The 55,543-nt window shown below is 60.3% G+C and carries 53 protein-coding genes and 3 pseudogenes (1 of these 56 cut by a window edge); 24 read left to right on the top strand and 32 right to left on the bottom strand.

Annotated elements, in window-relative coordinates; all coding sequences use genetic code 11:
* A protein-coding gene (locus tag BN1800_RS21840) for a c-type cytochrome (RefSeq protein WP_342210314.1) crosses the window boundary here: on the bottom strand, positions 1-80 show its beginning. 310 nt of this gene lie to the left of the window's left edge; only the first 80 of its 390 coding nucleotides appear in the window; its start codon is at positions 78-80; its stop codon lies beyond the left edge, outside the window.
* A gap of 364 nt (positions 81-444) precedes the next feature.
* On the opposite strand from BN1800_RS21840, the gene BN1800_RS21835 reads away from it, so the two are divergent.
* The 6 genes from BN1800_RS21835 (at position 445) to BN1800_RS41475 (ending at position 5,769) form a co-directional block, all read left to right on the top strand.
* Positions 445-1,167, top strand: a complete 723-nt coding sequence (locus BN1800_RS21835) for a response regulator (RefSeq protein WP_087001032.1) — start codon at positions 445-447, stop codon at positions 1,165-1,167.
* Complete coding sequence (locus tag BN1800_RS21830; RefSeq protein ID WP_143534045.1) at positions 1,164-1,418, top strand: hypothetical protein; 255 nt, start codon at positions 1,164-1,166, stop codon at positions 1,416-1,418. Before BN1800_RS21835 ends, BN1800_RS21830 begins: the two co-directional genes overlap by 4 nt.
* A gap of 437 nt (positions 1,419-1,855) precedes the next feature.
* On the top strand, positions 1,856-2,560 hold the full coding sequence (locus BN1800_RS21825) for a carbonic anhydrase (RefSeq protein WP_027513049.1): 705 nt from the start codon (positions 1,856-1,858) through the stop codon (positions 2,558-2,560).
* A 4-nt stretch (positions 2,561-2,564) separates the two neighbouring features.
* Entirely contained in the window at positions 2,565-4,094 is a 1,530-nt protein-coding gene (locus BN1800_RS21820) for a SulP family inorganic anion transporter (RefSeq protein WP_087001030.1), read from the top strand.
* A 295-nt stretch (positions 4,095-4,389) separates the two neighbouring features.
* Positions 4,390-5,367, top strand: coding sequence for a 3'-5' exonuclease (locus BN1800_RS21815; RefSeq protein WP_087001027.1), 978 nt, complete (start codon positions 4,390-4,392; stop codon positions 5,365-5,367).
* 228 nt (positions 5,368-5,595) lie between these two features.
* On the top strand, positions 5,596-5,769 hold the full coding sequence (locus BN1800_RS41475; RefSeq protein ID WP_179213850.1) for a hypothetical protein: 174 nt from the start codon (positions 5,596-5,598) through the stop codon (positions 5,767-5,769).
* Here BN1800_RS41475 and BN1800_RS21810 read toward each other — a convergent pair.
* On the bottom strand, positions 5,762-6,199 hold the full coding sequence (locus BN1800_RS21810; RefSeq protein ID WP_087001025.1) for a VOC family protein: 438 nt from the start codon (positions 6,197-6,199) through the stop codon (positions 5,762-5,764). The two genes, BN1800_RS41475 and BN1800_RS21810, sit on opposite strands and share 8 nt — an antisense overlap.
* 628 nt (positions 6,200-6,827) lie before the next feature.
* Positions 6,828-7,901: an alpha/beta fold hydrolase gene (locus BN1800_RS21805; RefSeq protein WP_087001023.1), complete on the bottom strand. Its 1,074-nt coding sequence runs from the start codon at positions 7,899-7,901 to the stop codon at positions 6,828-6,830.
* Between the two features lie 119 nt (positions 7,902-8,020).
* Between BN1800_RS21805 and BN1800_RS21800 the strand changes: the two genes are divergently transcribed.
* The gene (locus BN1800_RS21800; RefSeq protein WP_087001021.1) at positions 8,021-8,935 is read left to right on the top strand and encodes a LysR family transcriptional regulator; all 915 of its coding nucleotides are present in this window, start codon (positions 8,021-8,023) and stop codon (positions 8,933-8,935) included.
* A gap of 364 nt (positions 8,936-9,299) precedes the next feature.
* Here the strand turns inward: BN1800_RS21800 and BN1800_RS21795 are convergent, their stop codons facing one another.
* The 6 genes from BN1800_RS21795 to BN1800_RS21770 all read right to left on the bottom strand — a co-directional run bounded on the left by BN1800_RS21795 (position 9,300) and on the right by BN1800_RS21770 (position 16,184).
* On the bottom strand, positions 9,300-10,979 hold the full coding sequence (locus tag BN1800_RS21795; RefSeq protein WP_087001019.1) for a GMC oxidoreductase: 1,680 nt from the start codon (positions 10,977-10,979) through the stop codon (positions 9,300-9,302).
* 30 nt (positions 10,980-11,009) lie between these two features.
* Complete coding sequence (locus BN1800_RS21790) at positions 11,010-12,092, bottom strand: ABC transporter ATP-binding protein (protein ID WP_087001017.1); 1,083 nt, start codon at positions 12,090-12,092, stop codon at positions 11,010-11,012.
* Positions 12,093-12,096: 4 nt separating this feature from the next.
* Entirely contained in the window at positions 12,097-12,981 is an 885-nt protein-coding gene (locus tag BN1800_RS21785; RefSeq protein ID WP_027513056.1) for a carbohydrate ABC transporter permease, read from the bottom strand.
* Between the two features lie 8 nt (positions 12,982-12,989).
* Positions 12,990-13,868: a carbohydrate ABC transporter permease gene (locus tag BN1800_RS21780; RefSeq protein WP_087001015.1), complete on the bottom strand. Its 879-nt coding sequence runs from the start codon at positions 13,866-13,868 to the stop codon at positions 12,990-12,992.
* Between the two features lie 71 nt (positions 13,869-13,939).
* Positions 13,940-15,172 (bottom strand): ABC transporter substrate-binding protein, encoded by a 1,233-nt coding sequence (locus tag BN1800_RS21775; protein ID WP_087001013.1) that lies wholly within the window; start codon positions 15,170-15,172, stop codon positions 13,940-13,942.
* A gap of 58 nt (positions 15,173-15,230) precedes the next feature.
* A complete protein-coding gene (locus BN1800_RS21770; RefSeq protein ID WP_087001132.1) occupies positions 15,231-16,184 on the bottom strand; it encodes a sugar phosphate isomerase/epimerase family protein in 954 nt (317 codons plus the stop codon).
* Between the two features lie 213 nt (positions 16,185-16,397).
* Between BN1800_RS21770 and BN1800_RS21765 the strand changes: the two genes are divergently transcribed.
* Positions 16,398-17,468 (top strand): LacI family DNA-binding transcriptional regulator, encoded by a 1,071-nt coding sequence (locus BN1800_RS21765; protein WP_087001011.1) that lies wholly within the window; start codon positions 16,398-16,400, stop codon positions 17,466-17,468.
* 88 nt (positions 17,469-17,556) lie between these two features.
* On the opposite strand, the gene BN1800_RS21760 is transcribed toward BN1800_RS21765, so the two are convergent.
* The 9 genes from BN1800_RS21760 to BN1800_RS21720 form a co-directional block, all read right to left on the bottom strand.
* Positions 17,557-18,468, bottom strand: a complete 912-nt coding sequence (locus BN1800_RS21760) for an ABC transporter permease (RefSeq protein ID WP_087001009.1) — start codon at positions 18,466-18,468, stop codon at positions 17,557-17,559.
* Positions 18,465-19,565 carry an ABC transporter permease gene (locus tag BN1800_RS21755; RefSeq protein ID WP_087001007.1) on the bottom strand — a complete coding sequence of 367 codons (1,101 nt, stop codon included), beginning with the start codon at positions 19,563-19,565 and terminating at the stop codon, positions 18,465-18,467. Before BN1800_RS21755 ends, BN1800_RS21760 begins: the two co-directional genes overlap by 4 nt.
* On the bottom strand, positions 19,562-21,085 hold the full coding sequence (locus BN1800_RS21750; RefSeq protein WP_087001005.1) for an ABC transporter ATP-binding protein: 1,524 nt from the start codon (positions 21,083-21,085) through the stop codon (positions 19,562-19,564). The genes BN1800_RS21755 and BN1800_RS21750 overlap by 4 nt, the downstream gene beginning before the upstream one ends.
* Before the next feature lie 3 nt (positions 21,086-21,088).
* Positions 21,089-22,186 (bottom strand): BMP family ABC transporter substrate-binding protein, encoded by a 1,098-nt coding sequence (locus tag BN1800_RS21745; protein ID WP_179213859.1) that lies wholly within the window; start codon positions 22,184-22,186, stop codon positions 21,089-21,091.
* A gap of 25 nt (positions 22,187-22,211) precedes the next feature.
* Positions 22,212-23,591 (bottom strand): amidohydrolase, encoded by a 1,380-nt coding sequence (locus BN1800_RS21740; protein ID WP_087001001.1) that lies wholly within the window; start codon positions 23,589-23,591, stop codon positions 22,212-22,214.
* A gap of 1 nt (position 23,592) precedes the next feature.
* Complete coding sequence (locus tag BN1800_RS21735) at positions 23,593-24,252, bottom strand: glutathione S-transferase family protein (protein ID WP_087000999.1); 660 nt, start codon at positions 24,250-24,252, stop codon at positions 23,593-23,595.
* Positions 24,249-25,094 (bottom strand): aromatic ring-hydroxylating oxygenase subunit alpha, encoded by an 846-nt coding sequence (locus BN1800_RS21730; protein ID WP_087000997.1) that lies wholly within the window; start codon positions 25,092-25,094, stop codon positions 24,249-24,251. The genes BN1800_RS21735 and BN1800_RS21730 overlap by 4 nt, the downstream gene beginning before the upstream one ends.
* Positions 25,091-25,744 carry a Rieske (2Fe-2S) protein gene (locus BN1800_RS21725; RefSeq protein WP_087000995.1) on the bottom strand — a complete coding sequence of 218 codons (654 nt, stop codon included), beginning with the start codon at positions 25,742-25,744 and terminating at the stop codon, positions 25,091-25,093. Before BN1800_RS21725 ends, BN1800_RS21730 begins: the two co-directional genes overlap by 4 nt.
* A 167-nt stretch (positions 25,745-25,911) precedes the next feature.
* The gene (locus BN1800_RS21720) at positions 25,912-26,181 is read right to left on the bottom strand and encodes an acylphosphatase (RefSeq protein ID WP_087000993.1); all 270 of its coding nucleotides are present in this window, start codon (positions 26,179-26,181) and stop codon (positions 25,912-25,914) included.
* An 82-nt stretch (positions 26,182-26,263) separates the two neighbouring features.
* Between BN1800_RS21720 and scpB the strand changes: the two are divergent.
* Positions 26,264-26,691 (top strand): annotated as a pseudogene (gene scpB / locus BN1800_RS42610) (SMC-Scp complex subunit ScpB); the annotation flags it as partial.
* On the opposite strand, the gene BN1800_RS21710 reads toward scpB, so the two are convergent.
* The gene (locus BN1800_RS21710; RefSeq protein ID WP_179213849.1) at positions 26,659-28,008 is read right to left on the bottom strand and encodes an RNA-guided endonuclease InsQ/TnpB family protein; all 1,350 of its coding nucleotides are present in this window, start codon (positions 28,006-28,008) and stop codon (positions 26,659-26,661) included. The pseudogene scpB and the gene BN1800_RS21710 sit on opposite strands and share 33 nt — an antisense overlap.
* Positions 28,009-28,011: 3 nt before the next feature.
* On the opposite strand from BN1800_RS21710, the pseudogene tnpA reads away from it, so the two are divergent.
* A pseudogene (tnpA, locus tag BN1800_RS21705) lies at positions 28,012-28,362 on the top strand (IS200/IS605 family transposase); the annotation flags it as partial.
* 140 nt (positions 28,363-28,502) lie between these two features.
* Here the strand turns inward: tnpA and BN1800_RS21700 are convergent.
* The 6 genes from BN1800_RS21700 to BN1800_RS21675 form a co-directional block, all read right to left on the bottom strand.
* Positions 28,503-28,760, bottom strand: a complete 258-nt coding sequence (locus BN1800_RS21700) for an HVO_A0114 family putative DNA-binding protein (protein WP_179213848.1) — start codon at positions 28,758-28,760, stop codon at positions 28,503-28,505.
* A gap of 172 nt (positions 28,761-28,932) precedes the next feature.
* On the bottom strand, positions 28,933-29,847 hold the full coding sequence (locus BN1800_RS21695; protein WP_087000989.1) for a sugar phosphate isomerase/epimerase family protein: 915 nt from the start codon (positions 29,845-29,847) through the stop codon (positions 28,933-28,935).
* Between the two features lie 30 nt (positions 29,848-29,877).
* Complete coding sequence (locus BN1800_RS21690) at positions 29,878-31,008, bottom strand: sn-glycerol-3-phosphate import ATP-binding protein UgpC (protein ID WP_087000987.1); 1,131 nt, start codon at positions 31,006-31,008, stop codon at positions 29,878-29,880.
* 30 nt (positions 31,009-31,038) lie between these two features.
* Positions 31,039-31,926, bottom strand: a complete 888-nt coding sequence (locus BN1800_RS21685) for an ABC transporter permease subunit (RefSeq protein ID WP_027513073.1) — start codon at positions 31,924-31,926, stop codon at positions 31,039-31,041.
* Positions 31,927-31,933: 7 nt separating this feature from the next.
* Positions 31,934-32,824 carry a carbohydrate ABC transporter permease gene (locus BN1800_RS21680; RefSeq protein WP_087000985.1) on the bottom strand — a complete coding sequence of 297 codons (891 nt, stop codon included), beginning with the start codon at positions 32,822-32,824 and terminating at the stop codon, positions 31,934-31,936.
* Between the two features lie 77 nt (positions 32,825-32,901).
* Positions 32,902-34,245 carry an extracellular solute-binding protein gene (locus BN1800_RS21675; RefSeq protein ID WP_087000983.1) on the bottom strand — a complete coding sequence of 448 codons (1,344 nt, stop codon included), beginning with the start codon at positions 34,243-34,245 and terminating at the stop codon, positions 32,902-32,904.
* A 279-nt stretch (positions 34,246-34,524) separates the two neighbouring features.
* Between BN1800_RS21675 and BN1800_RS21670 the strand changes: the two genes are divergently transcribed.
* Genes BN1800_RS21670 through BN1800_RS21660 form a run of 3 tightly spaced genes read left to right on the top strand, consistent with a single transcriptional unit; the run spans position 34,525 to position 38,244 of the window.
* Entirely contained in the window at positions 34,525-36,021 is a 1,497-nt protein-coding gene (locus BN1800_RS21670; RefSeq protein ID WP_087000981.1) for a sugar ABC transporter ATP-binding protein, read from the top strand.
* Between the two features lie 17 nt (positions 36,022-36,038).
* Entirely contained in the window at positions 36,039-37,103 is a 1,065-nt protein-coding gene (locus tag BN1800_RS21665) for an ABC transporter permease (protein ID WP_087000978.1), read from the top strand.
* Between the two features lie 40 nt (positions 37,104-37,143).
* Positions 37,144-38,244 (top strand): ABC transporter substrate-binding protein, encoded by a 1,101-nt coding sequence (locus BN1800_RS21660; RefSeq protein WP_087000976.1) that lies wholly within the window; start codon positions 37,144-37,146, stop codon positions 38,242-38,244.
* Positions 38,245-38,342: 98 nt separating this feature from the next.
* Here BN1800_RS21660 and BN1800_RS21655 read toward each other — a convergent pair whose 3' ends face one another.
* Positions 38,343-39,365 carry a LacI family DNA-binding transcriptional regulator gene (locus BN1800_RS21655; RefSeq protein ID WP_087000974.1) on the bottom strand — a complete coding sequence of 341 codons (1,023 nt, stop codon included), beginning with the start codon at positions 39,363-39,365 and terminating at the stop codon, positions 38,343-38,345.
* Positions 39,366-39,564: 199 nt separating this feature from the next.
* On the opposite strand from BN1800_RS21655, the gene BN1800_RS21650 reads away from it, so the two are divergent.
* From BN1800_RS21650 to BN1800_RS21635, 4 genes are all read left to right on the top strand, one after another.
* Complete coding sequence (locus tag BN1800_RS21650; RefSeq protein ID WP_027513080.1) at positions 39,565-40,368, top strand: transporter substrate-binding domain-containing protein; 804 nt, start codon at positions 39,565-39,567, stop codon at positions 40,366-40,368.
* Between the two features lie 68 nt (positions 40,369-40,436).
* Positions 40,437-41,141, top strand: coding sequence for an amino acid ABC transporter permease (locus BN1800_RS21645; protein ID WP_027513081.1), 705 nt, complete (start codon positions 40,437-40,439; stop codon positions 41,139-41,141).
* Entirely contained in the window at positions 41,138-41,797 is a 660-nt protein-coding gene (locus BN1800_RS21640; RefSeq protein ID WP_027513082.1) for an amino acid ABC transporter permease, read from the top strand. Before BN1800_RS21645 ends, BN1800_RS21640 begins: the two co-directional genes overlap by 4 nt.
* Positions 41,778-42,509, top strand: coding sequence for an amino acid ABC transporter ATP-binding protein (locus BN1800_RS21635; RefSeq protein ID WP_087000973.1), 732 nt, complete (start codon positions 41,778-41,780; stop codon positions 42,507-42,509). Before BN1800_RS21640 ends, BN1800_RS21635 begins: the two co-directional genes overlap by 20 nt.
* Before the next feature lie 49 nt (positions 42,510-42,558).
* Here BN1800_RS21635 and BN1800_RS21630 read toward each other — a convergent pair whose 3' ends face one another.
* From BN1800_RS21630 to BN1800_RS21610, 5 genes are all read right to left on the bottom strand, one after another.
* A complete protein-coding gene (locus BN1800_RS21630) occupies positions 42,559-43,578 on the bottom strand; it encodes a LacI family DNA-binding transcriptional regulator (RefSeq protein WP_179213847.1) in 1,020 nt (339 codons plus the stop codon).
* Between the two features lie 84 nt (positions 43,579-43,662).
* Positions 43,663-43,995, bottom strand: a complete 333-nt coding sequence (locus tag BN1800_RS21625) for a hypothetical protein (protein WP_027513084.1) — start codon at positions 43,993-43,995, stop codon at positions 43,663-43,665.
* The gene (locus tag BN1800_RS21620) at positions 43,992-44,879 is read right to left on the bottom strand and encodes an NAD(P)-dependent oxidoreductase (RefSeq protein ID WP_027513085.1); all 888 of its coding nucleotides are present in this window, start codon (positions 44,877-44,879) and stop codon (positions 43,992-43,994) included. The genes BN1800_RS21625 and BN1800_RS21620 overlap by 4 nt, the downstream gene beginning before the upstream one ends.
* The gene (locus tag BN1800_RS21615) at positions 44,876-45,367 is read right to left on the bottom strand and encodes a gluconokinase (RefSeq protein ID WP_087000969.1); all 492 of its coding nucleotides are present in this window, start codon (positions 45,365-45,367) and stop codon (positions 44,876-44,878) included. The genes BN1800_RS21620 and BN1800_RS21615 overlap by 4 nt, the downstream gene beginning before the upstream one ends.
* A gap of 13 nt (positions 45,368-45,380) precedes the next feature.
* Positions 45,381-46,139, bottom strand: a complete 759-nt coding sequence (locus tag BN1800_RS21610; protein WP_087000967.1) for an SDR family oxidoreductase — start codon at positions 46,137-46,139, stop codon at positions 45,381-45,383.
* Between the two features lie 88 nt (positions 46,140-46,227).
* Between BN1800_RS21610 and BN1800_RS21605 the strand changes: the two genes are divergently transcribed.
* The 6 genes and pseudogenes from BN1800_RS21605 to BN1800_RS21575 all read left to right on the top strand — a co-directional run bounded on the left by BN1800_RS21605 (position 46,228) and on the right by BN1800_RS21575 (position 53,570).
* The gene (locus tag BN1800_RS21605) at positions 46,228-47,175 is read left to right on the top strand and encodes a 2-hydroxyacid dehydrogenase (RefSeq protein ID WP_179213846.1); all 948 of its coding nucleotides are present in this window, start codon (positions 46,228-46,230) and stop codon (positions 47,173-47,175) included.
* 12 nt (positions 47,176-47,187) lie between these two features.
* The gene (locus tag BN1800_RS21600) at positions 47,188-48,219 is read left to right on the top strand and encodes an L-idonate 5-dehydrogenase (RefSeq protein WP_087000963.1); all 1,032 of its coding nucleotides are present in this window, start codon (positions 47,188-47,190) and stop codon (positions 48,217-48,219) included.
* A gap of 823 nt (positions 48,220-49,042) precedes the next feature.
* Positions 49,043-49,200: pseudogene (locus BN1800_RS40465) on the top strand (LysR family transcriptional regulator); the annotation flags it as partial.
* Between the two features lie 236 nt (positions 49,201-49,436).
* Entirely contained in the window at positions 49,437-50,093 is a 657-nt protein-coding gene (locus BN1800_RS21585; protein ID WP_087000957.1) for an ABC transporter ATP-binding protein, read from the top strand.
* Complete coding sequence (locus BN1800_RS21580) at positions 50,093-52,507, top strand: ABC transporter permease (protein ID WP_087000955.1); 2,415 nt, start codon at positions 50,093-50,095, stop codon at positions 52,505-52,507. Before BN1800_RS21585 ends, BN1800_RS21580 begins: the two co-directional genes overlap by 1 nt.
* Positions 52,497-53,570 (top strand): lipocalin-like domain-containing protein, encoded by a 1,074-nt coding sequence (locus tag BN1800_RS21575; RefSeq protein ID WP_087000953.1) that lies wholly within the window; start codon positions 52,497-52,499, stop codon positions 53,568-53,570. Before BN1800_RS21580 ends, BN1800_RS21575 begins: the two co-directional genes overlap by 11 nt.
* A gap of 434 nt (positions 53,571-54,004) precedes the next feature.
* On the opposite strand, the gene BN1800_RS42600 is transcribed toward BN1800_RS21575, so the two are convergent.
* Positions 54,005-54,358, bottom strand: coding sequence for a VapC50 family PIN domain-containing toxin (locus BN1800_RS42600; protein ID WP_244564595.1), 354 nt, complete (start codon positions 54,356-54,358; stop codon positions 54,005-54,007).
* A gap of 284 nt (positions 54,359-54,642) precedes the next feature.
* Here BN1800_RS42600 and BN1800_RS21560 point away from each other — a divergent pair, with 284 nt between their 5' ends.
* Positions 54,643-55,188, top strand: coding sequence for a helix-turn-helix domain-containing protein (locus BN1800_RS21560; RefSeq protein ID WP_244564594.1), 546 nt, complete (start codon positions 54,643-54,645; stop codon positions 55,186-55,188).
* Positions 55,189-55,543: the final 355 nt, after the last annotated feature.

Genomic DNA, 55,543 nt, shown 5'->3' with positions numbered 1-55,543 from the left:
GGCTCCTGTGCAAGGCTACGGCCGCCAGCCGCGAGCGACAGGGAGAACACCAGCATTGAGCCGAGACAGATTGGTTTCATTCAAAGTCCTTGTGTCATTGCGTCTTGCATAGTTGGGACTTGGGACTGCACGGATGCGAATGAACGGCTGCTTCGATGCAGATCGTTTCGACGCTTGCAGGCTAAGGGCGGTTTGTCGCAGAGATGTGCCAGACGGGTAGGGAATTGTCGCGAAATGTCTCAAGCCGTCCGGACATGTCTTCATTCAAGCTTAGACGAGACCGAAGACGGACCCGCCAGTTCAGGCTATTCCTTGGAATGGCGGGCATTCGTCAGGTAACCGGATCGCCGGTTTCGGCAAACTTTGATACACTTTTGGAGGTGCCGGATTTTTCCGTCACTTTATATTGCCGTTCATATCTTCATTCCTTGCGTGAGGCGCTCTATGCAAACGGCACACCATATCGTCGTCGTAGACGATCACCGGGACATCCGTGACCTCGTCGGCAAATATCTTTCCCAGCAGGGCTACCACGTCAGCGTCGCCGAAAGCGGCGCGGCTCTTCGGCGCATCGTCGAACGTGGCGCCCCGGACCTGATCGTTCTCGATATCATGATGCCGGGGGAGGATGGTCTATCAGTCTGTCGCCAGCTGCGCGGCACGATGGAGATACCGATCATCTTCCTGACGGCGATGGCGGACGATACCGACCGCATCATCGGACTGGAGCTCGGCGCCGACGACTATCTTACCAAGCCCTTCAACCCGCGTGAGCTTCTGGCGCGCATCAGGGCCGTGCTGCGCAGGGTCAACAGCCTGCCGCAGCAGCAGCGCGAGACGATCAAGTCGAAAACCGTGACCTTCGATCAATGGCGGCTCGATGTCGGGCGTCGAGAGCTGATCGGCGAGGACGGCGTCGGCATCGCGCTCAGCATCGCGGAGTTTCGCCTGCTCAAGACCTTCCTGGAACATCCGGGCCTCGTCCTCAGCCGTGACCAACTTCTCGATCTGACCGTCGGCCGCACCGCAGATTTTTTCGATCGCAGCATCGACAACCAAGTCAGCCGCTTGCGCAAGAAGATCGAGTTCGATCCGAAAAATCCCGCCATCATCAAGACCCACTGGGGCGGCGGCTACCGCTTTTCTGCGGAGGTGGCATCCGGATGATGCTATGGTGGAAAAGGAGCCTCGCCGCCCAGTTCATCGTATTCATGCTGCTTGCGCTCGTCGTATCGCAGGCCCTTGCATTCCTTATCTCCTGGGAAGAGCGCGACGAGGCCCTGCGGGCGGCCACCAGGGGCGAGTTCTTCAGCCGCACCGCATTGCTTGCGAGCCTGCTCGAATCCCTGCCTGCTCCCCTTCGCCAGGAAGTCGTGGTTGCCAGTGGAACACGCAATCGCTGTTCTCGCTCGGGATAACAACCATCGTGCTTTTGGTCATCGGTGTCTTCACTACCAATCGCATTGCCCGGCCGCTGCGAGGGGCGAGACCGTGAAGAAGCTGCCCGAATCCAGGCCCGACGAAATCCGCCTGACAGCCGGAGGCGTCCCGCCAGCTCTGACAGCGGCGCGCGCCATCTCTGCGGACGAGTGACTAGTCACTTGATGCTCGTTCAGGCCCGCCTACGCGAGTTTTCTCAGTGATCCAAGGGTTCGGCGTTGAGATAAATGCCATCTAGGATTGCGTAAATCACGTTTTATTGAAAAATGTTGCGCCGCAATATGCTGCGTGGCTCTGTTTTTGATCTCTTCTCTCCCTTTATTGTGCATCTGCGAACAGATCGCTTTTGCAACCCGCCGGATGAGAGACGTGCTCCTCCCAGTCCGACGTCCGGCCAGAAAGAGGATCCGAAAATATGGGTGATCTCCTGAAAGGTATCTCCAGCTTCCGCGGCGCCGTATTCCCGAGTCATTCGGCGCTTTACCGCAAGCTCGCGCGCGAAGGCCAGCAGCCACATGCCCTGATGATATCTTGCGCCGACAGCCGGGTGATGCCGGAAACGATAACACAGTCCGGTCCCGGCGATCTCTTCGTCTGCCGCAATGCCGGCAATATTGTTCCCCCCTTCTCGACCCTCAATGGCGGCGTCTCTTCCGCAATCGAATATGCCATCCTAGCCCTCGGCGTCAGCGACATTGTTGTCTGCGGTCACTCAGATTGCGGGGCGATGAAAGGGTTGTGCCACCCAGCAATGCTGGAACCAATGCCGAATGTCGCAGCCTGGCTGCGGCACAGCCACGCTGCCTATTCGATTGTTTGCCAGGCCTATCCTGACGACCTTTCCGAAGCTGACCGCGTGCGGGCTGTAGCGATGGAAAACGTCGTCGTTCAGCTCGACCACTTGAAGACCCATCCAGCGGTGGCTGCAAAACTCGCGACCAACGAAATCACGCTGCACGGCTGGTTCTTCGACATTGGAACGGGCGAGGTCCAGGTCTATGACGGGGTCTTGGCGACATTTACCGATGTGCAAGAGGGCGAGCCGCTGCCGGTCGCCGTCATAGGACGAGATCACCCGCATGTCATGCCGCGGGCCGCTGCAACGCTTGCCGGGGAGTAACGCCATGATAAACAACGGCTCTGCTTTCTCGCGCGATCTCGCTTCGTCTCTGGTGGTTTTTCTGGTCGCCATTCCGCTTTGCCTGGGAATTGCGATCGCCTCCGGGGTGCCCGCGGCTATGGGACTAATCTCCGGTATCATAGGCGGCCTCGTCGTCGGCCTCCTGGCAGGCTCGCCTCTTCAGGTCTCCGGGCCTGCCGCCGGTCTTGCTGTCATTGTCTTCGGCTTCATCGAACAGTATGGCGTTGCCATGCTCGCTCCCGTGCTGCTCGTTGTCGGGTTCCTTCAGATCATGGCGGGTTTCCTAAGGATCGGTTCCTGGTTCAGAGCAATTTCGCCGGCCGTCGTTCACGGCATGCTGGCTGGCATTGGCATTTTGATCATCCTGGGGCAGATCCATGTGCTCATGGATGCCAGGCCTGCCGCAGGCGGCATCGAGAATGTCACCGCGATCGACGAGAGCGTCGGTAGGTTGTGGGGCCCCAGCGTGACCAACGAGGCCGTCGCGCTTCTGGTCGGTCTCATCGCTCTCCTCGCGATGGTCTGCTGGGAACAATTCCGCCCGAAATTTCTGGCGCTGCTTCCTGGGGCCCTTGTCGGCGTTGCTGCCGCCACGGTCTTGGCTGCCACACTTGACCTCCCGATAGCCCGCGTGGAAGTGCCTGCCTCACTGGCAGAGAGTATATCGATGCCGACCGCCGAGAGCTTTGCCCAGCTAGTGCAGCCCGGCATCATCTTGACGATTCTGATGATTGCCGTCATTGCGAGCGCCGAAACGCTTCTTTCGGCGGCCGCCGTCGACCGCATGCATGACGGGGAGCGCACGCGCTTCAACAAGGAGCTCTTCGCCCAAGGCGTCGGTAACGGGCTCTGCGGATTACTCGGGGGATTGCCTATCACCGGTGTCATCGTCCGTTCGTCAGCCAATATCCAGGCCGGGGCTCGCACGCGGACCTCGGCAGTATTGCATGGGGCATGGATCCTGGGCCTGGTGGCGCTTTTGCCGGGATTGCTGGAAATGGTACCATTGACGGCGCTCGCCGCCGTACTGCTCGTCACCGGCTGGCGGCTGATCAGCCTTCATCACGTACGCCACCTGTTCGAGCACCATGGTCTCATGCCGGTTGGAATTTGGGCCGTCACGGTGGCCATGGTCGTCCTGCAGGACCTGCTGGTCGGTGTGGCGCTCGGCCTGGCGCTGTCGATCCTCGAAGTTCTTCCCTATCTGCGCCGAAAGCTCGCGATCAGGCATTCCGAAGTCGACGATGAAATTCATGTCCGACTGGGCGGAGCGCTCACCTGCAAGGACGTGCCGGCGCTACTCAGCACGCTCGAAGGGCTGCCCGAAGGCCGCAAAGTCAATATCATCGGCAAACACCTGCGTTTCATGGATCACACCAGTGCAGAGACTATCAGCGAATGGCTCAGGCGCGAGACGAAATCTGGTCGAACCATCCAGGTTCATCCGCCTCGGGCGGAGCGTCATCCCCGTCTCAAGCCGCTATTTGCGCGGTTTTCTGCCGAAGCAGCCTGATCGTTTGTGGGAGGGCAATTGCATTGCCCTCCCATCTCGTTGCGCCGAGCTGCAAAGTCAGTTCGGTCGGGTCGGCCTTGACAGCAGTAACGAGCAGTGTGGCAGGCGTGACGCCTTCAGCTTGCTTTGTTGAAGGCGTCCTCAAACGTGTTCCGGTTGATGACCTTTTCGCCCTCGGGCTGGTCAAGGGTCCCACGTATTGGCGATCGTTCAGAACCGGTGCATAAACCGCATCTTTCGTTGCTCGCGATGCTGAGCGCCACTATCCTTTGCGACCACGCGGTGAGAGTAAAAGATGGATTCCCAACTGGACTTGTTCGCGAATGCGCTTTCTCCGACGGTGGAAATAGCGAGCGCTCCTGCTCAATCTCGTTCTCGACGCTCACACGCTGTCGCGCGCTCCGACGACGAGATGGCGCGAAAGCTTGAAGAGACCGGAAACTATCGCATCCTCAGAAGACACGTCGCTCGCCCTATTGCCGCCGTCAGACGGCCCGAGTATTCCCGTATTGGCGTCATTGTCGACACGGAGACAACGGGGCTCAACCACCGTAACGACGAGATTATCGAAATCGGCGCTGTTGCCTTCACATTCAACGATCATGGAGCTGTCGGCGACATCATCGGGGTCTATGGCGGCCTGCAGCGGCCATCCAAACCCATCCCGCCAGAGATCACCCGGCTTACGGGGATCACGGACGCGTTAGTCGAAGGACAGTTCATCGACATCCAGTCCCTGCGCAGGCTGATTGAACCGGCAGATCTGATCATTGCCCATAATGCCGGTTTTGACCGGCCGTTCTGCGATGCCTTTTCGACCATCTTTGCCGGTAAAGCCTGGGCCTGTTCCGTCTCGGAAATCGATTGGAGCGCCCGCGGCTTCGAGGGAACGAAGCTCGGTTACCTCGTTGGACAGGCTGGCTATTTCCACGAAGGCCACCGCGCCGTTGATGACTGCTTCGCGCTCCTGGAAGTCCTCGATCAGCAGCGAGCCACTGAAGAGACACCGTTTAGCGAACTTTACCGCGCCAGCCAGCGTTCGCGGGTTCGCATCTTTGCGGAGCACAGCCCGTTTGACATGAAGGATCAGTTGAAGGCGAGGGGCTATCGTTGGTCGGACGGCAGCGACGGCCGTCCGAAGTCCTGGTGGATCGAACTCGATGAGGATGATCTCAGCGAGGAGCTTCACTATCTGCGCTCGGATATTTATCAATGGGACGAGGCGGACCCGCCAACTTTACACCTGACGGCATTCGATCGGTTCAGAGCCTGATGGAAGAACGGCCTGATAGGGCTTTTCAGCGGCCGTTCGTCTGCTCTTCGACGCCGGTCAGTGGTGAGCATGGCTGGATAGTGAGCCGCCGCACTGCGTTAGGAGGCAAGCCTTAGACGTTATGACCATGGTGTGAGCGGCGGCCCGCCCTTAGTCTTTGCAGGCTTAGAAGCAAACGGGGGTTGCTCGGGAGTGCCGAGCCTATCCCCAGCAAAGAAAGGATGGGCCATGAAGCAAGATAGCGTTTTTTACGTCGGTGTCGATGTGTCGAAGGCCAAGCACGCGATCGCGATTGCCGAGGGCGGACGGCACGGGGCCGACCGTGGAGGGATGGACCTCGAACTGGGCGGTCGGCCTCGGACGCGCTCGCTGACATTAGTCCTTCGTATAGCCCTCAGCTGAGTTCTTGGGCGAGTCCGATGAGAAGCCCTTCGGGCCCACGGATATAGCAGAGCCGGTACGCGTCTTTATACTGGACTACTTCGCCTACGAGCTGCGCACCGCGCCTGCGGAGCCTTTCAAGCGTCTCGTCGATGTCGTCCACGGTGAACATGACGCGGAGGTAGCCTAGGGCGTTGACTGGGTCGTTGCGGTGATCTGCGACGACAGGCGGCGTGAGGAAGCGGGAGAGCTCGAGGCGGCTGTGGCCGTCCGGTGTTCGCATCATGGCAATCTCGACATGCTGATCGCCCAGTCCTGTGACGCGTCCAGCCCATTCTCCTTCGATCGTGGCCCGCCCTTCGAGCTCGAGGCCGAGTTCGCGAAAGAAATCAATCGTCACTCCGAGGTCTTCGACGACGATTCCTACGTTGTCCATTCGCTTGAGCGCCATGTTTTCCAATCTCCAAGGTGTCATTTTCAATCGACAAGGTGTCGCCTCGTCTGACAAAGGACGACTGAGGAAGCCCAAGACCGACAGCCATCCACGCCCAATTCGCTGCTTTTCACATCAGAAGCTTGAATCATGGCCGCCTCAACCGCCATCCCGTTTTCAAACGATCTCTTAGATCAATCCTCAAAATCTGCTCCCGAAACGAGCTGGCTCTGAGGAGGAATCTAGGGATATCGTCTGTCGAGGCGCATGCGCTAGATAATGTGCCGACCGGATCCTTCAAAGTGACGTGGTGTGAAAAGATCCATGGGCACATCCTTGTGTTTGCCTATGGGTGTTCCATTCATGGATCCGATCGACCGCTGTATGCAGCGCAAACCACCAATCATTCTGTGGTTTGGCGCCAACGTCCCTTGCAGGCCTGCGGCCTTAACAATCTCGCCCTCCTATGCCACCGAACAAACGAAGGGGAGCTCGATATGCGAATCCCAATCCAACTCGAAATTTTTCCGTCGGGATTTACTTATCTCGTCTGCTGCGACCGTCGCTGGCACCGGGGCCTGACCTGACGGGGATTTGGACGTTGCTTAGAGCCTCTCTGAGCCAGGGGCAGCCGTTGAGCATGAACTCACGGGCTAGCGGTGTTGACGGATTCCGAAAGCAAACTCACCACTTCCGCGATGAATTGCGAACGGCCACGCTCCGAACGATCGAGGTGGACATAATGCGTGGCGTCAGGAATCGTCACGCTACGGACGCGGGCAGCATTGACGAGGTGGCCTTCCAGCGTCGTTACGTCCTCAGGACGGCTCCAAAAATCGTTCTCGGAACGGATGATCAGCACGCGTGCGGTAATCGACGCAGCGTCCCAAAGCTGCCTGCCGGAGGCAAGATAGAAGCTGTCTTCCATCGCACCGGAAGGGGAGCGGAATGCAGCTGGCTCCCGATCGTCAGCTATCGGATCGGAGGCAAACGCCGCGTGTTGATAGGCTTCGACCACCGCCGGACCACGCCAGCTCTGCTTGTCGTCGGCAGGAATGGATTTGTCCCAGGAGGGCATGAGTGAAGCGGCCGTGTTCAATCGGTAGGCCCCGAATTTCGCAACATTGAAGCGACGGCGATCATGCGGGTCGGCGTTCTCGCTGTCTGCGCCAAGTGTGGGATGTCCAGAGGTGGCACCGTAAAGCGAGTTGTAGATGACCAGGTGGCTGACCTTTTCCGGGAAAAGAGACGCGTACATGCCTGCCCAGTGCCCGCCGGTGGCCCAGCCGAGCAAGCTTACTTGCCGGCTGCCAGTCCGATCCCGGATAGCCTCGACCACAGCATCGATGTCGCGGGCGACTTCGTTGGAATGGGTCAGCGGCCTGCCCTCCTGTGGACCATCCTGTCCTGGACGGTCCGATCCTCCGTAGCCACGGGCGTCGACAATGAACACTCGATATCCTCTGGTTGCCAACTCAGCAGCCAGCGATCCTCCTTCGACCGGCAGATCGAACGAGGCAATACCCGGCACCCGCGCTCCATGGACAAGGACGATCGGCGACCCATTGCGCTTTGGCCCTGTATTTTGGACTTCGCGGATGGCCAGTTCGATATCGGGTGCGGCATTTATCCGGAAATCCTTGCGTTCGACTTCTGCGAGTGCAGGCACAGCACCGAAGGTGGCTGCGATGGTAGCGCAGTAAACAGCGAGTCTTTGCATGGTCTGCTCCTTCAAAATCGTGGCCCAGCCAAGGGTGGCTTCGGCTGGATCGACTCTAAATCGTTGCGACGGGCAGACGTTTCCAATATCAAAACAGTGTTTATTGATATTCCTGCGATATGATGACCAGCCTGCTCCATATGCGGCATTTCATTGCCGTGGCCGAAGAACTGCATTTCGGACGCGCCGCCGCCCGACTCGGCATGGCGCAACCGCCACTTAGCCAATCGATCAAGAGGCTTGAGGAGCGCTTGGGATTTCCGCTATTCGAGCGGACCCAACGCGCGGTGCGCCTCACCGCAGCCGGGCGCGTGTTTCTGGAGGAGGCTCGTCGAACGATCGCGCAATCTGAAGACGCCGTTCGTTTGGCCCGCCGCGCGGCTTCAGACGACCTTGCCCAGATTTCCATCGCCTTTGTTTCCGCAGCTCTCTACCGTCTGCTTCCTCAGGCCATTCGCGCCTTCCATGAGATTTGGCCCGATACGACAATTCGCCTCGATGAACGTCCCACGGAGGCGCAACTGGCCGGCCTTGCGGGCGGTGATATCGACCTTGGCTTCTTCCATCCACCGATCAAGACCGTCGATGGCCTCGCGGTGGAACTGATCCACCGGGACAAGCTGATTGTCGCAGTGCCATCGCATCATCCACTCGCTGCGTTGAACTTCTGTCGGCTTGCTGATCTGGCTGGACACGATTTCATTATGTTTCCCCACCAGCAAGGCCCGACGCTTCACGGGAAGATTACAAATGCCTGCAGGGCGGCGGGGTTCGTACCAAACATCGTCCAGGAAGCACGGCAGATGCATACAATTTTGAGTTTGGTCGCCGCCGGGTTGGGCGTGTCGTTGGTGCCCACGGGCGCGACGACGATGAGGATCGCTGGCGTAGCATTTATCCCACTGGTTGACACACCTGCGGACGTTGCCTGGGAAATGGCTATCGGATGGCAACCGCGAGGCGCACGAAAAGCCCTGCGGAACTTCCTGGAGGTGGTTCGAACCGTCGGTCAGAAGCTGAAGTCTGAAACGTAGCCGGCTTTCCCGATCAACGCGGACCAAGGCCAAAGCTTACGAAGAGTTGCGGCGCGTAGCTGCCCGTCCCGCTCCACACCGGTCGGACGATGAGCCACTTTGGCGTGAGCCGGCGGCGAAAGATCTCGCCCGCCGGGCGTAAACGCGTCAGCGTCACCTGCGCGCCTCACCAAGGTCGCGGCCTGCGAACGAGGTGCGACAGGATCACTGACCAGGCAGGATATCTGACATATGGCGCGAGCTTCATGCCAAACGGGACATCCCGCAATGGATGGGTGCAAGAAACGGACAATCGTTGACGGCCCGAATATTTCGCCGCGGTAAGGCCTTAAGTTATCGCTACGCTAGTCCCCCTAAGGGGTTATCATTTTGCGTCGCTGGTCGCCGTAGATTGTCTACGCGTTTCCCTCAGTATTGGTCCGTGATTCCGACAGGCGCGGATCGTCAATGCCATGACAGTGAGTGTCGTGCCGGCGATGCCGCTGCCGGGAAAAGCGCTGGCGTCCGTGACGATGACATTGGGTGCATCCCAGAGCTGGTTGTAGGGATTGAGCACCGATTTCTCAGGGTCATCCCCCATCCGCGCGCCGCCTGTTTCATGAATTGCGGCGCCCACGCACATGGTCTTGCGGAACCACTTGCGGAACATGAAGCGGCTGAAGGGATCGGCGTCGGGGAAGGCGCCGCGCCCCATTTCCTTGAGCCCAGTGGGCGAGCCGATGAATTCAAGCTCACCGCCGACCGCCTGCACCAGATCGATCATCGTTTCTTCCTGCTGGGCCAGCAATGCGCGCTCCTCATCATACATGGCGCAGCGTATGTGGGGGACAGGAATATTCCAGGCGTCCCTGCGCCGGGCATCGAGTGTGATGCGATTGTCCGCATTGGGCAGCATGCGGCCGAACCCGAAGAAAGCAAGCCGGGAGGGCTGATCACCAGGGGTCGGTGAGCGCCCGACGCTGCCCTGATAATCGAAATCGCCACGGCCGGCGTCACCCCTGCCGAATCGCGGAATGAAAATGCCACCGGAGGGATTATAGAATGGATCGGTCGGGGCAGAGGCATCGTGGGCCCAGCCTCTGGCCTTCGGGAAGGAACCGAAGGCCAGGCAGGGAAGCTGGTCCATGAGATAGCGCCCGAGCGTGCCTGAGCTGTTCCCCAGCCCCTCGGGGTGTCTGGCGGATGCAGAGTTGAGAAGCAGCCGGACGCTTTCAATGGGCGATGCCGCAAGCACCACGAGCGTAGCGTGCACATTCTCTACGTCGCCCGTTAGCCGGTCGATGAATTCCGCGCCGGTCGCCCGGCCATTCCTGTCGTCCGTCGTGATGCGGCGGACGATGGCGTCATGGCGTATGGTAAGGCGACCGGTTGCAAGCGCCTCGCGCAAGGGCTTCGGCGTGCGCTCTGCGTCCGGGGCGATATAGCGCCAGGAGACGACGCGCCGCTCGGGCCAGCGGCCTTCCACCTCTTTCTTGAAGATCTCTTCGGCAGGCGTCAGGTCGGCCGGATGCGCATAGATGCCGTCCGGCAAGGTCTCAACGCCGTCCTTATTGCCATAGAGCCCGAGGCAGGATTCGACTTCGGCGTAGTAGGGTGCGAGTTCGTCGTAGGAAACGGGCCAGTCGACGCCTTTGCCCGTCCGGGACCTGATCTTGAAATCATCGTCGGTCCAACGCAGCAACACACGGCCGAAACTGTGCAGACGGCCGCCGGCCTGGCGGCCGCGAATCCACAGGAACGGCGCATCCTTGGGGGTCGTATAAGGGTTTTTCCGGTCGTTGACGAAGAAGTGGCTGAAACGTTCCGTAAAGAAGGCCGCACGGGCCTGAATAGGCTGGCCCTTGATCGTGGCGCGCGCCCGCTCCCAGATATTGATGCTACTGGCCGGCTCCTTCTTGCGGGCGGGATCGAAGTCATCTTGCGTCACGGCACGGCCTGCCTCGAGCAGCAGCACTGACAGGCCTTGTGCTGTCAGTTCCTTGGCGGCGAAGGAGCCTGCCGCGCCAGAACCGATCACCAACGCATCGTAGACAGTCTGAGACATGAACAATTTCCGTATGAACTGAAGGCAGTGTTAAAGGCGGGCGCCATGGGCGTCGAAAAGGGAGATCTTGGCGATATCGAGACCAGGCGCGATCCGCGTCTTCGGCGCAAAAGCCACATCGCCCATCACCCGGCAGGACAGGCTGTCGCCGGCCCAATCGAACCAGATCACCGTGTCCGCGCCCATTGGCTCGACAACGGAGACGGTGCCCAAAATGGTGGGCCAACCCCTTGCCGCTCCGTCGGGCGCGAGATGTTCCGGCCGGATGCCGAGCGTGGTCGGGCCGGCCTTGATGGAGGTCAGAAAAGGATAGCCGGAAAGATCGATCCTCAGTCCGTTGCTTTCGAAGACGGGTATGCCGGTCTCGAGGGCGATCCTGCCCTCGATGAAATTCATCGCCGGCGCGCCGATGAAGCCCGCGACGAAGAGATTGGCCGGGCGATGGTAGATCTCGGATGGAGCGGCGAGCTGCTGGATCACGCCGTCCTTCATGATCGCGATGCGATCAGCGAGGGTGAGCGCCTCGACCTGGTCGTGCGTCACATAGATCATCGTATTGCCAAGGCTCTGATGCAGCTTCTTGATCTCGACGCGCAATTCGTTGCGCAGCTTGGCGTCAAGGTTGGAGAGTGGCTCGTCAAACAGGAAGACGTCCACCTCCCGCACCAGGGCGCGGCCAATCGCGACGCGCTGGCGCTGGCCGCCGGACAGCTCCGATGGTCTTCGGTCGAGCAGCTTGTCGAGATGCAGAAGCGATGCGGTGCGGGCGACGCGCGCTTCGATTTCGGCTTTGGGCAAGCCCGCAACACGCAGGCCGAAGGACAGGTTCTTGCGGACCGTCATGCGGGGATATAGCGCGTAGGACTGGAAGACCATGCCGATGCCGCGGTCCTTCGGCTCGTCCCAGGTAACGTTCTTGCCGGATATCCACATCTCGCCGTCGGCAATGTCCTGCAGACCCGCGATGGCGTTCAGCAGCGTCGATTTTCCGCAGCCGGACGGCCCCAGTAGCACGACGAATTCGCGTGGCGCGATATCGATGGACAGCTTTTCGATGACCGCGTGATCGCCATAGGCGATCTTGAGATCCTTTATGGAGACGGCAGGCTGCATGGCATTATCCCTTGACTGCGCCGGCGGCGACGCCGCGCACGAACCAGCGGCCGGAGAAAAAATAGATGGCGAGCGGGACAAAGGCAGTGAGGATGGTGGCGGCCATGTTCACATTGTAGGTGCGCTCGCCCATGGTCGTGTTGACGATGTTGTTGAGCTGAACCGTCATCGGCAGATTGTCCCGCCCGGCAAAAACCAGCCCGATCAGGAAGTCGTTCCAGATGCCTGTGAACTGGAAGATGGAGGCGACCACGACCATCGGAGCCGACATGGGCAGCATGATCTCGAGGAAGATGCGCCAGAAGCCGGCGCCGTCGACGCGAGCCGCTTTGCAGAGCTCTTCGGGGATCGCCATGAAATAGTTGCGGAAGAGCAGCGTGACCAAGGGCAGGCCGAAAATGACATGGACCAGGACGACTCCGGCCACCGAATTGTAGAGGCTGACATTGGCGAGCAGCCGCACCAGCGGATAGAGGAAGATCTGATAGGGGATCAGGCCGCCGGCCATCAGAAGCCCGAACAGCAGGCCAGAGCCTTTCGGCCGCCAGAAGGAAAGAGCATAGCCGTTGATCGCGCCGATGAAGACGGAAATGACGACCGCCGGCACGGTGATTTTTACCGAGTTCCAGAAACCGACGCGCACGCCCAGGCATTGCGTGCCCATGCAGGCCCCTGACCAGGCGGTTTTCCAGGCGTCGAAATCGACCGTATCAGGCAGTGCGAAGATACGACCCTGACGGATTTCCTCCATCGTCTTCAAGGAGGTGACGAGCATCGTGTAGAGCGGCAAAAGGAAAAACAGCGCCGCAAGGATCAGGAAGGCATAGAGCCCGATGCGGCCGATTGTGAGCCGTGAGGGTTTCGGGCCGCGGGCGTGAAGAGTGGCCATCAGTGCGCTCACCTTCTTCTCCTGCGCATGGAGAGCGCATAACGAAACGGGACGACGGCCATGACGACGGAGAGCACCAGCACCGTGGCGCCCGCGCTCGCCAGGCCGAGATTCTGGCGTTCGAACAGATTGTCCATGATGAATTTAGCCGGCACCTCGGTCGCGGTGCCCGGTCCGCCGCCGGTCAGCGCCACGACGAGGTCATAGGTCTTGATCACGCCCATGGAGAGCAGCATTCCCGATGCGGCAAGTGCTGGTCCGAGCTGCGGCAGGATGATCGACAGATAGATCCGCCAGATCGGGATGCCGTCGATCTGTGCGGCCTTCCATTGTTCATCGCCGATGCCGCGCATGCCGGAAAGCGCGATCACCATGACGAGGCCTGCCCCCTGCCAGACGCCAGCGAAGACGACGGTATAGATCGCCATGTCGCGACTGACGATCCAGTCGAATGTGAAACTCTGCCAGCCCAACGCCCGCACGCTTGCCTGAATGCCGAGGGTCGGGTTCAGTATCCATTGCCAGATGAGGCCGGTGACCACGAAGGACATGGCATAGGGGTAAAGGAAAATGGTGCGGAACACGGCTTCGAAGCGCACCTTGCGGTCAAGCGAGGCCGCCAGAACGAAGCCGAGGGCGAGACAGCCAGCAACATAGAGCACGCCGAATATCAGGACATTTTCCAGGGATGCGAGCCATCTCGACGTCCGGAACAGCTTGGCATATTGAGCAAAGCCCACATAGTTGGACGAAGGAAATATGGTCGAATCCGTGAACGACAGCCTCACGGACCAGACCATGGTGCCGATATAGATGAAGATCGCTGCGATCCATGTCGGCAGGAGCGCGATAGTCGCAGCAGGGGAACGTCTGCGCTTGGCTTGCATGAGCAAACTTTCTCAAACGGAATGTGCAGGGCCGACCGGCGTTCTTCTTTCCAATCGGCCTGCTGCACGGCCTATTCGAAGATCGCGAAGAACTTCTCGGCGCCAGAGGTGCTATCCTCGGAAGGATTGGTCCAGAACTCATCGACGAAGTCGTTGAGCGCGCCGGCCTGTTGCGGCGAGAGGATCAGCGCCTGGTCCGGCACGATCTTGCCGGCGCTCATCAGCTCCAGTCCCTTCTTCGCGCAGATGTCGAGCTTGGACTGGTCGACGTCGGTGCGCATCGGCACGGAACCCTTCTTGAGCGAGAACTCAATCTGCACGGCGGGGTCCATGGCTACCTCGGCAAGCAAAGTCTGGCCCTTCTGGGATGTCGCGTCGGCAATCTTCGGGAAGGAGAAAGCGTCGGCGACATAGACCATGCCCGGCGACTGCGGCGCGAGCATGCAGCCGTAGTCTTTACCAAGCTCCTTGCCGGCGGCGATGAACTCGCCCTTGGCCCAGTCGCCCATGAACTGTACGCCGGCCTTGCCGGTGATGACCATGGCGGTGGCGTCGTTCCAGTTGCGGCCCGGTGCGCCCTGATCGACATAGGCACGCAGCTTGCCGAGAATATCGAGTGTCTTCTTCACGCCTTCGGTGGAGGCGTCGCCCTTGTCCTTGTCGACATAGATCTTGAGGAAGCCGTCAATGCCCACCTGGGTGAGCAGGATCATATTGAAGACTTTGGTCTCCTGCCAGGACTGGCCGCCCCAGGCGACCGGCTGAACGCCGGCAGCCTTGAGCTTGTCGAGGGCCGCGAAGAATTCGTCCCAGCTCTTGGGCTCCTCGCTCACGCCCGCCTTGGCGAAGGCCTCCTTGGAATAGAACACCCAGCTTTCGCCGTGAGCGCCGGTGGGTGCGAGATAGACCTGACCGTTGTAGGAGACGAGATCGGCGATCGATTTTGGCAGAGCGTCCGTCCATTTGCCGGCTTTTGCCACATCGTCGATCGGGCTCAGGAGACCCTGATTGACGAAATCGGCATTGGCGAGGCCGATCACTGCCTGTTTGGCGGTCGGCGGATCGCCGGCGACCAGGCGGTTCTGGAAGGCGGCATCGGCAGCGCCGAAGCCGGCGATGGAAGAGTCCTTCCAGACCCCGCCGCGCTTTTCGAATTCCTGCTTGATGACGTTCAGAGCTGCCGCTTCGCCGCCGGACGTCCAGGAGGTCATCACTTCGGCATTCGGTTTGTCTTCGGCATGGGCCGAGGAGACGGCTGCTGAGAGCGCGGCTCCCACCAGTAACAGTTTCATTACGGTCTTCATCGTTCCACCTCTTCAAGAAAGCCCTCTTGGCGGGGCCATTGGTTTCGGGTCATGGAAATCAGCGATAGATCGGCAAAAGTGCCTGCCGTACGAGCTTGAGCCCATTTGCGATGTCACTGAGCGGATCGGCGGCGGCGTCGAGCTCGAGAATGGCCCAGCCTTCGTAGCCGCGATCACGCAGGAGCCTGGTCCAGCCTGGCCAGTCGACGCGACCGAGTCCGAAGCCGCAGAAATAGGGACGGTGGCGATCATGGATATGCTCATCGATCGGTGTGTCTGCCGGCATAGGCCCGAGGGCATCCTTCCAATGGGCGATAATGACGCGCTCATGATGACGCTCGACGACCTGCAGAGGATCGGAACCGGCAACAATGATGTGCGCCGTGTCCGGGCACATGTGCACATAGGCCGGGTCCGTCAGCAGCATCAGCAGGTCGACGTCGCGCGCGGCAGCAAAGATCGAGTGAGCCTCGGTGTGGAGCGCCAGCCGAATGCCCTTTGCGTAGAGAGTGGCGCCGAGGCGATTGAGGAAATCGGCGATCTTGCGCGCCTGTTCGAAATCATAAAATCGCACCGGCTGGGCGCCGAGCGTCTGGCGCAACGGTGCGCCGATGACCATGATGTCACTGCCGCAGGCTTTGAGGAATTCGGCGTATTTTTCGGCCTTCTCGATGATGGCGGCCTGTGCGTCAGCCTCCGTGAAATCACCAGCCGCTTCGAGTTCGGCGAAAAAGCCGCTCGCCAGCGTCAGCCCGCGTCTCGAAAGCTCCGCGGCGAAAGCTTCGACCGAGCCATAGGTCTTCGTCGCATCCTGCCAGTTGAACGGCGAGAAGGTCAGTTCGACGCCCGTGACGCCGGAGGCCTGGACGGCGTCGAGAATTTTGTCCCAGAAAACGCGCGGCTCGTTGCGGGACAGAGCGATGATGCCGTCATAATCCTTCACATCCCAGAAATCGGGGTGGAAAAAGGTGACGAGATCGACGCCAAAGCGAAGCCGTTCGGTTGAGGTCATGACGCTTCTCCGGGCATAGAGGATCGATTGCGGCGCCGACATCCGCAACGAATAACCATAATGATTTCAATGCACTGCGATTGGCAATCGTTTGCCATGCCTAGATAATAGACAAGTCGTTTTTTTATGCAAGTGATTTTTGGCAATCGTTTGCTAAGCGGCCGCGACTGCCGTAGCATCCGGCGCAGCAGCCATCGGGAAGGAAGTAGAAAAGTGAAAAAAAACAAAGATGTGCTCGTGGAGGAGCAATCAGGGCCCTTGATGGCGGATGTCGCTCGCTTGGCAGGGGTAGCGATCTCGACCGTCAGCCGCGCGCTTGCAAATCCCGGCCGCGTGAACGAGAAGACGCGCGTCAAAATCGATGCCGCCGCCAAGCAGCTGGGCTATACGCCAAATGCCATGGCCCGCAGCCTGAGGGTCGGCAAGTCCAACATTATCATGATCATCCTGCCGGGGTCGCTCTACTATGGCGCATCCCAAATCATTCCGCAGGTTCTGCAAAGCATCAACAAGGCTCTAATCCAGAACGGTTACAATCTGATGATCGCAAACCTGGATCGCGACGAGGAGTCGGAAAGGCACATTCTCGATCTTGCCTTCGGCGGCACCGTTCGCGGAGCGATCATCCTGTCATCGAAACTTCCAGAGGTCGACGGGCGATCTCTCGCCAATGCCGGCCTGCCGATCGTTTCCATGCTGCTCGATATGAGCGATGCCGGAATGCCGAGTATCGTGACGAACGACCGGGAAGCGGTGCGGGAGGTGACGGCGGAGCTGATCAGACTGGGCCATAGGCGCTTTCTCTATATTGCCGGCCCGGAAGGCAACTACCACGACGTCGAACGTTACGGCGGCGCGCTTGAGGCGCTTCGTGGCGCGGGACTTTCCGAGCAGGCGGTTTCGCGATCAGGGGGTAGTCTCGATTACCAGGAGGGCTTCGAGATCGGCGTTCAGGCGGCCGCCGACTTCGCGCGGTTGACGGATAAGCCGACAGCGGTGATTGCGACGAGCGACGATATGGCTATTTCGTTCATCAGTCGCGTGCAGCGGACCGGCCTGAACATTCCCGGTGATCTGTCCGTCGTTTCGTTCGATGGCTCACCGGTCTGCGAATTCTGCTCGCCGCCGCTTTCAACGATCGAACAGCCTGTGGAAGAGATGGGCCAAGCTGCAGTGGCTCGACTACTTGGCGCCATCGGGGATTCGGACAACGAGCCGGAGACGCGCACCGTGGTCCGCAGCAGGCTTATCCTGCGAGAAAGCATGGCCGCTCCGAGGAGATGAAGATGACATGCGCGACCTGAAGGCGGTGCCGTAAACCCGCGTCACGTTGGGGCTAGACGTTATGACCGTGGTGTGAGCGGCCCGCCCCTTAGTGTTCGAAGGGTTCGCCAAGCGAGGCGACGCCGTTCAGCTTCAGCAGACGGCGGTCCGCCGAAATGATGCCCAGAACGACGATCGTAACGAGATAGGGCAGGCTCGCAAGCAGTTGTGATGGGACGTCCAGTCCGGTCGCCTGGGCTGCGAGGCCCATCAGGGAGACGGCGCCGAAGAGGCACGCCCCCAAGAAGATCCGGCCCGTGAGCCACGTCCCGAAGACGACGAGTGCGATTGCGATCCAGCCACGCCCGGCGATCATCCCGTCCGCCCAAAGCGGCGTGTAAACCACCGCCGCATAGGCGCCGGCAAAGCCTGCCATCGCTCCGCCAAATGCTGCGGCGGCGAAGCGGACGGCAATGACCGAATAGCCAATGGCGTGGGCGGCTTTGGGGTTCTCGCCGATGGCCCGGACGACAAGACCGGTCTTCGTATGAGCAAACATCGCCCAGATGGCGAAGGTTGCGGCAAGGGAAAGCCATACGACGGCGTCCTGGATGAAAAGGCGGCCGAAGATCGGGATGTCGGAAAGCCATGGAAAGGCAAGCTTTGGAAGCCCCTTGACCGTGAGGCTTTCATAAGTCTTGCCGAAAAGTGCCGAAAGACCTTGACCGAGGATGCCGATCGCAAGGCCTGTCGCCACCTGGTTCGCCCGAAACCCGATTGCGATGACGGCGAAAACAAGCGAAAGAGCGGCGCTGCCGAGGCCGGCTGCGACGAAGCCCAAAAGATGCCCGCCGCCGTGATAGACGATGATGAAGGCAAGCACCGCGCCGAACGCCATCAATCCCTCTACCCCGAGGTTCAGCACGCCGGCACGCTCGACCACCAGCTCGCCGAGCGCCGCAAGCAGAAAGGGTGTCGCGGCCGCGAGCATGCCGGCAAGAATGAATTCGATGGCGTTCATGGCTGGCTCCGGTAGGCTAAGCGACGCCATTCGAGACGGTACCGCACGAAGGCGACGGCGATGAGGTAGGCGGCAAGGAGACTGCCCTGAAAGACGCGGACCGCGGCGATCGGCAAGTTTGCTGACACCATGGCATTGTCCCCCCCGATGGAGAGGGCCGCCATGATGAGCGCCGAGAATACGATGCCGATCGGATGCAGGCCGCCGAGATAGGCTACGATAATGGCGGCATAGCCATAGCCGGTCGAAATCGAGCGCTGCAGCTGGCCGAGGGGACCGGCAACTTCGGCCGCGCCAGCGAGCCCTGCGGCGCATCCGCCGATGAGAAGGCAAAGCCAGATAGCCCACCCTTGATTGAAGCCGGCGTAGCCGGCAGCACGGGGGGCGAGGCCCCCGACCTTTAGCTTGTAGCCGATGAAGCTCTTCTGCATGAAGATCCATGCCGCGATCGACAGGACGATCGTGAGCAGCAGCGAGACATTGACGCGCGTGCCAGGAATCAGCAACGGCACCATCGCGTCATATTGGAACATCACAGACTGAGGAAAGTTGAAGCCGTTGGGGTCCTTCCAGGGGCCTAGGAGCAGGTAGTTGAGCAACTGTGCGGCAACGAGGCTCAGCATCAGGGAAACGAGGATCTCGTTCGCGTTGAGCCTGACGCGCCAGAAAGCGGTAAGTGAAGCCCATAGCGCACCACCCGCTGCTCCAAGGAGCAGCATCACCGGCCAGATCCACTGACCTGTTGCCTGCGGAAACCATACGGGGATGGCCGAGGCGAAAATCGCGCCCAGAATGAACTGGCCCTCGGCGCCGATGTTGAAGACCTTCGCGCGAAAGCCAATTGCCAGGCCCTGTGCGATGAGGAGAAGGGGCCCTGCCTTCAGCAGCACTTCCGAGAACGACGCCCAAGAGAGGAAGGGTTCGAGAAGCATCGCATAGACGACGGCGGCCGGATCGCGGCCCATCAGCACGTAAAGCCCGAGATTGAGAATGGTGGCCACCGCCAAAGCGACGGGAGGCGCAAGCAAGGTTGCTGCAAGCGAGCCGCGTTCGCGACGGACAAGGGTGGGAAGGAAAGCCCCAAATGAAGCGCTCATGCCAGGGCCTTCTCTTGCGAAGAATGTGCACCGATCATATATCGGCCGATGTCCTCCGGCTGCGTCTCCCGCGCGACGAGAGCCGGGCTCAGGGTGCCGTGGTGCAACACCTGAATAAAATCACAGAGTTCGAAAAGCTCTTCGATCTCCTCGGAAATGACAAGGATTGCCATGCCTTGGTTGCGCAGCGCGACGAGCCGCCTGCGCACGGCGGATGCGGCTCCGATGTCGACGCCCCAGGTCGGCTGCGCCACGAACAGCAGTTTCGGAGAGAGCATGATCTCGCGGCCGACGATGAACTTCTGCAGATTGCCGCCAGAGAGCGAGCCGGCTTCCGCCTCCGGTCCGGACGTGCGCACATCGTACTGGCGGATGCACTCGCGGGCGAATGCCATTGCCTTCGTTTCGTCGACCAGACCATGCCTGAGAAGGTCGAGCGGATGCGCTGTCAGCAGGCTGTTGAGGGCGAGTGACATTTCCGGTACGGCGCCGCGCCCGAGCCGGTCTTCGGGCACGAAGGCAAATCCAAGCCGCCGGCGGGCAGCCGCGTTGAGCGTGCCCACGTCCTTTCCCATCATGTAGATGCGGTCGCGCTGTTCTCGCGGCAGGACCAATTCGCCGGATATCAGCGAGGCAAGCTCGCTTTGCCCGTTGCCGGAAATTCCGGCGATGCCGAGGATTTCGCCCGAACGAACCGTAAGGCTTACGGTGGAGAGTGGCACGGCAAAGGGGTCGTCCGGCTGATAATCGAGGCCGATAATTTCAAGCCGCTTTTCCCCGCCGGACAGGGGCAGCGCCGGCATAGGTTCCGGCATGTCACGGCCGATCATCATGCGGGCAAGGTCATGGGCATCATGTTCGCGCGGGTCCACATGTCCCGTGACGCGTCCACCGCGCAGGATGGTCGCCCGGTCGCAGATCGCGCGGATCTCCTCCAGTTTATGGGAGATGAAGACAATGGAGACGCCGCCGTCGCGCAAGCGACGCAACGTGTCGAAGAGCTTGTTTACCGATTGCGGCGGCAGGACGGAGGTTGGCTCATCGAGGATCAGCAGCTTCGGGTTTGTCAGCAGGCAACGGATGATCTCCACCCGCTGCCGCTCGCCGACGGAAAGCGTGTGCACATGAGCGGCGGGATCGACTTCGAGGCCGAAGTCGCGCCCGAGCATTCGGATGCGCTCAATAAGATCGGCCTTCCGGCCCGGCACGACCAGTTGCGTGTTCTCCACCACCGTCAGGGTCTCGAACAGCGAGAAATGCTGGAAGACCATGCCGACGCCTTTGCGCCTTGCCTCCGCGGGGGAGGCAAAGCTCAAAGGTTCTCCTTCCCAGACGACGGTTCCGTCGTCCGGTTGCTCGACGCCGTAGATCAGCTTCATCAGCGTCGATTTGCCCGCCCCGTTTTCTCCGAGGATCGCATGGATCGACTGTGGCGCCACGTCCAGGTCGATGGCCTGATTAGCCCGGATCTGGCCGTAGCTCTTGGAAATGCCGCGGAGGGACAGGAGCGGGACGGTCATGGCTCACTTCGGCAGAGGCGTGATGACGCCCTTGACGTGCCAGTCCATGGAGACGACCTCGCTATCGGCGAGCGTTGCACCGGAGGCGGCCCCTTCGCTGCCGTCTGCCTTGGTGATCGGGCCGGTGAAGGGAGAGAAGCTGCCGTTAGCGATCTTCACCTCGATCTCCTTGATCTTGGTCATGAGGTCGGCCGGAATATCCGCATTCCAGTCGACAACAGCGACGACCTTGTCTGCGACGCCGAGGAAGGCATTGCCGCCCTTGAACGTGCCGGCGACATGGGCATCGACCGAGGCCTTGAAGAACGGCGACCAGTCCGTCGCCACGCAACCGAGATAGGTCTTCGGAGCGTATTTCTTCATCGACGAGTTGAGGTTGAACGCATAGACGCCGGCCTCCTCGCAGGCCGCGATGACGGACGGCGTATCCTGCGCGTTGGAGAAGATCACGTCGCACTTCTGGGCGATCAGCGCCTTGGCAGCTTCCTGCTCCTTGGCCGGATCGAACCACGAGTTCACCCAGACGACCGACACCTCGATATCAGGTTTCACCGCCTGGGCGCCCAGTGTGAAGGCGTTGACGGAGGTGATCAACTCCGGAATGGCAAAGGCGGAGACCGAGCCCAGCTTGCCGGTCTTGGAGAGCGCGGCGGCAGCCATGCCGAGCAGATAGGTTCCCTGAAAATACTTGGCGGCGAAGGGCGAGAAGTTCGGTGCTACCTGGAAGCCGGAGGCATGCAGCACGGTGACCGCCGGATTCCGGCGGGCAATCTGCAGGGCGCCGTTCTGATAGCCGAAGGAGCCGGCGATCAGGAGTTTGTTTCCGTCGGCGACCGTCTTGTTCATGATGCGGTCGGCGTCCGGGCCTTCCGGAATGTTCTCGATGACAGTGATCTTCACTTTGTCGCCGTAGGCGGCCTTGACGGGTTCGAGGCCGGCGGCCAGCGCGTGGCCCCAGCCGACGTCGCCGACCGGCGAGGGGATCACGAGGGAAATACCGAGCGGCTCGTCGGCTGCTATTGCGGACCGGCCGCCAAGCGCGCCGGCGAGGCCGGAGGCGGCAACGCCCTTCATCAGTGTTCTGCGGGTCAGGTTTTTCAGCATGTCAGTTCCCTTGTTTTGTGTTTTAGAATTCCACTGTCGTAAGAGCAGCCTCGGCTTCGGCGAACAGTCGCGCTTCGTCGAGCCCGACGAATTCACCCTTTGCCCAGACGATGCGGCCGTTGATCATGGTCATGTCGGTCGGCGTACCGATGCCGACCTTGGCAATCAGGCTCAGCGGATCGTGCCGCGTGCCGACGTAGTCCATGCGTCGCGTGTCGATCGCAAAAAGGTCGGCAGCCATGCCGGAAGCAAGCCTGCCGATGTCGCGGCGGCCGAGGAGGCCCGCGCCGCCCGTCGTGGCATAGCTGAGGAAATCGACCGGCGGCGGGATGGGATGGGCGCGCGTCGATGCCACCAGGCATTGCAGCATGTAGGCGGAGTGGATGCAGTGGATGAGGTTGGAATTGTCGTTCGAGGCAGCACCGTCGCAGCCGAGACCCAGTCGAAGACCGAAGGCCGACATCGCCGGAATGTCCGTAATCTCGGCGCCTACCAGGTAGACCGGCTCGGGGCAGTGGGCGACACCGGTGCCGGTTGCGGCCATCTTTCGCAGTTCGTCGTGTGTCAGCTCCCAGCAATGGGCGTAAAAGGTGTCGGGGCCTGCAAACCCGAGCTCCGCGCAGTAATCCACCGTCCGCATGCCGTGCCGGCTCTCGATGACCGGGCTTTCGCCTTCGCCGACGTGGGTATGCATCTGCACGCCGCGATCACGCGCCAGCGCGACCGATTCCACGAAGGTCTCGCGGTAGCAGTTGACCGGCTGGCAGGGTGCGACCACGACCTGGCGCATGCTGAAGGGGTTGGTATCGTGATAGGTGTCAATCAGGCGCGCGCAATCGGCGATGAATTCGTCCGTCGTTTCCAGCATGACGTCCGGAATGGTCGAGCCTTCCGACTTCGGCAATGTGTTGCCGCCGCGGCCTGCATGAAAGCGCATGCCCAGAAGGTCGGCAGCCTCGAATTGACGATCGATCAGCCGTTTGCCAGCGTGGCGCGGGAAGCAGTATTGGTGGTCGAAGGCCGTGGTGCAGCCATGCTTGATCAACTCGGCCATCGCTGTGACGGAGGCATGGTAGAAGCAGTCCTCAGTCAGCCGCGAGAAGATCGGATAGATGCGGTCGAGCCATTCGATAACCGAGAGCTTCGTCCAGTCGAGATCGGCGCGGTTGCGCACGAAGCACTGGAAGAAGTGGTGGTGCGTGTTAACAAGGCCCGGATAGACGAACCAGCCGCTGGCGTCCTCTACGATCGTCCCGGCCGGCAGGTCGCCTTTGTAAAGGCCCTCGCCGATGGTCGCGATTGCAGGTCCGTTCGTCAGGAGGTCGACGTTGCGAAGCACGCTCGGGCCCTTGCCCTCGTCGACGATGACCGCCGCGCAGTTCTTCAAGAGATAGCCGGCCACGTCACGCCTCGCCCGGTTCGATTTGCGGTTCGGGCTTCAGCTCGTGCAGCCGGTGGATGCCGGGCATCTCGATGAAGTTTTCGAGGCCGCGGATCGCCCGGGACCAGAGCCTGATGGTGGGATAGGGGTCGAGCGGGATGCCGCCGTCCGGCGCGAGTGCGACGTACGGAAAGCAGGCGATATCGGCAACCGTCGGCCGGTTCGACGCGACGAAACCCATGCCGCGCAGGCGCTGTTCGACCAGCCCGGCTTCCAGCTCGCGAAGTGCCGCGATGCCCTGCGTTCGGAGGGCGTCTATGTCCCCTGGGCGGAGTAGCATTTCATGAAGGCGCGCCCCTCCGAGGTTGACGGTCAGCCGGTGCGAGAACGAAAGCCACTGCTGGACACGGGCCGTTTCCGCCGGTGTGCCGCTGCCGAGCCACGCCGGCGCTACCTTGGTGGCGAGATAGACGAGCATGGCGGCGGATTCGGTAAGGATTAGATCCCCATCCTCGAGGATCGGGATGGAACCCGCCGGATTAAGCGCCATGAGTTCGGGGCCGCGATGCTCGGCGCCTGGGTGAAAATCGACCGGGCGCAATTCCAGTTTCACACCCGTCAGCGCCGCCATCAGACGGACTTTGTAGCAACTGGGCGAGAGGACATAGTCGTAGAGCTTCATTGCGCCACCAGCTGTGCGCCGTATGTATAGCTGTGGCGTTTCAGCCAGCGTCGGTAGGCGATCGAAGTCAGGTCGGCTCTCGTTGGAATTTCCATCCCGGGATCAAGCGGCAGGAGCCGCGGAATCTGGTTTTCGAGGATCGACCGGTCCTGCAGGAAGATCGTCTGCTGAAACTGGATCAGGTCGGTCATCGGCGTGACATCGTCGAACAGTGCCATCCACGGCCAGACGTCGCACAAGTCTTCGGCAAGTGGCTGGACGAACAGCGTGATGACGTCCCATTCACCGGGACGGGGCGGGCAGGTCTTGTAAAGAACGGAGCAGGTCGGTGCCGGCACGCGGTACATGTATTCCGTCGTGATGCCGCCGCTTGCCGACTTGGCAGCCTGCGGCTGGTAGAATTTCACCTGCGTTGCCCATACCTCATCCTCGTCCTCCCGGATTTCGACCTTGTAGTTCTGCACCTCGGTGTGCGGCTCTGCACCCAGGATGTCGGTGTGTACAAAGGGAAAATGCGCGATGTCGAGAAAGTTCTCGACGGCACGCAGCGGTGAGCAGCGCACGCGAACCACGCCAACCTCGACAAACCGCCGGCCGGGCTGATCAGCCTCGGGGATCGGAAAAAGATCCTTCCGGGGTTTGCCGAGAGAGGACCAGACGTGGTCGTAGCGGACGCAAACGGGCAGCGTGCGTCCATTGCTGGATGTCACCTTGGCGTCGCCTTGCTGGTCGAGACCCACATCGATGGGCTCTCCCATCAGGGCCGTCCTGCGCCCCTTGATGTCGAGCTGACTGAAGAGACCGACCGGATACCACTCATCGATCATCGCGTTTTGCCTCATGACGCGATCCTTTTCGTCTGAAGCTCCTCGGCCATCCGCCGCAACGTCTCGGCGGTCCGTGACGCGGCGATGCGCGCGGACAGGCTGCTGTCACTGTCGAGCAGAACATGGATCAGCGTCTGGTCGTCGTCTTGCGGAGCGAGCAACAGCCGGATTGTCCGCGAATTCTGCGGCTGCCAGACAAGTCCCTCGGGACCTGCCTTCGCGCTTGCCGCGGCCTCGACCGCCGCGACGCCGGCATGGGCCACCAGGGAGCGCAATGGAGCGAGACCTTCAAGCCTCGGGGGCTCGGCCGTGAGTTGTCCCGCCGCAACCCAGATGATCCCGTCGGACTCTTCGGCCTGCTGCGTTTCTACGCGGATCGTTTCCGGCGGCGTGAGGCCCGGATGGGCGGGGATGCGCAGGCAGTTTCCGGTCCGGCTATAGCTCCAGCCATGATAGATGCAGGAAAGGGCCTCGCCACGCACGAAGCCGTAAGACAAGCGCATGCCGCGATGCGGACATCGGTCTTTCGAGGCTGCCACGCGCCCCGACTGACTTCGCCAGAGGGCAATCGGCCCGGCTGGCGTCCGTGCCGGCATAACGGCTCCTGCTGGCAAATCCGCAGAAAGGGCGACTGGCGTCCAAGAGCCCGTCGTATCTGACAGCATCAATCGGCTTTCTATATAAAATCAATGGCCTGCGTGGCGAAAGCTCCGGCGTTGACGTCGACGGTAGCCTCCCAGTGCTCTCACGTTTGCATAATTATTCTGCATTGGCAATATTGATTAAATAAAAGGCAGGAGACGCGCGAGCAGCCCCAAAGAGCCAGTCGAGGCTAGTCGGTTCCGCGGTCAACCGGTGCGCGGTGTATCGTCTCGACCCAGACATCGATGGGCCCGAGAGAGCATCCCATCTCCATCATGTCGATCAGTTCCACCGGCCCCGCGACCTCGAGTTCGATCCGGTTGGGGCCGGTATGAGATATAGCCTGTGCGAGTCCGAGCTTGGCGGCATGGCGTCGGATCCAGGGAACGAAGGAGGCCGCATCAAGATTGCCAAGGATCGTCATCCGCTCCCGCAAGTCGCTCTGATGTTGCTTCGTCATGAAAGGCCTCATGCTTGGTGTCTTGGTGCAGCATAACGCCCGAGTGAACTTATGGAAGGGTGCGCATCAAAGCGAGGTGAGAATGCGCGTTCCGGCTGGGGTTGAAACTCGAACGGTCGAGGCGGTGATCTTCGCCTCAACGGAACCGGTGACGCGGAAGACAACGGCGGGGGTGTGGGACGAGCCTGCAGCAGCGACCTTTTGGTCGACGACCTCGTGGAAGACCTGCGTGATTGTCCCTACGAGCTAGTCTCCGTCGCCAGCGGCTGGCAGCATCGCACCCGCATGCGTTTTGCCGAGGCGCTCCGCGCTTCTTCGGCACCCGACCCGGTCAGCCGCCGCGGCGCTGTCCGAAGTCGAGGCGATGGTGCTGGTGGGCTATCTCCAGCCGATGACCCGTGGCGAGCTGTCGAAGATTTTTGGCAAGGAAATCAACAGCGACGAACTCTGCGTGGCGCGGGCTTCGTTTCCTCCGGGTCAAGCAGCCCGACGCCCGGAGCGCCGTACACCTAACTGACGATGGAGTATTTCCTCGCCGCCTTCGCCACGATCAGGAGGCGCGCGAAAGCACCGCCAGATCGAGGGTGATTTAACATCTTCCCCGCCGAAGGAAGGGATTTTCAGGGGCGGCTTTAGGCCGCCCTTTCGAGTCCTCGGCTCCCGCCGGAAGTCTCCGACGCCGCCGATGGCAGTGTTCCCGCCAGGAGTATGTTGACCGCCGCGTTGACGTCGGCGTGGTCTGCGTGTTCCGCAGGAGAGGCAGAGGAACTTCGCTTGGTTTTCGCGGTTTGCCTTGTCCCTCGACCCACACTTTGAGCAGGTCACGGACGTGTATCGCGGATCGACCTTCACGACGGTTCCGCCGAGGAAGGCAAGCTTGTAGGTCAGCAACAGCTCGAAGCGGTACCACGCCGCCGCGAGGATCGAGCGATTGAGGCCAGCCTTCTGGGCGACGTTCCTGCCCGGCTCCTCGACGGTCCCTTTCGCCGAGGCGCTCATGTTCCTGATCTTCAGGTCCTCGAGGACGGCCGTCCCGAAGCGCCGCGCGATGCGCGTCGTCGTCACGTGTTGCCAGTGCAGCCGTTGGCGCGCCGCCTTCGCCGCAATCCGCGCGGCGTGGCGTCTCGCCTTGGCCTGGCGCTTCGAACGGCTCTTGCGCCGTGCGGCTGTCCGCTGCCACTGCTTATGGCGGTCGTCGAGGTTGGACGGCGGCATCGCGTGCATCTCGCCGGTGGAGAGCGCGAAGGTGTTGACGATGCCGCGGTCGATACCGACGGGCGGATTGTCGTTTGCCGGCGTCTCGTGTTCGAACGCGCAGGAAAAGACGATGTGCCATCCGTTGGCCGCGCGCACGACCGTGACGTTGCCGACCGCGCCCCTGATCGGGCGGGTGTAGCGGAACTTGACGTCGCCGATTTTCGGGAGCCGCACCCGCGCCCACTTCGCGTTCAGCACCGCGATTGCGCCGACGCGGCTCGACGGGAAGCGCAACGCGTCGTTGACGAACTTGCGCCGCGGCTTCGGGTACCCCGCCCGTCCGGCAAAGAAATTCCGGAACGCCTGGTCAAGGTCACGCAGCGCCTGTTGCTGCGCGTCGATCGGGCATTCCGCCACCCACAGCACCTCGGCGCGGATCGCCGTCAGCTCGCGCGCCTGGGACGGGTAGGAGATGGTCTTTCCCTCGGCCTTCCTGAACTGCCGCCAGAAGGAGGATCGCTGCTCAAGGGCGATGTTGTAGACGAGGCGCACGACGCCGCAGCAGCGGGCGAAGAATTCCGCCGTCTGCGGGTCAGCGTAAATCCTGTACTTGTACGCGCGGTTCGGCATGCGATGGTTGTAGCAATCGGCCGGCGGCATTTGCAATATTATCGCACGGGACGACATCGTGTCTTTGCGTTGCACGTTCATTTGGTCTTCGTCACCAGGTACAGGCGGGATGTGCTGTCGGAACGCGCCGTGGCCGACCTGTCGCGCATCTTCGCGAAGCTATGGTCCGACGTCGATGCAGAATGCGTGTCGTGCAACGGCGAAGACGATCACCTCCATCTGCTGGTCAACTATCCTGCGACCGTCCAGCTGTCGAAGCGCGTCAACACTCTCAAGGGTGTGTTGTGGTCGCCGTCATATTTCGCCGCGTCATGCGGCGGCGCGCCCTTGGACATTGTCCGGCAGTATGTCGAGACCCCAAAGGGCGCCCGCTTCCTCCCCGCAATGAAGGACGGGGAGGAAGCGCGCGGTTCCGATGATCGTAGGCACGCGAGGTACGATACGCCCGTGATCTCCGCCTTCAAGTTCCACCAACCCGTACCGCGCCATTGTCTTTAGCGTTCGCGAGAGGTCGGACTTGGGCGGCCCGAGAGGGTTTCGAGTTCGGCCAGGGACCCGGGCTTGCGCTGCGCGATCAGGTCGAGCAACGCATGGTTCCGCGCCGAGAGAATCTTGGCGAAACTTTCGAGCGATGTGAACCACATGGTTGGATCGTCCCTGTCAGGCTTCTGCTCTCCCCGCGCGATTGTCATAGTCCGAGCCTTCATCTGCTCATACGATGCCACCCCCACTCGAAGCGTTCGTTCTGTCATCAGATCACTCCTCGTTCGTGAATCATCGAATCCACTTCTGTCCTTAAGTCTTCAGCGTTCCGGCGTCGAAGCCAGGGCCACTAACTATAGCGGTCAGGCGACCTCCGCCATCATCAGGTCCGATCGCCAACCTCGGACACAGAGGTGCCGCCACGAACTTCGCGCGTTGTTCTTAGGCAGCCCATTGCTGCTTGAGCAATCCCGCAAGGCGTCTCGCCCTTTCCAAACACGCCGGATGCTGGTCACCAAAGCGTTCTGCGTTAATTTCCATGATCAGCGACGTGTCCGGAAGGAACGTAAGCGTGCTGAAGATGTCCTCCCAAGGAATGTCGCCCCAACCGATCGGCAAGTGCAGATCGCCGATACCGAGCGCGGTTGCCTCGGCCGGATGATAGAAACGCGTCATGGAATAGGGCAGGCCGAAGCTGTCATGCACATGCAGGTGACCGGTTACCGGAGCCATTGCGCGCAATTCTTCGAGGAAATCGAGATTGCGATAGGTCGACTCAATATAGGCATGCGAGAAGTCGATCAGCGCGACGACGTTGTCCGAGCCAATCGCCTTGACGGTTGCAGCCACTTCGCTCGGCGTCTGGCGGTACTGGCCGCTTTCAGTGGTGAAAATGTTTTCAAGTGCGATCCGTACGCCATAGTCCTTCGCGACATCGCCCATCTCGGCCAGCGCCTCGCGCTCCATTCGGTCGAGATCTGCGCCATTTTCGCCACCGGCAAGCTGCCCGGCACCCGAGTGATGGACGAGTATGCCCGCGCCCAGCCGATCGCACAGTTCGAGCATCGCCCGAACGACCTTCTTTTGCAGGTGCAGATGCTCGCGATCCATGAAGTTGGAGAGGATCTGGCCATGCAGCGATAATTTTTTGAAAGTGTACCGGCGAACGATATCGGCGAGGCGAAGCATCCTGTCCTCGATGATGCGCCCGCCGCTGATGATTTCCTCGGCATAGACGCCGATCTCGCAGGCATCGGCCCCCGTTTCGGCGATCTCCCGCAGCGAAGCGTCAAGCACACTCAAGTCGCCCTTGCCGGTCCGGTTGCAAAAGCCGACGGCGGAAATGATGTTGTTCATGCGGGTTTCTCCTGGAGGGAATTCAGAAAATCAGTGAACAATCGCCAGCTGCGAAACGCCGGCCACTTGTTGCGGGAAGCTCGAATTGATCTTGATGTCTATCCGGCGACCGCTATCGCGGTCGAAGACATGCAGTTGGGAGGGCGGCAATTCCAAACCTACTCGATCGCCGGGATGCACGCTCATGTGCTCGCCGATGACTGCTGCAAAAGGTACGCCATCGATCTCAGCATGGACGACGCGGCCAGAGCCGAGTTCCTCGATGAAATCTATCGTCGCCGGGACGCCGCGGCCGTCCGCCGAAACGGTGCATTGCTCCGGCCGGATGCCGATCGTGACATCTCTGCCCCGCAAGCTGGCCGCCAGAACAGGGTCGACGGGCACCTGCGCGCCGCCGAAACGCACCGAGGCCGCCTCGACTTCGACGCGCGTATTGAAGAGGTTCATCGCGGGGGCGCCGATGAAGGATGCGACAAATGTGCTTGCTGGCCGATGATAGATGTCGAGCGGCTGACCGACCTGCTCGACATGCCCCTTGTTCATGACTACCAGCTTGTCGGCAAGCGTCATCGCCTCGATCTGATCATGGGTGACGAAGATGGACGTTGCCGAAAGGCGCTGGTGCAGCTTGCGGATTTCCGCCCGCATGGTGACCCGCAGCTTCGCGTCGAGGTTCGACAGCGGCTCGTCGAACAGAAACACCTGCGGCTCACGGATGATGGCGCGCGCCATCGCGACGCGCTGACGCTGGCCGCCGGACAATGCTGCTGGTTTGCGCGCAAGATATTCGGAAAGGCCGACGATCTTTGCCGTCTCCTCGACGCGCGTTTCGCGCTCTGACTTTGACACACCGGCAACCTTCAGCGCATAGCCGATATTTTGGGCAACTGTCATATGCGGATAGAGCGCATAGTTCTGGAACACCATGGCGCAGCCGCGCTCACGCGGCTCGAGCCTATTGACGACGCGACCGCTGATTGCGATCTCGCCGGCGCTAATTTCCTCGAGTCCGGCGATCATGCGCAGAAGCGTGGACTTACCGCAGCCGGAGGGGCCAAGAATGACGACAAACTCGCCTGAGGCAAAAGAGAGGTCGATGCCATGCAGCGTCTGGGTCTTGCCGTAGGACTTGCGCACGGCGCGGATATCGATGTCAGCCATGTTTGAACCTCGTTTCTTTAAATCGCCGGATCACTTTTCGGTTGCGACCAGGCCACGGACGAACCAGCGTTGCAGCACCGCAACGACGATGAGCGGCGGCGCCATGATGATGAGCGACCCTGCAAGCGTGACATTCCAGTCGGGCAGGCCGTTTTCCGAAGGGAGCAGCGCGCTCAGCGACATCATTGTCGTCTTGTAGGCCGGGTCCGTGATCATCAGCAGCGGCCACAGATACTGGTTCCAGCCGTAAACGAACATGATCGTGGTGAGCGCCAGCATGTTGGTGCGCGAAAGGGGTACCAGCATGTCGACGAAAAAGCGCACGGGTCCGGAACCGTCCATGCGGGCGGCTTCGGCAAGTTCGTCCGGCAGCGTCATGAAGAATTGCCGGTAGAGAAATGTGCCTGTTGCGGTGGCAATCAGCGGCAGGGTGAGACCGGCGTAGGAATTAAGCAGGTTCCATTCGACCGAGACCTCAATGCCTGTCAGGGCCGAAATCAGCAATCGAAACGGCTGGAAAAGGTCGGCAGCCACGGCATAGGTCGGGACCACGCGAACTTCGAGCGGCAGCATCAGCGTGATGAACACGATCCAGAAGAAGAAGTGCTTGAGCGGCGTGCGAAAGAACACGATGGCAAAGGCTGTGCAGGCCGAAAGGGCCACTTTGCCGACGGTGACGAGGCAGGCCATGATCAGGCTGTTGATCATGGCCGAGCCGAGATTGGCGCGCGACCAGGCAGCAGAGGCATTTTCAAGGAAGCGGTCTTGCGGCAGGAAGTGGAACGGCACGCTGTTGATCTGTTGCAGCGTTTGACTGGCACCGGCCAGAATGACGAGGAACGGGCCGATCAACAGGATGAAGCCGAAGACCATCAACACGTAGGTCAGTGCATCGGCGATCGGGGTGCGCTGGATCATGATGGGCTCACTTGTAGTGCACGCGCTTCTCGATGAAGCGAAACTGGATGAATGTGAAGACCATGATCAGGCCGATCAGGACGATGCTCTGCGCCGAGGCGCCAGAGTAATTGAGCCCCTTGAAAGCCTCATCGACGATGCGAAACACCATGACCTCCGTGCCGTGATTGGGTCCGCCACTTGTCGTGCTGTGCACGATGCCGAAGGTGTCCGAACCGACGAACCCCTCCGTCATCATGATGACGAGTAGAAAGAACAGTGTCGGCGCCAGCAGCGGAACCTGGATATCGATCGCACGTCGGATCGGTCCGGCGCCGTCCATGGCAGCGGCTTCCGTCAGAGAGCGTGGCACGGATTGCAGGCCGGCCAACAGGAAGATGAAGGTGTAACCGGCCCATTTCCAAGCAAAGATGACGATGACGAGGATGAGCGCGTGGCTGCCGTATTTTGCCGGGTTCCAGAAATCGGGGAATGCGGCGTTGACCGAGGCCATCAGCCCGCGTTCGGGCGAAAGAATGAACCGGAAGGCCATGCCGGCGGCCGGTCCGGCGATTGCGTAGGGAAGGATATAGAGGAAACGGAATAGTCCCGAACCGGGGAGCCGCCGATCCACTGCAATTGCCAGAATGAGACCGACCAGGATGGTGAAGCAAGTCCCGCAAAGTGCGAAAACGAGGCTGACGGCGACAGAATTCCAATAGAAGGGATCGGAAAACACCTCGTCGAAATTCGTCAGCCCGACAAATTCCGCTGCCCCGCCAAAGGGGGGCTCCAGCGTGAAAGCCCACTTCATCACCGCGAGTGCCGGCCAATAGAAGAAAAGAAGGATCAGAAGAATCTGCGGCAGGGCGAAAAGGATTGGCAGCCACCAGCTTTTGAAAACGGCCCGCTTTTCCATGGATCAATCAAACCAATATATTTTGGGGACGAGAGCCTGCCTGCACCCGGCTGGCAGGCTCTTACTGCTTGCGAAACTCAGTTCAGCTTCTGGCCGGCATAGGTTTTTTCAAAGCGACGCAGCACGGCGTTGCCCCGCTCGGCGGCTTGGTCGAGTTCAGCCTGCACGTCGGCGTTCTGCATGAAAATCGCTTCCAGCGCCGTAGAGGCCTCCTTGCGGATCTGGGTGAAACCACCGAGGCGGATGCCGCGCGTGTTCTCCGAGGTCGGCGTGTAGGTCAGGCTGGCGATTGCGAGCTCGCGGCCCTTGTAGGGAGCCTTGTCGTAGAAACCGTTTGCCTTCATGCCCTCAAAGCCGGTCTTGGTGACAGGGATATAGCCAGTAACCGTCGACCACCATTGGGCCATTTCCGGCGTGGCGAGGAAGTTCAGGAAAGCGGCTGCGCCCTTGTATTCGGCTTCCGGACGACCGGCCATGACCCATAGCGAGGCACCGCCGACCAGCGAGTTCTGCCGCTGCGTGCCTTTCCAGACCGGTAGCATGGCGACTTCCCACTTGACGCCTTCCGGCAGCGTCTTGCCGATCGTACCGTGGTCAGCGATCGAGGTCTGGATCATCTGGCACGTCTGGGAGGTGAACGCGGGGACGATGTCCATGCCGAGCTGCTTCGTTTTGACGACGAACAGCTTCTCGTCGGCCATTTTCTTGAAGAACGCCACATGGTCGACGAACTTGGTCTTGTTGAAGACGAGTTCGGCGTCCAGACCCTGGTAGCCGTTGCCCTTGGTTGCGAGCGGCTGATTGTGGATGGCGGAAAATTGCTCCATCATCTGCCATGTATCGAAGTTAAAGCCGAGCGGGCATTCGAAACCCGCCGCCTTCAGCTTGCGGGCGGCGTCCTCGACCTGTTCCCAGGTTTCCGGCTTGAAGTCGATGCCGGCCTTCTGGAAGGCGTCGACATTGTAATAGAACATGGCGGTCGAAGAGTTGAACGGGAAGGAGTTTAATTCCCCTGCAGCCGTCGCGTAGTAATTGGCGATGCCGCTGAAATAGTTGGTCCAGTCGATCGTATAACCGTTGTCGGCCATCAGTTTCTTGGCCGGCACGAAGGCTCCGGAAAGCATCATGTCGAGCGTGCCCGCATCGTAGATCTGGGTGATCGCCGGCTGCTTCTTGGCGCGATAGGCGGCAATCGTGTTCTGAAGCGTCGTGTCGTAGCCGTTCTGCGAGGTGCAGATGATTTCGTAGTCCGCCTGCATGTCGTTGAACTTTTTGCAGGCGTCCTGTACGCGCTCGCCGAGATCGCCGGACAGGCCGTACCAGAATTCGAACTTGGTCTTCTCGGCATAGGCCGGACCAGCACCAAATGCGGTGGCGGCCAGGAGAGACGCCAGAGCTGATTGAAGAACAGTGAGTCTCATCGCAAGTGCTCCTTGGAAGTGTAACGATGACCCGCTGGCCCTTGGATTGCCACGGCTCGTTCGCTGCTTCAGCTAGCAGCCCAATGTGACAGTCAGCGCTAGTTTCCGTGAAACTTGGATGACGAACTTTGCAATTCCGTTTGTTTTGTTCGGTGTCGAGGCCACAAGCCATTGCGATGCCTTGATCGCAACCAACCGGCTTCTTAATTCCTGTTGACAGGATTGTTATCGATAACATACCATGGCTTGCAGGTTCACTGGGCTTTGGGAGGAGCGCCGATGACTAGCGAAAAGCTGCTGGAGTTTCGCTCCATCACCAAGGAGTTCGGCGGCACCCGGGCATTGTCTCAGGTATCCCTGAATCTGCACCGAGGCGAGATCCTCGCGCTTCTCGGAGAAAACGGCGCAGGCAAATCGACGCTCATCAAGACCTTGGCCGGCATCTATAAGCCGGACGGCGGCGATATTCAGTTCCGTGGTGAGCCTTATGTCCATCGGCCGCCAAAGCCAAACGAACGTCAGCCGGTTGCCTTTATCCACCAGGACCTTGGCTTGATCGAATGGATGACGGTCGGCGAAAATGTCGGATTGGCGCAGGGTTTCTCCATGCGTTCGCGCCTGATCGACTGGAGGCGGACGGAGGAGCGGGCCCGGGAGGCGTTGAACCTCGTCGGCTGCGATTTTGAGCCGTCGACGCGTGTCCAGGACCTCACCCGCACCGAAAAATCGCTTGTGGCGATCGCCCGCGCGCTCGCCGTAGAAGCGGACGTGCTTGTTCTCGACGAGCCGACCGCCAGCCTTCCAGCCGATGAGGTGGAACGCCTCTTCAACGCCATCCGTCCGCTGAAAGCGAGAGGGGTCGCGATGATCTACGTGTCGCATCGGCTCGATGAGATTTTCCGCATCGCCGATCGGGTTGCGGTCTTGCGCGACGGTCGCCTGGTCGGCGAGAAGCCGGTGGCACAGACGACGCCGGACGAATTGATTGAAATGATCGTCGGCCGAAAGGCGGACCAATTTTTCGCCAAAGCAGCTGGCAACCCGGGCGAGACGATCGTCAGTGTTCGGGACCTTGCCTGCCGCAGCGCCGGACCTGTTTCCTTCGACATCCGAAAAGGAGAGCTGCTTGGGTTGGTTGGTTTGCGCGGCGCCGGTCAAGAACTGATCGGCCGGGCACTCTTTGGCTGCGAAGCTTTTTCCGGCGCAGTAAATATCGGTGGGGCGGTACCGGACCTGTCGAGCCCGGTCGCGGCAATGAAGTCCGGCATAGGGCTGATCGCGCGCGACCGCACCGAAGAATCCATCGCCATGTCGCTGTCGCTTCGAGAAAACACCTTCATCAATCCTGCAGCCTCCGGACGCAGGCCCTTCTCTTTCCTCTCGCCGTTTAAGGAAGCTTCCCTGGCGCGCGCGATCGGGGAGAGTGTCGGGTTGCGGCCGAATGACCAGAGCCTGCCGATCGAAGCGCTGTCGGGGGGCAACCAGCAGAAAGTGGTGGTCGGCCGCTGGCTTGCAACCGACCGCAAGCTTCTGATCGCCGAGGATCCGACCGCAGGCGTCGATGTCGGTGCCAAGGCCGACATCTATCGGTTGATCGCCCGTGCGCTGGAGGCAGGTCTCGCGGTCGTCGTCGTGTCGACGGATTTCGAGGAAATTGCACATATCTGCCATCGTGCCCTGGTGTTTTCGCGCGGACGGATTGTGCGTGAATTGCAAGGTGCGGATTTAACCACATCGGCGGTGATCGCTGCCGCGTCGGCTTCAGAAGCCGCTTGAGTTCCGGGAGAAAGATAATGCAGTCGATCGAATCCACCGCCCTTGAGCCGACCCGAGCCGAGCTGGCAGGCCTCAGCTTCATGCAGAAACTGCTGCGGTTCCTGCCGGTTTACGGGCTGGTCATCCTTACTTTGCTGCTTATCGTGCTGTTTTCGCTTCTCCTGCCGCAGACCTTTCCGACGGTCCTCAATCTTCGCTCGATCGTTTCCGACAAGGCGATCATCGCCCTCCTGTCGCTGGCAGCAATGATCCCGATGGCTGCGGGCCGCATCGATCTCACTGTTGGCTACGGCATCGTGCTCTGGCACATTCTTGCGATCAGCCTGCAGACCGTGTTCGGCGTGCCGTGGCCGATTGCAGTTGTCATCGTGCTTGCGCTCGGCGCAGTCACCGGCTTCCTCAACGGTCTTCTGGTGGAGGTCGCGCGCATCGACTCGTTCATCGCAACGCTCGGCACCGGTACGGTTCTCTACGCGCTAGCACTTTGGCACACCGGCGGACGCCAGGTCGTCGGAGTCTTGCCGGAGGGCTTTTATTCACTGAACGGTACGATGGTGTTCGGCCTGCCGATCACCGGCTTTTATGTGCTGCTGCTTGCCCTCGTGCTCTGGCTCGTTCTCGAATATCTGCCGATTGGCCGCTACGTCTATGCGATCGGTGCCAATCCGAAAGCGGCGGCGCTGAACGGCATTCCGGTCCGCCGTTTTGTCATCGGCGCTTTTGTCTCGTCGGGCACGCTTGCCGCGCTTGCAGGCGTCCTGCTCGCCTCGAAGCTGCGTATCGGCCAGGCCAGTGTTGGCCTCGAATACCTGCTGCCGGCGCTCGTCGGCGCCTTTCTCGGCTCCACCACCATCAAGCCTGGACGGGTCAATGTCTGGGGCACCATGACCGGTGTCATCATTCTTGCTGTCGGCATTTCCGGCATCCAGCAAATCGGTGGCTCGTTCTTCGTTGAACCACTCTTCAACGGCATCACTCTGCTCGTGGCCATCGGCATCGCCGGTTACGCGCAGAGGAAGCGGGGTGCTGTCGGAAAAGCCGCGGTCCCAGGTCCAGTGTCTGGAAAGCCATCGAAAAACTGATCGCGCCCGGCGCGCACAATCTTCAAAGGGAGGAAGAACCATGAAACGCAGAACGCTTATCCAGAGTTCCGTCACCGTATTGGCCTTGATACTTGCGGGACCGGCGCTGGCGGATGCCATGTCCGACGCCAAGGCCGTGGTCGACAAATATGCGACCCGCGTCACCACCTGGGACGGTCCGAAGACAGGACCTAAGGCACAAGAAGGCAAGACGATCGTCGTACTCGCCGGCGATCTGAAGAACGGCGGCATCTTGGGTGTTACCACCGGCGTCGAGGAAGCCGCAGCCGCCATGGGTTGGCAGGTCAAGGTTCTCGACGGTGCGGGCTCGATCGGCGGCCGCACAGCAGCATTCGGCCAGGCCATGGCCCTGAAGCCCGCCGGGATTATCATCAACGGCTTCGATGCCGTCGAGCAGGCGCCGGCTCTTGAGCAGGCGAAGGCTGCAGGAATTCCGCTGGTTGCCTGGCATGCAGGGCCGGTGATCGGTCCTGACGAAAAAACCGGCCTTTTCGCCAACGTCAGCACCGACGCCATGGAGGTTTCCAAGTCGGCTGCAGATTGGGCCTATGCCGATGCGAAAGGCAAGCCGGGCGTCGTGATTTTCACCGATTCGACCTATGCGATTGCCATCGCCAAGGCCGACAGGATGAAAGAGGAGATTGAGAAACTCGGCGGCAAGGTTCTTGAATATGTCGACACGCCCATTGCCGAAACCTCCCAGCGCATGCCGCAGCTGACGACATCGTTGCTGCAGAAATACGGCGACCAGTGGACCCATTCGCTCGCCATCAACGATCTTTATTTCGACTTCATGGGCCCGTCACTGGCAGCTGCCGGCAAGGGCGGCACAGACGCGCCGATCAACGTCGCGGCCGGTGATGGCTCGGAATCGGCCTACCAGCGCATCCGCGCCGGGCAATTCCAGAAGGTTACGGTCGCCGAGCCGCTCAACCTGCAGGGCTGGCAGCTCGTCGACGAGCTGAACCGCGCCTTCGCCGGCGAACAATGGTCGGGTTATCTTTCCCCGCTCCATGTCGTCACCGCCGACAATGTCGAATTCGACGGCGGCCCCAAGAACGCGTTCGATCCGGAAAGCGGCTACCGCGACGAGTATAAAAAGCTCTGGGGCAAGATGTAACGGCCTTCCTCCCGGAAACTGGGCACCGCGAATGGTGCCATTTTTTTAGCACGTTGTGTCGCAAGCGATATCGAAAGAAGCGATGGGCACGCGATCGATCATGGTTTCGTCGTGGTGTTGCCCTGGATGAGCTGTATCTCAGCCCGCCACGACCTGTTCAGATGCACGTCTGCAAGTATATTCAAGAGCGCCTGAGCCGCTGCTTCTCCGATCGCGGCCCTCGGCACATCAATGGTTGTAAGCCTAGTTCGCACCGTGTTGGGTATGGACGTGCCGTTAAATCCCACCACCGACATCTGCTCCGGGACCGCTATTCCCGCTTCGTGCAGATAGGAGAGGCCACCAAGCGCCATCGCGTCATTCAGGAAGTGAATCGCCTGGATCTCGGGATGCTTGCGGATCAGTTGCTGCGTCAGGGCGCGTCCTGTTTCGGCTTGTCTCGGCCGGTTTTCACAAACCATGCTGATCACGTCGATATTGGCGCTCGCAAGCGATGACCGCAAGGCAAGGTAGCGCCAGCGGGCGCACAGATCCTTCTCCAATTCGGCTCCGACATAGGCAATGCGTCTAAGGCGGCGCTCGAGGAAATGCGCCGCAACGAGGCGCCCCGCCTCGGCGTGCGAAGGGCCAGCGCTGAAATCGAGATCTTCATTGTCGCAATCCCACAATTGAATCGCCGGGCAGTTGCGTCTTTCCAGCAATTTATCGGAAGCGGAGCTTCGCGCCATGCCGCCGTTCAGCAAGAGCCCTGCCGGACGGAACGACAGCATCTCCCGGATGAGGTCTGCTTCGATGCCGGGATCGAAATGGGATTCCCCAATGAATGTATGAAGCCCTCTTGGCCGGAGGATGGCGTTTACCCCGCTCAGCACTTCGGAAAAAACGATGTCGCTGATCGATGGGATGATCACCGCTACCATCCGGCTCTTGCGCGAACTCAATGATCCCGCAAGGTTGTTCGGCAGATAGCCAAGCTCGTCTGCGGCACGCCTCACCCTCTGCCGCGTCTCCTCGGAAATGTTGCCGACGCCTCGCATTACCTTTGAGACCGTCATGCTACTGACGCCCGCCTTTGCAGCCACATCAAGCAGCGTGACGATCCTCGCCCTATCCTGTGCCATTTGCCCCATCCCGTGCCGTGAAAAGCAAACTAGCTTGACATGCCATTTGTTATCGATAACATTAAGGAGGTTAACGATAACCTTTGCGTTGTTGGGATGCAATGCCTGGTGCAAGGGGAATCGGGGAGGCGAGCGATGGGGCGGTTCTGTCGCTTCGCATGCGGCAGCAAGAGCCCAGTCAAATCAGGTGGAGGAAGTCATGAAAGTTTTCAATTCTATGCGCGCGGTTGTAACAGCAGTCGCAATCGGCATCACGGCCCTGGCCATGACCGCCGAAGCCAGGGCGGTCACGCTCAATGACATCATATCACGCGGCACGGTTCGGATCGGCGTCCTGACCGGTGCGCCGCCCATGGGCATGGTGGACGAAAAGGGTAATCCTACCGGCTACGACGTTGACGTCGCCAACTTGATTGCCGGATATCTCTCGCTGCCTGTTGAACTCGTACCATTGACGCCGCCGGCCCGCATTCCGGCACTCCAGACCGGTAAGGTCGATTTCCTCGTTGCGACGCTGGCCCCGACGGGTGAACGGGCAAAAACCGTCATGTTTACCCAGCCCTACAGCGCCTTCAACATGGACATCATATCAGGTCCCGACCAGAAGTTTGCGAGCCTTGCCGATCTTCAGGGCAAGCGCGTTGCGGTCAATCGGGGTTCGTCACAGGAAACCGCGCTCCGCAAGGCGGCCGTCCCGGACTTGGAAATCGTAGTTTTCGAGGACGACTCCACCAGTGCGCAGGCGCTGATTGCCGGTCAGGCGGATGCGGTTGCACTGCCGTCGACTGTGGGTGAAGCGATCATCAAGCAGCGTCCTGACGCTGGCCTGCAGGTCGGCTTCACCTTCTTCCAGCAAGGCAATTCGATGGCGACGAAGCTGGAGGACCTCGAACTGCGTCAGTGGCTGAATACGTCGATCTATCTGATGAAGATCTCCGGCGATCTCGACAAGATTGCGACGAAATGGACAGGCCGTCCGATGCCGACCCTTCCGTCCTTCTGATTGAGCTTGCACACGAGCCTGCCGGTGACATCGGCCGGCAGGCCGCGAAATTTCGACGGAGCTCACTTATGTCCTATACATTTCAATTCGGCGTACTGGCGCAGTATCAGGGCGAAATCCTGAGTGGCATCTGGCTGACGATCAAGTTGTCGGTCCTTTCGATCATTCTCGGCTCAGTGGCTGGTGTCATGCTTGCATCTCTGCGCTCCATAAAGGGCGGCGCGGTGCGGTATCTTGTCGATGCCTATGTCGAAGTGATCCGCAATACGCCGTTTCTGGTCCAGCTCTTTATTGTCTATTTCGGCCTGCCTGGACTTGGTATTCGCGTGGGCGCCGATACGGCGGCACTGATCGGCATGACCATCAATCTTGCCGCCTATTCGACGGAAATCATCCGCGCCGGCATCGAGGCTGTGCATAAATCTCAGATTGAAGCAGGCGAGGCGCTCGGTTTCACGCGCTTCCAGATCTATCGCCACGTCATCCTGGTGCCGGCCGTTGCCAAGGTTTATCCGGCACTGTGCAGCCAGTTCGTGTTGATGATGCTGGCCTCCAGCATCTGCTCGGCAATTTCGACCCATGAACTTGCCGCCTCGGCCGCCTTCGTCGAATCGCAAACCTACCGGTCTTTCGAAGTCTATATTGTAGTCACGCTGATTTATCTCGCGCTGGCCCTGGCGCTGCGCGCAGGCTTGGCGCTCCTCGGCATGCGGCTTTTCGGCCGGCGGGTTGCCCGCCGTACGATGACGGCCCTGCCGGAGGTGCCGGCATGACGCTGAGAACATTCGGTTTCAATGAATTCGGTTTTCTGCTGCAAGCGCTGCAATGGACCATTCTCCTGACGGTCATCGCGCTGATCGGCGGAGGTCTGCTCGGCTTTGCCGTAGCGCTTGCCCGAACCTCGCCCGTCAAGGCCATGCGCTTTGCCGCAGGTTCCTATATCCAGGTCATCCAGGGCATTCCGGTGCTGATGATCCTGTTTTTGTCCTATTATGGCCTCAGCCTTGCCGGGCTTGAATTGCCGCCGCTCTTTGCCGCGGGCGCATCGATGACGATTTACGCGTCAGGTTATCTCGCGGAAATCTGGCGCGGCTGCATTCAGGCGGTGCCGAAGCAACAATGGGAAGCGTCGCAATCGCTTGCCATGACCCGGTTGCAACAATACCGCTACATCATCCTGCCGCAGGCGATCCGCGTCTCGCTGCCGCCAACCGTCGGCTTTGCGGTGCAGGTGGTCAAGAATACTTCGATCACCTCGATCATTGGCTTCGTCGAACTGGCCCGAGCAGGTCAGCTTGTCAACAACACGACGTTCCAGCCCTTCCGCGTCTTCATCGCGGTGGCCGGTCTCTATTTCGTCGTCTGCTATCCATTGTCCCAGCTGTCGCGTTGGCTGGAGAGGAGGTTTCATGCCGGAAGTAATCGTTGAAAATGTTCACAAGAGCTTCGGTGCGCTCGAAGTTCTCAAGGGGGTATCGCTGAGCGTCGGGCGCGGGGAGGTCTTCGCTCTGATCGGCCGGTCCGGTTCTGGTAAGAGCACACTGCTACGGTGCATGAACGGCCTGGAAAAGATCAATTCCGGCCGCATCGAGATCGCCGGCCATGCGCTTGGAGGAGACGCAAAGGCGCTGCGAAGCCTGCGCACCGATGTCGGCATCGTCTTCCAAAGCTACAACCTCTTTCCGCATTTGACTGTAGGCGAGAACATCATGCTGGCGCCCCGCATTGTCAAAGACGTTGCGAAAGCGGAGACACGGGAGATAGCTCGCGAGGTCCTTCAACTCGTAGGCCTATCGGAAAAATTCGATGCCTATCCGGACCAGCTTTCTGGCGGCCAGCAACAGCGGGTGGCGATTGCCCGTTCGCTTGCGATGCGGCCGAAGGTGATGCTCTTCGACGAAGTCACCTCTGCGCTCGATCCGGAACTGACCGAGGAAGTGCTGGTGGTCATGGAAAAACTGGCCCGCGACGGCATGACCATGATACTTGTCACGCATGAGATGGGTTTTGCGCGGCGGGTGGCCACGCAGACGATCTTCATGCACAAGGGCACGATCTGGGAGCAGGGGGCATCCAAGGAGTTGTTCGCTAATCCACAGACGCCGGAGTTGAGGCAGTTTGTGAAATCGGACGTCAAGTAGTCCTGACACAGCGGGCCTGGAGAAAATCTGCTTCCGGCCCGCAGATCCATCAGCGGCTTGTTTGGCGCAGGATCAAGTCCGGCCGGATCGTTATCAGTCCCGCGCTGTCCGAAAGCGTCCCGTCCAAGACGTCGAGAATGAGCCGCGCCGTTTTCGCTCCGATTTCAGCTGCGAAGGCGTTGATCGTTGTCAGACTAGGGACGCAAATTGCGCCGATCTCATAGTCGCCGAAGCCGCCGATGGCGATCTGGTCCGGCACCGCAATGCCGCGCCTTTGACATTCGGTAAGCGCGCCGAAGGCGGAAAGATCAGAGACGCAGATCACCGCTTCGGTATCTGGAAAATGCTCCAGCAACCGGCCCATCGCGTTCGCGCCCTCGCGCATTGAAATCGGTGGCGGCCCGGCGGCAATCAGCCGCGTCGCGTCCAGCCCGTGATCCTCCATCGCAGTGATGAAGCCGCCCCGCCGATCGCTGCCGCGCGTGTCGCGGTCAGCATCGCCACCGATGAAGGAGATCTTCCGATAGCCAACAGTGACAAAATGATCGATCATCTTGCGTACAGCCAGGGCATTGGAAAAGCCAACCACGTGTCCAATCGGTTCTTCCGGAAGATCCCAGGTTTCAATGACAGGGATGCCAGCATTCGACAGCAGTTTGCGGGCTCGGGGCGTATGTTTGCCGCCCGTCACCACGATTGCTTCCGGTTTGCGCCGCAAGAGCTGCTCGATCAGCCGCTCCTCTTCACGAACGTCGTAGTTCGTGTAGCCGAGGAGGACCTGCAAACCCTTATCCGACAAACCGTCCGACAGTGCCCGAACCGTATCGGCGAAATTGGCATTGTTGATCGATGGGATCGTGACTGCCACGAAGTCGGTGCGCTGCGATCGCAGATTGGAAGCCGTACTGTCGAAGACGTAACCAAGTTCCTCGGTTGCGCGCAGCACAGCCTCGCGCGTCTCCTGGCTGACGGAGGTGTCGCGCTTGAAAGCGCGCGACACCGTCATCGGCGACACGCCTGCCATACGGGCGACATCCGCCATGGTTGGTGGCTTACGAATATTGGGCATTTGCATCCATGTTATCGTTACCAGACCACTACAACCATGTTTGCGCCTAATTGCAAGCAGGTTGTGATTTCTGTGATGCTTGCCTCAAAGCGGGAACTCGTTTGCCTGAGTGACGTGATGATGGATTCGGCCGTCGAAATAGCGCGCCAACACCTCTTCCGTTGCTGCCTTGGCCGCCGAACGGGCTGGACTTGCAAGCGCGGCTTCGACGGTTGCGAGATCGGGATAGTTGATCGCAAGGATCATGGGGATTTCCGGAGCTCCTTCATCACGGGCATCCGCGAATGTCACTCTGACATCAAGCGCGCCGGGAAAGGCCTTCCATTTCGGCAGGATGTCGTTGAGAACGGCGGCCCGAAACGCCTCAGTTTGACCGTTCTTCACTTTTCCTTCGAAGAGGGCGTAGCGTGTTATCATTGTACGATATCCTTGTTGGGTCCCTTGAAAAATTCCATCAGGGCGGCCTGGTCCTCACCGCCGAGACCGGCGGCAGTCAGCATGCGATGAACTTCGGCGCAGAGCGCCGTCAGCGGCATGGCGGTATTAGTGCGGCGGGCGAGATCCTGCGCCCCATTCAAATCCTTGACCATGTTGTCGATCCGGCCGGTGCGACGGTAATCTTTGGCGACAAAGCGCGGCATGTATTCCTGCAGAATTGCGCTGTCGGCCCGGCCGCCCTTCAGCGCCTGTGGGATCTTCGCTGCATCCACGCCGGCGTCGAGCGCCAATTGCGTCGCTTCCGCCACGGCCAGAAAATTGAGCCCACAGAGAACCTGGTTGATCAGTTTCGTGGTCTGGCCAGCGCCGGACGGCCCCATATGTGTGTAGTTCGAGGCGACGTGCCGCAGCACCTCATGTGCATCGGCGACATCCTCGGCCTTGCCGCCGGCCATAAGCGTGAGCTGTCCGATCAGCGCCTTGGGTGCGCCTCCCGACAAGGGACTGTCGACCCAGCGCAGGCCCTTTTCCGCCGCGTCGGACGCCAGGGCCTTCGTCGCCTCAGGGTCGATCGAGGACATGTCTATGATGAGAGTTCCGGGCCTGGCGCCGCCAGCAACGCCGCCCTCGCCAAAGACAGCGAGCCGCACAATTTTTGCCGAGTTGAGGCTGAGAATGACATAGTCCGAACCGGCCGCTGCTTGCGCTGCACTTGCCGCCGGCGTAGCGCCTCTGTCGACCAGCTCGCGCATCTTGGCTGCGTCCAGATCAAAGACCGTCAAGTGGTTCCCGGCTTCTACGAGCCGTGTTCCGATGGCGCCGCCCATCGCGCCGGCGCCGATCAATGCAACCTTGTTCGTCATGTTTCCATTCCCTTTAATTGCGTGACGACTGCCTCGACGATCGCGCCGAGCGGCCGGTCGATATCCACACTGAATGCATTCTCGTCCGCGTCCGGTGGCTCCAGCGTCGCGAACTGGCTTGCCAGCAGGTCGGCCGGCATGAAATGGCCTGTTCGGGCATTCATTCGCGCCTTGATGACCTCGGGCGACCCGGCGAGATGAACGAAGGTAATCACCTCTCCCGCGGTTTGCGCAATATGAGCGCGGTAGGCCCGCTTAAGCGCTGAACAGCCAATGATTTGTCGCCCTTCGGCTCTGGCCAGTGTCTGACCCACAAGTGTCAGCCACGGCCAGCGGTCCCCATCGTCCAAGGCCACGCCGCGTCGCATCTTGTCGATATTGGATGGCGGATGAAGCTCGTCGCCATCCAAATATGCCGCCCCCAATCGGTCGGCGAGCGCGGCGCCGACCGAGGACTTGCCGCATCCCGCAACGCCCATCAGCACCATTCGCTGCGGAACCTCAGAGAGAGGCCGTAATGCCACCGTCAACATAAAGCACATGTCCATTCACAAATGAGGATGCATTGGAGGCGAGGAACACGCAGGCGCCGACCAATTCGTCCACCTTGCCCCAGCGGCCGGCCGGCGTGCGTTTTTCCAGCCAGGCGGAAAAGGTGGAATCAGCGACCAGGGCGGCGTTCAATGGGGTATCGAAATAGCCAGGCGCAATGGCATTGCATTGCAGCCCGTATTTGGCCCAGTCGGTCGCCATTCCCTTGGTCAGATTGCCGACGGCGCCCTTGGTCGCCGTGTAGGGCGCAATGCCGGGACGAGCCAGTGCCGTCTGCACGCTGGCGATATTGATGATCTTACCGGCTCCGCGTTTGATCATGTGTCGCGCGACTGCCTGGCCGACGTTGAAAACAGTGGAGACATTGGTTCGCATAAGCTGCTCGAACGCGTCCGCCGGAAAATCCTCGAGCGGCGAGCGGTGCTGCATTCCCGCATTGTTCACGAGGATGTCGATCGCGCCGATTTTTGCTTCGAAGCTGTCTACTGCTGCGCGCACTGCCTCATGATCCGTCGCGTCGAATGCCAATTGATGCGTACCGTCACCAAGGCCTTTCGCGGCTTCCGCAAGCTTTCCGGTGTCGCGGCCGTTGAGCACGATCTCGGCACCGGCATTCGCAAGGCCGCGCGCAAGAGCAAGGCCGATCCCCTGCGACGATCCCGTGACGAGAGCTCGGCGGCCCGTCAAATCAAACAAGTCCTGCCCCATGGTTCCCCCTTATTTTTTGTCTCGACATTCCTCATGTCCGTCTTTATGTTATCGATAACATTAATTGTCAAGGGACGGAGACACCGAAATGAGCAAACCCCAGATCCTTCAGGTCGGGCCCTATCCGGAATGGGACGAAGCGCCTCTGAATGCTGTGTTTTCCGTTCATCGCTATTTCGAGGCAGCCGACAAGCCAGGCTTTCTTGCCGCCGTCGGTCCGCAAGTCCAGGCGATCGCCACGCGAGGCGAACTCGGCGCCAGCCGGGCCATGATCGAGGCCTGCCCCGCGCTCGAGCTGATTTCGGTTTACGGGGTCGGTTTTGACGCCGTCGATCTGGCCGCCTGCCGGGAACGCGGCATCGGCGTCACCAACACACCGGACGTGCTGACGAGCGACGTCGCGGATCTTGGCGTGGCGATGATGTTGTGCCTGTCGCGCGGCATGATCGGCGCGGAAAGCTGGGTAAAGGACGGAAGTTGGATGGCAAAAGGCCTCTACCCGCTGAAGCGCCGCGTCTGGGGGCGGCGCGCCGGCGTACTCGGTCTTGGCCGGATCGGCTATGAAGTTGCCAAACGCCTCCAAGGCTTCGACATGCAGATCGCTTATTCGGATGTGGCGCCAAAGGATTTCGCCGCCGATTGGGAGTTTATTGCTGATCCCGTCGCGCTTGCCACCCGGTCCGACTTTCTCTTCGTCACGCTGGCCGCGTCCGCCGCAACCCGCCACATTGTGGGCCGCGAGGTGATCGCCGCTCTCGGCGGGGAGGGAATGTTGATCAATATCTCCCGCGCCTCCAATATCGATGAGGAGGCCCTGCTCGATGCACTCGAAAGCGGTGCGCTCGGCTCCGCCGCCCTTGACGTGTTCGAAGGCGAACCGGCGCTCAATCCACGGTTTCTCGCTCTGGACAACGTGCTCCTGCAGCCGCATCACGCGTCTGGAACCATCGAGACACGCAAGGCCATGGGACAGCTCGTGCGTGACAATCTCGTGGCGCATTTTGCCGGGCAGCCCCTGCTGACCCCGGTTCTTTAAGGAGACGCGCCGATGAAAGCCATCGTCGTTCACGGTCCCAAAGACCTGCGCATCGAGGAGCGCCCGATCGAAGCGCCAGGACCAGGAGAAGTGCGCCTGCGCCTTGCGGCCGGCGGCATCTGCGGCAGCGATCTGCACTATTATAACCACGGCGGTTTCGGTGCCGTCAGGCTGCGTGAGCCGATGATCCTGGGGCACGAGGTTTCCGCGTATGTGGAGGCGCTCGGGGCGGGTGTCGACGGATTGAAACCGGGCCAACTCGTAGCTGTTTCACCGTCCCGACCGTGCCGATCCTGCCTTTATTGCCAGGAAGGGCTGCATAACCAATGCCTCAATATGCGGTTTTACGGCAGTGCCATGCCCTTCCCGCATGTCCAGGGGGCTTTCCGCGAGGTTCTTGTCGCCGATGCCGTTCAGTGCGTGCCGGCCGATGGTCTTACCGCAGGCGAGGCGGCGATGGCTGAACCCCTGGCTGTTACTCTGCATGCGACCCGCAGGGCGGGAGAAATATTGGGTAAACGGGTTCTGGTGACCGGCTGCGGGCCAATCGGCCTTCTGTCGATCATTGCCGCCCGGCGTGCCGGGGCCGCCGAAATCGTTGCAACGGATCTTTCGGATTTCACCCTCTCGCTGGCACGCAAGGCCGGCGCGGACCGGACGATCAATATGCGTAGCGAACCGGATGCGCTTTCCCCCTATACAGCCCATAAGGGTTCATTCGACATACTATACGAATGCTCTGGTGCAGCGCCCGCGCTGGTCGCCGGCATCGCTGCTCTTCGCCCACGCGCCGTGATCATACAGCTTGGCCTTGGTGGAGACATGAACCTTCCGATGATGGCGATCACGGCCAAGGAACTGGACCTGCGCGGTTCCTTCCGCTTTCACGAGGAGTTCGCGACCGGCGTCGTGTTGATGCAAAAGGGCCTGATCGATGTGAAGCCGCTGATTACCCACACGCTGCCTCTATCGGACGCTGAGGCGGCTTTCGAACTGGCGACTGACCGGAGCCAGGCGATGAAGACGCAGATTGCCTTTAGTTGACACCAGTCCCGCGCGTCGTGCTTTCCGAACGGCTGTGCGAAGAGCTTGAGATTGAGCCGAGTGTGTCGCGAGCGCGTCGAAAGTCCTGGCCGCTGCGGCCCTCAGGCGGGCTTTAATTTTTGAGAATGCCATTTCGATCGGAGTGAGATAGGGGCTGTATGCGGGCAGTGAGAGGAACCATGCACCGGAGTCTTTGAGAAAAGTATCGATTTCAGGTGATCCGCAACTCGCCGCCACCCGCGCATAGTAATGAGCGATCAGCCTGGTCACGTTTGCTGCCTATTGCTGCTTCAGTATCCCCTAGGCTGGCAGGTATTTATGGATGCTCACCGGTACATGCGGCATAGGAGTGAGAGCTGTGATTGAGCCCAATCGCGGGCGATCTGCTGGGTTTCTGCCAGTCCAGACAAGAGGACGCCGATCTCACCGCTGATTTCGAGGTTTGTATCCCTTATCCTGCATGCAACCGTATCAAGCGTTACAGTGGCCACAACCAGACTGTCGATTGGTGGCGTCTGGAAAAGCGCCTCCGAATTTGCCTCGCAAGTCAGCAACGCCCTCGCTGTGACCGACGAGACACCGCTCGAAACGGGGCAGAAATCGACCGACTCCACCTGAAATCGGACAGTTTGATTTGGGCCGATCGGAATCTGTTCGCACAACTGCAACGTAGCAATGGATCTAGCGATGCTCGGCCACTCTGGGCTATTGAGGGCCGACCGGCAGTCTGCTGAAACCGGAGCGTAAGACCAAAAAAAGATCGCTGCCGAAATGCAGCAAGCGCTGGTCTCTCTGGAACGTCGTCCCGTCATGATTATCCTCTGTGGCCGAAACGTCACCTGTACTTTGCCGCGGTGGCCAAGGAACTGCGTTTCGCACCGCCCAACGGGCCCTCAGTAACCATGCGAAGGCCTGGAGCGGCAACTCGGCGTGCAACTCTTCATCCGCTCGACCAAACGGGTGGAACTGACAAGGGAAGGGAGACCTTGAGCGAACCCTCACCATCGATCCCGATAAGCAGCTTCTTCCCTAATGTAAGCCTGCCGAGTCGGCCAAATGTTCCCAGCCTTAATTAGCATGCCGCATGAATTGACGAAATTGCCTTTTTGTTAATCAACGGAATCGACCCAGCTTGCCCAAAATCGACATGCAAGAATGGTTACAAAGCCGAAGGTCATGCCTACATACTCTGACATCTTCATCGGTCCCGAAATCAGATGCAGCTCTCGCTCCGCAATGTCAGCAAATCCTATGTGACCGCAGAAGGACCTCTTGAGATCCTGAAAGGCATCGATTTCGATCTCAACGCAGGCGAAAGCGTCGCACTGACGGGAGAGTCCGGAAGCGGAAAGAGCACCCTGCTTCACCTTGTCGGCGGGCTTGACTATCCCGATGGCGGGCAGGTCCTTTCAGCCGGCCGAGATATTGCCGCGCTGGATGATCGGGGAAGGGCCGAGTATCGACGTACGGCGGTCGGGTTGGTGTTTCAGCAGTTCAACCTCATTCCGTCGCTCGATGTCGCGGCCAACATTTCCTTTCATGCAAAGCTTGCCGGGCGGCACAATCCTGCCTGGGAGCGGCAGCTCGTGGAAAATCTTGGCATCCAGGCGCTTCTTGCCCGATACCCCGAGCAGCTTTCCGGAGGCCAGCAGCAGAGGGTGGCGATTGGCAGAACGCTTGCCGCGCGCCCGCCCCTGGTTCTCGCCGACGAACCGACAGGCAATCTCGACGAAGCGACTGGGGATGCCGTGCTCGCCATCATGCTGTCGCTGACGAAGAGTGCAGGTGCTGCGCTTTTGATGGTGACGCATTCTTCGAGGCTGGCGCAGAAGCTCAACCGTAACGTTCATCTCAGCGGCGGAAAGATCGCCTGATGCTCTGGACCGCCGCAACGGCTCTCCTTTCGCATTGGCGGCGCCGGCCTCTTCAGCTTGTTACCCTTATCCTCGGCCTTTCGTTGGCCACCGCGCTCTGGTCGGGTGTCCAGGCGATAAACGCAGAGGCGCGGGCGAGTTATGCGCGGGCAGCCGCAGTGCTTGACCAGAACGAGCTGACTCAACTCGTGCCGAATAAGGGCAATTCCATTCCCCTAACAACATATGCCAAATTGAGAAGGGCAGGCTGGAATGTCTCGCCCATTATCGAAGGCGACCATCGCTTTGGGAATGTCCGTGTGCGGCTTATCGGCGGTGATCCGCTGACGATGCCCGCGCAGGCGCGAGGCTTCGAAACCGGAGGATCCAATGATCTGTCAGCCTTCATGGCGGATCCGGGTGTCCTCGTGGTTTCCAAGGCGACTGCCCTCAACCTTAAGGGCCATACCGAGATGCAGCTCAAGGTATCGCCGGACCTGCCGGACGGTGCCGCGTTCACCGACATCGCCGTAGCTGAGCACATCCTCGACAGACGCGGTGAGCTGAGCCGTCTCGTCGTTGCGCCGGAACAGCGGCCGAACCTGCCTTCGCTCGACATTCTCGCACCCGAGATCGCAATAAAGCCGCCGGGCGACCGACCGGATGTCGCCCAGCTGACCGACAGCTTCCACCTCAACCTGACGGCGTTCGGGTTTCTCGCTTTTGCCGTCGGTCTGTTCATTGTCTATGCCACGATCGGCCTGGCGTTCGAGCAGCGCAGAGCGACCTTTCGGACCTTGCGCTCTCTCGGGCTTTCCATGTCGTCGCTGAACTTCCTGCTGATGACGGAGCTTCTGGCGCTGGCCTTCCTTTCCGGGCTCGTCGGCGTCGTGATCGGGTATTTCGTGGCCTCCCTGTTGCTGCCGGGTGTGGCGGCAACCCTGCAGGGGCTCTACGGGGCGGCGAGTGTCCCGGGCACGCTGACCGTTCGACCGGAATGGTGGGCAACAGGGCTTGGAATAGCGATTGCCGGGACCATCGTCTCGTCGGCCCAAAGCCTCTGGCGGGTCCACCGCATGCCGTTGCTGGCTGCAGCGCAACCTCGTGCCTGGGCGCGTGCGACGGCAATCGGTATCCGACTGCAGCTTTTAGGCGGACTGGGTCTGCTGATCACCTCGGGCGCTTTGGCAAGTGTCGGACATGGGCTGGTGGCGGGCTTCGCGGTTCTGGCTTGCCTGTTACTCGGAGCGGCCCTGATGCTGCCGGCAGTGCTGTCCGCGTGTCTTGCTGTCATGCAAAGAAACTCGTCGCGCGTGCTCGTCACGTGGTTCTGGGCCGATACGCGGCAGCAGCTGCCTGGGCTCAGCCTGGCTCTGATGGCGCTGTTGCTGGCTTTGGCCGCCAATGTCGGTGTCGGCACGATGGTCTCAAGCTTCCGGCTGACGTTCATCGGTTGGCTCGACCAACGGCTGGCGGCCGAGCTTTATGTCGCGGCACGAGACGAGAACGAAGCGGCGCGACTGCGAGGATGGCTGCTGGCTCATTCCACATCGGTTCTTCCCATCTGGAGCGTCGAGGGTGAGGTGCTCGGAGACAGGCTGCAGATCTTCGGCGCGGCAGCAGGCGATCCGACCTATCGGGACAACTGGCCGCTCCTTTCGGGAACCATCGATGTCTGGGACCGGGTCGCCGCGGGGCAGGGGGCGCTCGTCAACGAGCAGCTTTGGCGTCGCAACGGGCTTAACATCGGAGATAGTCTGGCCTTACCCGGTGATTGGAAACTCCCCGTCGTCGGGGTCTATTCCGACTACGGCAATCCAAAAGGACAGGTCTTCGTCGGCATCGATGCCCTGACGGCACATTATCCTGACGTTCCAAAGCTGAGATATGGCGTGCGTGTTCCTCCGATCGACGCCCCGTCGCTGAAGGAACGCCTGACGACCGAATTCGGTCTGCCGTCCGAAAACGTCATCGACCAGGCCTCCTTGAAGCGGCAATCGCAGGCAGTCTTCGACCAGACGTTTGCTGTGACCGGAGTGCTCAATCTCTTCACCCTCGGCGTCGCAGGTTTTGCGATGTTTTCCAGCCTGCTCACCTTATCAGGCATTCGACTGCCTCAGCTTGCCCCCGTCTGGGCGATGGGGATCAGGCGGCGCGATCTTGCCCTGCTCGAAGTGCTGCGCACGCTCGCGCTGTGGCTCGCGACCTTCGTTGCCGCCGTTCCTGTCGGCCTTGCGCTTGCCTGGGTGCTGCTGTCGATCGTCAATGTCGAGGCTTTCGGGTGGCGGCTGCCGATGCGGATTTTTCCGATGGACTGGCTCGTCCTGGGATCGGTGGCGCTAGCTGCGGCGATCGTGTCTGTCTTTATTCCGCTCCGACGGCTGGCGACGATCGGGCCGTCGGATTTGCTGAGGGTGTTTGCCAATGAACGCTAGACCTCTTCTGGCTGCCTTTGTTGCCGCAGCCACGGCAATCTCCGTTCCTGCCGCCGCTATTTCGCAAGGATTTGCCGGACTGGGCTCGACCGCCGAGGGCTTCGCTGTTCCACGCCCCGGCATGCAACTCCGCTTTCCGGCAGATCACGGCCCCCATCCCGAATTCCGGATCGAATGGTGGTACATTACTGCAAATCTTCAGGGTGAGGACGGGACGCAGTTCGGCGTACAATGGACGCTTTTCCGCTCCGCGCTCGCGCCGAAGACCGAGAGCGGTTGGTCCGATCCTCAAGTCTGGATGGGCCATGCTGCGATCACCACGAAGGATCGGCATCTCGTGGCCGAAAAATTCGCCCGCGGCGGGGTCGGCCAAGCAGGTGTCGTCGCCGTACCCTTTTTTGCCTGGATTGACGATTGGGAAATGAAAGGCCTGCTGAAATCGGGCGTCGACCAGCTGGACAAGGTCAGCCTGCATGCAACCGGAAAGGATTTTGGCTATACGCTCCAGCTGTCCGCCAACGGTCCTCTCGTGCTGCAGGGCGAGCAGGGTTATTCTGTGAAATCGGCAAATGGACAGGCGAGCTACTATTATTCGCAACCGTTCTATGATGTCTCAGGATCTCTCGACGTCGCCGGAAAGACCGTTCTGGTCAGCGGCAAGGCATGGCTTGATCGGGAATGGTCTTCACAGCCTCTCGCCAAGGACCAGACCGGATGGGAGTGGTTTTCGCTCCATCTGGATTCCGGTGAAAAGGTCATGGCGTTTCGGCTTCGCGACGGCAGCGGTGGCTACAGATCGGCGAACTGGATTGCGCCGGATGGCAAACCCACGCCTCTGCCGCCTGGATCACTGGAGATATCCCCTGTGCGCACAGCACGCGTCGGCCACCGGAACGTCCCTGTTGCATGGCGTGTCCGGATCCCCGAGCGCGGCCTTGACGTCACGACCAGCCCTTTGAACGACCAGGCATGGATGGCGACCACCACGCCTTATTGGGAAGGCCCAATTACCTTCAGTGGAAGTACAGGGGGGCATGGCTATTTGGAAATGACGGGATATTAAAAGGGATCAGCCGCGAAATTCCTCGGCTGATCATCGAGCGAGGGGGCGTGGGCGCCTCTCATCGGAATCGAATACTTTGACGTCATCATTGATCGCCGTCCTGCCGGGATGCCATGGCCGGATAGCGAGCCCCGCCCCGCCGCGCTGCGGCAAGATTCGCCGACACGGCTCCTTTGTGGTCGGCTCATGCGACATCAAAACCGCTCAAGCACCTTCTTGAGCTGTAGGGTCGGTGTATGAAGCTCTGCTCGACCTCGAAAAAGTGGATCTGCAGAACTCGGGCGAGCTCCCGGCGTTTCTTGTCGGGCAGATCGTCCAGATGGTCAGTCAGGTCACTGCCGCATCAAAGCCTTCGGTGGGAATCGTATCCGTCGTAGCGGCTCGCGCGATGCGCGAAGCCAATATCGCCAGAAGCTTGATGTGGCGCTTCGCCGCTAGCAGTCCTCGGGCGAGGGGAGGCGCCTCTCGTCGGAATGCACTGATATAAGGTCAGCGGTCATCAAGAGCTTCGAGCGCCTTCTCGGCGAAACCAGGCGACGTGAAAGTCTTTCGGTCAGCTCGCGTGTTGTCAGCGCTGGTCGCCGATACACAGCCGCTTGGATCGTAAGCGCCTTAAGGACCTCAATTGGATTCTTCGCGAAGATCTCCGAAAGGAATTCATCAGGAGTCTGGGCAACAATGCCATCGAGAAGGGTGCCGAAATCGCGGATGTTCGACGTCACGATGACGGTCGCCTTGACCGCAACTGCAGCCGCGACGACATGTCGATCCTTTGGATCGTTTCGCATGTCCGGCTCTATCTCTTCCCATCCTTCTGCGGTTGCTTCGGGGAATGCCTCTTCAATGACGGCCCGCAAAGCTTCTGCCCTGGTTGGGTCCATGCCGTAATCACTGACAAGATTGCGGTCATTTCGTCGAGAATGCGAGACGACCAATGAACCTGGAAGCAATCCGCTGCAGCTATGCGGAGCAGCGTGTCGCGGAGCAGCATGGGAAACAGGACATTGGCATCAAGAACGGCGACTATCATAGGGACTCATGCGGATTTTCCGATCGCTCGGAAGGAAATTGATTGGTTGCGCTTGTAGCGTTTACGATCCATATTGCCGGCATGGCCGTATCACATCGCACATCGTCAGACAAAACTTCCACCAAAACTTCGAATGCCATTCCGGCACCCGAGAGGTCGGCTGCTGCGCGCGTCGCATCGCTATTGCTGGCCAGTTCGAAGAAACGGCAAGGCATCGTTCAGGTTATTGATGCGGATGGGAAGCGCCAGGAACTCCCTATTGCCTTGGCCGAGGTCATGTATCGGGCCGCCGAACTCCTCGCCGAGGGACGACCGGTGACGGTGCTACCGGACGAGGAGATGCTGTCAACGCAGGCTGCGGCGGATATTCTCAACGTGTCCAGGCAGTACCTCGTCCGTTTGGTTGACACTGGTGAACTCCCCGCGGAGAAGGTTGGCAGTCACCGGCGTTTGAGGGCAGCGGATGTTGCGGCTTTGAAGACAACTCGTGATGCCAAGCGCGCGTCGGCACTGGATCGATTGGCGTCGCTGAGCGAAGACGTCGGCGGGTATGAACTTGGGACCAAGCATCGCCAAAAGGAACCCTAAATATCAGGTCTCCAGCCCAGCCATCGAACCCAATTTTCAAATTTTACGGTCGCTTACCGTAATCGTTGATATCGAACCACCGGCCTTCGCAAAGACGAGGTCATCTGGCTTCATATCCTCCCGGCACCGGTGAAAAGGCCTTCGGCCTCAGCAAGCCTCATCGCCTAGCCTGGTTCCTACAAACAATCATTTCCCGCGAAAACCGACATGCCTATGCGTCTTGTGCATAGGTGCAGTGAGGGATTGTCACTTTTTTAAACCGATTGAAACGGCTATATCCCAATCATCGAAACGACGCCGGAGCCAAGCAAGGTTGCTGACGTCAGACAGCCCTCAGGAAAGGGGATTATCATGA

It is taken from the genome of Rhizobium sullae, from assembly GCF_900169785.1.
Lineage (GTDB): Bacteria > Pseudomonadota > Alphaproteobacteria > Rhizobiales > Rhizobiaceae > Rhizobium > Rhizobium sullae.
This window is presented reverse-complemented; position numbering and strand designations above follow the sequence as displayed.

Excerpts from the sequence above, each read along its gene's own strand:
- BN1800_RS21630 (WP_179213847.1), bottom strand. The coding sequence starts at position 43,578 with ATGCCCAATATTCGTAAGCCACCAACCATGGCGGATGTCGCCCGTATG.
- BN1800_RS21665 (WP_087000978.1), top strand. The coding sequence starts at position 36,039 with ATGCAGTCGATCGAATCCACCGCCCTTGAGCCGACCCGAGCCGAGCTG.
- BN1800_RS21615 (WP_087000969.1), bottom strand. The coding sequence starts at position 45,367 with ATGGTGCTGATGGGCGTTGCGGGATGCGGCAAGTCCTCGGTCGGCGCC.
- BN1800_RS21725 (WP_087000995.1), bottom strand. The coding sequence starts at position 25,744 with ATGCTGTCAGATACGACGGGCTCTTGGACGCCAGTCGCCCTTTCTGCG.
- BN1800_RS21735 (WP_087000999.1), bottom strand. The coding sequence starts at position 24,252 with ATGAAGCTCTACGACTATGTCCTCTCGCCCAGTTGCTACAAAGTCCGT.
- BN1800_RS21835 (WP_087001032.1), top strand. The coding sequence starts at position 445 with ATGCAAACGGCACACCATATCGTCGTCGTAGACGATCACCGGGACATC.
- BN1800_RS21680 (WP_087000985.1), bottom strand. The coding sequence starts at position 32,824 with ATGGAAAAGCGGGCCGTTTTCAAAAGCTGGTGGCTGCCAATCCTTTTC.
- BN1800_RS21750 (WP_087001005.1), bottom strand. The coding sequence starts at position 21,085 with ATGACCGTCCCGCTCCTGTCCCTCCGCGGCATTTCCAAGAGCTACGGC.
- BN1800_RS21685 (WP_027513073.1), bottom strand. The coding sequence starts at position 31,926 with ATGATCCAGCGCACCCCGATCGCCGATGCACTGACCTACGTGTTGATG.
- BN1800_RS21810 (WP_087001025.1), bottom strand. The coding sequence starts at position 6,199 with ATGGCGCTCAAGCGAATGGACAACGTAGGAATCGTCGTCGAAGACCTC.
- BN1800_RS21575 (WP_087000953.1), top strand. The coding sequence starts at position 52,497 with ATGAACGCTAGACCTCTTCTGGCTGCCTTTGTTGCCGCAGCCACGGCA.
- BN1800_RS21640 (WP_027513082.1), top strand. The coding sequence starts at position 41,138 with ATGACGCTGAGAACATTCGGTTTCAATGAATTCGGTTTTCTGCTGCAA.
- BN1800_RS21770 (WP_087001132.1), bottom strand. The coding sequence starts at position 16,184 with ATGACCTCAACCGAACGGCTTCGCTTTGGCGTCGATCTCGTCACCTTT.
- BN1800_RS21825 (WP_027513049.1), top strand. The coding sequence starts at position 1,856 with ATGGGTGATCTCCTGAAAGGTATCTCCAGCTTCCGCGGCGCCGTATTC.
- BN1800_RS21580 (WP_087000955.1), top strand. The coding sequence starts at position 50,093 with ATGCTCTGGACCGCCGCAACGGCTCTCCTTTCGCATTGGCGGCGCCGG.
- BN1800_RS21820 (WP_087001030.1), top strand. The coding sequence starts at position 2,565 with ATGATAAACAACGGCTCTGCTTTCTCGCGCGATCTCGCTTCGTCTCTG.
- BN1800_RS21670 (WP_087000981.1), top strand. The coding sequence starts at position 34,525 with ATGACTAGCGAAAAGCTGCTGGAGTTTCGCTCCATCACCAAGGAGTTC.
- BN1800_RS21760 (WP_087001009.1), bottom strand. The coding sequence starts at position 18,468 with ATGAACGCCATCGAATTCATTCTTGCCGGCATGCTCGCGGCCGCGACA.
- BN1800_RS21710 (WP_179213849.1), bottom strand. The coding sequence starts at position 28,008 with ATGCCGAACCGCGCGTACAAGTACAGGATTTACGCTGACCCGCAGACG.
- BN1800_RS21800 (WP_087001021.1), top strand. The coding sequence starts at position 8,021 with ATGATGACCAGCCTGCTCCATATGCGGCATTTCATTGCCGTGGCCGAA.
- BN1800_RS21620 (WP_027513085.1), bottom strand. The coding sequence starts at position 44,879 with ATGACGAACAAGGTTGCATTGATCGGCGCCGGCGCGATGGGCGGCGCC.
- BN1800_RS41475 (WP_179213850.1), top strand. The coding sequence starts at position 5,596 with ATGAAGCAAGATAGCGTTTTTTACGTCGGTGTCGATGTGTCGAAGGCC.
- BN1800_RS21755 (WP_087001007.1), bottom strand. The coding sequence starts at position 19,565 with ATGAGCGCTTCATTTGGGGCTTTCCTTCCCACCCTTGTCCGTCGCGAA.
- BN1800_RS21795 (WP_087001019.1), bottom strand. The coding sequence starts at position 10,979 with ATGTCTCAGACTGTCTACGATGCGTTGGTGATCGGTTCTGGCGCGGCA.
- BN1800_RS21585 (WP_087000957.1), top strand. The coding sequence starts at position 49,437 with ATGCAGCTCTCGCTCCGCAATGTCAGCAAATCCTATGTGACCGCAGAA.
- BN1800_RS21610 (WP_087000967.1), bottom strand. The coding sequence starts at position 46,139 with ATGGGGCAGGACTTGTTTGATTTGACGGGCCGCCGAGCTCTCGTCACG.
- BN1800_RS21790 (WP_087001017.1), bottom strand. The coding sequence starts at position 12,092 with ATGCAGCCTGCCGTCTCCATAAAGGATCTCAAGATCGCCTATGGCGAT.
- BN1800_RS21600 (WP_087000963.1), top strand. The coding sequence starts at position 47,188 with ATGAAAGCCATCGTCGTTCACGGTCCCAAAGACCTGCGCATCGAGGAG.
- BN1800_RS21780 (WP_087001015.1), bottom strand. The coding sequence starts at position 13,868 with ATGCAAGCCAAGCGCAGACGTTCCCCTGCTGCGACTATCGCGCTCCTG.
- BN1800_RS21650 (WP_027513080.1), top strand. The coding sequence starts at position 39,565 with ATGAAAGTTTTCAATTCTATGCGCGCGGTTGTAACAGCAGTCGCAATC.
- BN1800_RS21690 (WP_087000987.1), bottom strand. The coding sequence starts at position 31,008 with ATGGCTGACATCGATATCCGCGCCGTGCGCAAGTCCTACGGCAAGACC.
- BN1800_RS21700 (WP_179213848.1), bottom strand. The coding sequence starts at position 28,760 with ATGACAGAACGAACGCTTCGAGTGGGGGTGGCATCGTATGAGCAGATG.
- BN1800_RS21805 (WP_087001023.1), bottom strand. The coding sequence starts at position 7,901 with ATGCAAAGACTCGCTGTTTACTGCGCTACCATCGCAGCCACCTTCGGT.
- BN1800_RS21625 (WP_027513084.1), bottom strand. The coding sequence starts at position 43,995 with ATGATAACACGCTACGCCCTCTTCGAAGGAAAAGTGAAGAACGGTCAA.
- BN1800_RS21655 (WP_087000974.1), bottom strand. The coding sequence starts at position 39,365 with ATGGCACAGGATAGGGCGAGGATCGTCACGCTGCTTGATGTGGCTGCA.
- BN1800_RS21775 (WP_087001013.1), bottom strand. The coding sequence starts at position 15,172 with ATGAAGACCGTAATGAAACTGTTACTGGTGGGAGCCGCGCTCTCAGCA.
- BN1800_RS21785 (WP_027513056.1), bottom strand. The coding sequence starts at position 12,981 with ATGGCCACTCTTCACGCCCGCGGCCCGAAACCCTCACGGCTCACAATC.
- BN1800_RS21645 (WP_027513081.1), top strand. The coding sequence starts at position 40,437 with ATGTCCTATACATTTCAATTCGGCGTACTGGCGCAGTATCAGGGCGAA.
- BN1800_RS21605 (WP_179213846.1), top strand. The coding sequence starts at position 46,228 with ATGAGCAAACCCCAGATCCTTCAGGTCGGGCCCTATCCGGAATGGGAC.
- BN1800_RS21830 (WP_143534045.1), top strand. The coding sequence starts at position 1,164 with ATGATGCTATGGTGGAAAAGGAGCCTCGCCGCCCAGTTCATCGTATTC.
- BN1800_RS21675 (WP_087000983.1), bottom strand. The coding sequence starts at position 34,245 with ATGAGACTCACTGTTCTTCAATCAGCTCTGGCGTCTCTCCTGGCCGCC.
- BN1800_RS21635 (WP_087000973.1), top strand. The coding sequence starts at position 41,778 with ATGCCGGAAGTAATCGTTGAAAATGTTCACAAGAGCTTCGGTGCGCTC.
- BN1800_RS21815 (WP_087001027.1), top strand. The coding sequence starts at position 4,390 with ATGGATTCCCAACTGGACTTGTTCGCGAATGCGCTTTCTCCGACGGTG.
- BN1800_RS21720 (WP_087000993.1), bottom strand. The coding sequence starts at position 26,181 with ATGACGAAGCAACATCAGAGCGACTTGCGGGAGCGGATGACGATCCTT.
- BN1800_RS21660 (WP_087000976.1), top strand. The coding sequence starts at position 37,144 with ATGAAACGCAGAACGCTTATCCAGAGTTCCGTCACCGTATTGGCCTTG.
- BN1800_RS21695 (WP_087000989.1), bottom strand. The coding sequence starts at position 29,847 with ATGAACAACATCATTTCCGCCGTCGGCTTTTGCAACCGGACCGGCAAG.
- BN1800_RS21730 (WP_087000997.1), bottom strand. The coding sequence starts at position 25,094 with ATGAGGCAAAACGCGATGATCGATGAGTGGTATCCGGTCGGTCTCTTC.
- BN1800_RS42600 (WP_244564595.1), bottom strand. The coding sequence starts at position 54,358 with ATGCGAAACGATCCAAAGGATCGACATGTCGTCGCGGCTGCAGTTGCG.